This is a genomic window from Paenarthrobacter sp. 10L412 (assembly GCF_056395565.1).
Window position 1 is genome coordinate 169824 of record NZ_JBFTJT010000002.1, and the last position, 56955, is coordinate 226778.

53 protein-coding genes and 1 riboswitch (1 of these 54 cut by a window edge) are annotated in these 56955 nt (G+C 62.6%); of the genes, 10 read left to right on the top strand and 43 right to left on the bottom strand.

The genetic code is table 11. The annotated features are described in order from the left end of the window. The 11 genes from AC1DD7_RS02585 to AC1DD7_RS02635 all read right to left on the bottom strand — a co-directional run. Positions 1–125, bottom strand: the 5' portion of a protein-coding gene (locus tag AC1DD7_RS02585; protein WP_477513668.1) for a deoxyguanosinetriphosphate triphosphohydrolase. It extends 1192 nt beyond the left edge of the window; only the first 125 of its 1317 coding nucleotides appear in the window; its start codon is at positions 123–125; the stop codon falls past the left edge of the window. 65 nt (positions 126–190) lie between these two features. Further along, positions 191–1372: a tRNA dihydrouridine synthase DusB gene (gene dusB, locus AC1DD7_RS02590; RefSeq protein ID WP_442006223.1), complete on the bottom strand. Its 1182-nt coding sequence runs from the start codon at positions 1370–1372 to the stop codon at positions 191–193. 84 nt (positions 1373–1456) lie between these two features. Further along, complete coding sequence (locus tag AC1DD7_RS02595) at positions 1457–2068, bottom strand: response regulator transcription factor (RefSeq protein ID WP_477513669.1); 612 nt, start codon at positions 2066–2068, stop codon at positions 1457–1459. Beyond that, positions 2065–3174 (bottom strand): sensor histidine kinase, encoded by a 1110-nt coding sequence (locus AC1DD7_RS02600; protein WP_477513670.1) that lies wholly within the window; start codon positions 3172–3174, stop codon positions 2065–2067. Before AC1DD7_RS02600 ends, AC1DD7_RS02595 begins: the two co-directional genes overlap by 4 nt. 29 nt (positions 3175–3203) lie before the next feature. Next, positions 3204–3980, bottom strand: a complete 777-nt coding sequence (locus AC1DD7_RS02605) for an ABC transporter permease (RefSeq protein ID WP_477513671.1) — start codon at positions 3978–3980, stop codon at positions 3204–3206. Then, on the bottom strand, positions 3977–4915 hold the full coding sequence (locus tag AC1DD7_RS02610; protein ID WP_477513672.1) for an ABC transporter ATP-binding protein: 939 nt from the start codon (positions 4913–4915) through the stop codon (positions 3977–3979). Before AC1DD7_RS02610 ends, AC1DD7_RS02605 begins: the two co-directional genes overlap by 4 nt. A gap of 111 nt (positions 4916–5026) precedes the next feature. After that, complete coding sequence (locus AC1DD7_RS02615) at positions 5027–6529, bottom strand: YibE/F family protein (RefSeq protein WP_477513673.1); 1503 nt, start codon at positions 6527–6529, stop codon at positions 5027–5029. Positions 6530–6584: 55 nt separating this feature from the next. After that, positions 6585–7958 (bottom strand): FAD-binding oxidoreductase, encoded by a 1374-nt coding sequence (locus AC1DD7_RS02620; protein WP_477513674.1) that lies wholly within the window; start codon positions 7956–7958, stop codon positions 6585–6587. 213 nt (positions 7959–8171) lie between these two features. Further along, positions 8172–9134 carry a GNAT family N-acetyltransferase gene (locus AC1DD7_RS02625; protein ID WP_477513675.1) on the bottom strand — a complete coding sequence of 321 codons (963 nt, stop codon included), beginning with the start codon at positions 9132–9134 and terminating at the stop codon, positions 8172–8174. Between the two features lie 2 nt (positions 9135–9136). Then, positions 9137–10522, bottom strand: a complete 1386-nt coding sequence (locus AC1DD7_RS02630; protein ID WP_216925355.1) for a glycine--tRNA ligase — start codon at positions 10520–10522, stop codon at positions 9137–9139. 136 nt (positions 10523–10658) lie between these two features. Beyond that, on the bottom strand, positions 10659–11663 hold the full coding sequence (locus AC1DD7_RS02635) for a DMT family transporter (protein ID WP_477513676.1): 1005 nt from the start codon (positions 11661–11663) through the stop codon (positions 10659–10661). A gap of 23 nt (positions 11664–11686) precedes the next feature. Between AC1DD7_RS02635 and AC1DD7_RS02640 the strand changes: the two genes are divergently transcribed. Then, entirely contained in the window at positions 11687–11914 is a 228-nt protein-coding gene (locus AC1DD7_RS02640; protein WP_477513677.1) for an RNA-binding S4 domain-containing protein, read from the top strand. Positions 11915–11984: 70 nt separating this feature from the next. Here AC1DD7_RS02640 and AC1DD7_RS02645 read toward each other — a convergent pair whose 3' ends face one another. Further along, complete coding sequence (locus AC1DD7_RS02645) at positions 11985–12638, bottom strand: alpha/beta hydrolase (protein ID WP_477513678.1); 654 nt, start codon at positions 12636–12638, stop codon at positions 11985–11987. A gap of 68 nt (positions 12639–12706) precedes the next feature. On the opposite strand from AC1DD7_RS02645, the gene AC1DD7_RS02650 reads away from it, so the two are divergent. From AC1DD7_RS02650 to AC1DD7_RS02660, 3 genes are read left to right on the top strand one after another with little or no spacing between them, the layout of a single operon-like run. Beyond that, complete coding sequence (locus tag AC1DD7_RS02650) at positions 12707–13552, top strand: SGNH/GDSL hydrolase family protein (protein ID WP_477513679.1); 846 nt, start codon at positions 12707–12709, stop codon at positions 13550–13552. A 44-nt stretch (positions 13553–13596) separates the two neighbouring features. After that, positions 13597–14754, top strand: a complete 1158-nt coding sequence (locus tag AC1DD7_RS02655; protein ID WP_477513680.1) for a winged helix DNA-binding domain-containing protein — start codon at positions 13597–13599, stop codon at positions 14752–14754. A gap of 44 nt (positions 14755–14798) precedes the next feature. Further along, on the top strand, positions 14799–15230 hold the full coding sequence (locus AC1DD7_RS02660; protein ID WP_477513681.1) for a hypothetical protein: 432 nt from the start codon (positions 14799–14801) through the stop codon (positions 15228–15230). Positions 15231–15236: 6 nt separating this feature from the next. Here the strand turns inward: AC1DD7_RS02660 and metX are convergent, their stop codons facing one another. Together metX and AC1DD7_RS02670 are read right to left on the bottom strand one after the other, a co-directional pair. Beyond that, positions 15237–16358, bottom strand: coding sequence for a homoserine O-acetyltransferase MetX (metX, locus tag AC1DD7_RS02665; RefSeq protein ID WP_477513682.1), 1122 nt, complete (start codon positions 16356–16358; stop codon positions 15237–15239). A 14-nt stretch (positions 16359–16372) separates the two neighbouring features. Continuing rightward, a riboswitch (SAM riboswitch) is annotated at positions 16373–16487 on the bottom strand. 139 nt (positions 16488–16626) lie between these two features. After that, positions 16627–17943 carry a bifunctional o-acetylhomoserine/o-acetylserine sulfhydrylase gene (locus AC1DD7_RS02670; RefSeq protein ID WP_477513683.1) on the bottom strand — a complete coding sequence of 439 codons (1317 nt, stop codon included), beginning with the start codon at positions 17941–17943 and terminating at the stop codon, positions 16627–16629. 226 nt (positions 17944–18169) lie between these two features. Here AC1DD7_RS02670 and AC1DD7_RS02675 point away from each other — a divergent pair, with 226 nt between their 5' ends. Next, the gene (locus AC1DD7_RS02675) at positions 18170–18808 is read left to right on the top strand and encodes a VOC family protein (RefSeq protein ID WP_216925364.1); all 639 of its coding nucleotides are present in this window, start codon (positions 18170–18172) and stop codon (positions 18806–18808) included. Between the two features lie 119 nt (positions 18809–18927). Here AC1DD7_RS02675 and AC1DD7_RS02680 read toward each other — a convergent pair whose 3' ends face one another. Continuing rightward, complete coding sequence (locus tag AC1DD7_RS02680) at positions 18928–19701, bottom strand: CPBP family intramembrane glutamic endopeptidase (protein WP_477513684.1); 774 nt, start codon at positions 19699–19701, stop codon at positions 18928–18930. A gap of 111 nt (positions 19702–19812) precedes the next feature. On the opposite strand from AC1DD7_RS02680, the gene AC1DD7_RS02685 reads away from it, so the two are divergent. Next, entirely contained in the window at positions 19813–20469 is a 657-nt protein-coding gene (locus AC1DD7_RS02685) for a histidine phosphatase family protein (RefSeq protein ID WP_477513685.1), read from the top strand. Between the two features lie 10 nt (positions 20470–20479). Here AC1DD7_RS02685 and AC1DD7_RS02690 read toward each other — a convergent pair whose 3' ends face one another. The 15 genes from AC1DD7_RS02690 to tdh form a co-directional block, all read right to left on the bottom strand. Continuing rightward, a complete protein-coding gene (locus AC1DD7_RS02690) occupies positions 20480–21271 on the bottom strand; it encodes a DeoR/GlpR family DNA-binding transcription regulator (protein ID WP_431119314.1) in 792 nt (263 codons plus the stop codon). 22 nt (positions 21272–21293) lie between these two features. After that, positions 21294–22148: a class II fructose-bisphosphate aldolase gene (locus AC1DD7_RS02695; protein WP_477513686.1), complete on the bottom strand. Its 855-nt coding sequence runs from the start codon at positions 22146–22148 to the stop codon at positions 21294–21296. Further along, positions 22130–23128: a 1-phosphofructokinase family hexose kinase gene (locus tag AC1DD7_RS02700; RefSeq protein ID WP_477513687.1), complete on the bottom strand. Its 999-nt coding sequence runs from the start codon at positions 23126–23128 to the stop codon at positions 22130–22132. Before AC1DD7_RS02700 ends, AC1DD7_RS02695 begins: the two co-directional genes overlap by 19 nt. Further along, positions 23125–24060, bottom strand: coding sequence for an ROK family protein (locus AC1DD7_RS02705; protein WP_477513688.1), 936 nt, complete (start codon positions 24058–24060; stop codon positions 23125–23127). The genes AC1DD7_RS02700 and AC1DD7_RS02705 overlap by 4 nt, the downstream gene beginning before the upstream one ends. A gap of 9 nt (positions 24061–24069) precedes the next feature. Further along, a complete protein-coding gene (locus AC1DD7_RS02710) occupies positions 24070–24987 on the bottom strand; it encodes an SIS domain-containing protein (RefSeq protein ID WP_477513689.1) in 918 nt (305 codons plus the stop codon). A 190-nt stretch (positions 24988–25177) separates the two neighbouring features. Beyond that, the gene (locus AC1DD7_RS02715; RefSeq protein ID WP_477513690.1) at positions 25178–26557 is read right to left on the bottom strand and encodes a TrkH family potassium uptake protein; all 1380 of its coding nucleotides are present in this window, start codon (positions 26555–26557) and stop codon (positions 25178–25180) included. 58 nt (positions 26558–26615) lie between these two features. Beyond that, positions 26616–28601, bottom strand: coding sequence for an APC family permease (locus AC1DD7_RS02720; RefSeq protein ID WP_477513691.1), 1986 nt, complete (start codon positions 28599–28601; stop codon positions 26616–26618). Between the two features lie 127 nt (positions 28602–28728). Continuing rightward, complete coding sequence (locus AC1DD7_RS02725) at positions 28729–29100, bottom strand: hypothetical protein (RefSeq protein ID WP_477513692.1); 372 nt, start codon at positions 29098–29100, stop codon at positions 28729–28731. Between the two features lie 18 nt (positions 29101–29118). After that, complete coding sequence (locus tag AC1DD7_RS02730; RefSeq protein ID WP_477513693.1) at positions 29119–31095, bottom strand: APC family permease; 1977 nt, start codon at positions 31093–31095, stop codon at positions 29119–29121. Positions 31096–31250: 155 nt separating this feature from the next. After that, positions 31251–31934, bottom strand: a complete 684-nt coding sequence (locus tag AC1DD7_RS02735; RefSeq protein ID WP_477513694.1) for a response regulator — start codon at positions 31932–31934, stop codon at positions 31251–31253. Continuing rightward, complete coding sequence (locus AC1DD7_RS02740; protein ID WP_477513695.1) at positions 31931–33433, bottom strand: sensor histidine kinase; 1503 nt, start codon at positions 33431–33433, stop codon at positions 31931–31933. Before AC1DD7_RS02740 ends, AC1DD7_RS02735 begins: the two co-directional genes overlap by 4 nt. 101 nt (positions 33434–33534) lie before the next feature. After that, complete coding sequence (hutI, locus tag AC1DD7_RS02745; protein ID WP_477513696.1) at positions 33535–34773, bottom strand: imidazolonepropionase; 1239 nt, start codon at positions 34771–34773, stop codon at positions 33535–33537. Positions 34774–34784: 11 nt separating this feature from the next. Then, entirely contained in the window at positions 34785–35882 is a 1098-nt protein-coding gene (locus AC1DD7_RS02750) for an NAD(P)/FAD-dependent oxidoreductase (protein WP_477513697.1), read from the bottom strand. Between the two features lie 181 nt (positions 35883–36063). Beyond that, complete coding sequence (locus AC1DD7_RS02755; RefSeq protein WP_477513698.1) at positions 36064–37257, bottom strand: glycine C-acetyltransferase; 1194 nt, start codon at positions 37255–37257, stop codon at positions 36064–36066. Positions 37258–37304: 47 nt separating this feature from the next. Then, the gene (tdh, locus tag AC1DD7_RS02760) at positions 37305–38351 is read right to left on the bottom strand and encodes an L-threonine 3-dehydrogenase (protein ID WP_477513699.1); all 1047 of its coding nucleotides are present in this window, start codon (positions 38349–38351) and stop codon (positions 37305–37307) included. A 107-nt stretch (positions 38352–38458) separates the two neighbouring features. Between tdh and AC1DD7_RS02765 the strand changes: the two genes are divergently transcribed. Continuing rightward, positions 38459–39385, top strand: a complete 927-nt coding sequence (locus tag AC1DD7_RS02765; RefSeq protein WP_477513700.1) for a LysR family transcriptional regulator — start codon at positions 38459–38461, stop codon at positions 39383–39385. On the opposite strand, the gene AC1DD7_RS02770 is transcribed toward AC1DD7_RS02765, so the two are convergent. The 5 genes from AC1DD7_RS02770 to AC1DD7_RS02790 all read right to left on the bottom strand — a co-directional run bounded on the left by AC1DD7_RS02770 (position 39382) and on the right by AC1DD7_RS02790 (position 45415). Further along, entirely contained in the window at positions 39382–40575 is a 1194-nt protein-coding gene (locus AC1DD7_RS02770; RefSeq protein WP_477513701.1) for a Gfo/Idh/MocA family protein, read from the bottom strand. The two genes, AC1DD7_RS02765 and AC1DD7_RS02770, sit on opposite strands and share 4 nt — an antisense overlap. 28 nt (positions 40576–40603) lie before the next feature. Then, the gene (locus tag AC1DD7_RS02775) at positions 40604–41656 is read right to left on the bottom strand and encodes a LacI family DNA-binding transcriptional regulator (protein WP_477513702.1); all 1053 of its coding nucleotides are present in this window, start codon (positions 41654–41656) and stop codon (positions 40604–40606) included. Between the two features lie 47 nt (positions 41657–41703). Beyond that, a complete protein-coding gene (locus AC1DD7_RS02780) occupies positions 41704–43365 on the bottom strand; it encodes a type 2 periplasmic-binding domain-containing protein (protein WP_477513703.1) in 1662 nt (553 codons plus the stop codon). Between the two features lie 69 nt (positions 43366–43434). Further along, positions 43435–44358, bottom strand: coding sequence for a carbohydrate ABC transporter permease (locus tag AC1DD7_RS02785; protein WP_477513704.1), 924 nt, complete (start codon positions 44356–44358; stop codon positions 43435–43437). Positions 44359–44389: 31 nt separating this feature from the next. After that, positions 44390–45415, bottom strand: coding sequence for an ABC transporter permease (locus tag AC1DD7_RS02790; RefSeq protein WP_477513705.1), 1026 nt, complete (start codon positions 45413–45415; stop codon positions 44390–44392). A 213-nt stretch (positions 45416–45628) separates the two neighbouring features. Here AC1DD7_RS02790 and AC1DD7_RS02795 point away from each other — a divergent pair, with 213 nt between their 5' ends. Continuing rightward, positions 45629–46642 carry a formylglycine-generating enzyme family protein gene (locus AC1DD7_RS02795; RefSeq protein WP_477513706.1) on the top strand — a complete coding sequence of 338 codons (1014 nt, stop codon included), beginning with the start codon at positions 45629–45631 and terminating at the stop codon, positions 46640–46642. Between the two features lie 27 nt (positions 46643–46669). On the opposite strand, the gene arr is transcribed toward AC1DD7_RS02795, so the two are convergent. From arr to AC1DD7_RS02825, 6 genes are all read right to left on the bottom strand, one after another. Further along, positions 46670–47080, bottom strand: coding sequence for an NAD(+)--rifampin ADP-ribosyltransferase (gene arr / locus AC1DD7_RS02800; protein ID WP_477513707.1), 411 nt, complete (start codon positions 47078–47080; stop codon positions 46670–46672). A 52-nt stretch (positions 47081–47132) separates the two neighbouring features. Beyond that, positions 47133–47693 (bottom strand): DUF5666 domain-containing protein, encoded by a 561-nt coding sequence (locus tag AC1DD7_RS02805; RefSeq protein WP_477513708.1) that lies wholly within the window; start codon positions 47691–47693, stop codon positions 47133–47135. 107 nt (positions 47694–47800) lie between these two features. Continuing rightward, a complete protein-coding gene (gene gatB, locus AC1DD7_RS02810) occupies positions 47801–49309 on the bottom strand; it encodes an Asp-tRNA(Asn)/Glu-tRNA(Gln) amidotransferase subunit GatB (protein ID WP_477513709.1) in 1509 nt (502 codons plus the stop codon). Then, entirely contained in the window at positions 49309–50877 is a 1569-nt protein-coding gene (gene gatA, locus AC1DD7_RS02815; protein WP_477513710.1) for an Asp-tRNA(Asn)/Glu-tRNA(Gln) amidotransferase subunit GatA, read from the bottom strand. The genes gatB and gatA overlap by 1 nt, the downstream gene beginning before the upstream one ends. Before the next feature lie 5 nt (positions 50878–50882). Beyond that, on the bottom strand, positions 50883–51179 hold the full coding sequence (gene gatC, locus AC1DD7_RS02820; RefSeq protein WP_017199363.1) for an Asp-tRNA(Asn)/Glu-tRNA(Gln) amidotransferase subunit GatC: 297 nt from the start codon (positions 51177–51179) through the stop codon (positions 50883–50885). 480 nt (positions 51180–51659) lie between these two features. Further along, positions 51660–53144, bottom strand: a complete 1485-nt coding sequence (locus AC1DD7_RS02825; protein WP_477513711.1) for a CitMHS family transporter — start codon at positions 53142–53144, stop codon at positions 51660–51662. A 198-nt stretch (positions 53145–53342) separates the two neighbouring features. Here AC1DD7_RS02825 and AC1DD7_RS02830 point away from each other — a divergent pair, with 198 nt between their 5' ends. Together AC1DD7_RS02830 and AC1DD7_RS02835 are read left to right on the top strand one after the other, a co-directional pair. Further along, on the top strand, positions 53343–55094 hold the full coding sequence (locus AC1DD7_RS02830) for a sensor histidine kinase (protein ID WP_477513784.1): 1752 nt from the start codon (positions 53343–53345) through the stop codon (positions 55092–55094). Beyond that, positions 55087–55746 carry a response regulator gene (locus AC1DD7_RS02835; protein WP_431119273.1) on the top strand — a complete coding sequence of 220 codons (660 nt, stop codon included), beginning with the start codon at positions 55087–55089 and terminating at the stop codon, positions 55744–55746. Before AC1DD7_RS02830 ends, AC1DD7_RS02835 begins: the two co-directional genes overlap by 8 nt. A gap of 25 nt (positions 55747–55771) precedes the next feature. Here AC1DD7_RS02835 and AC1DD7_RS02840 read toward each other — a convergent pair whose 3' ends face one another. Together AC1DD7_RS02840 and AC1DD7_RS02845 are read right to left on the bottom strand one after the other, a co-directional pair. Beyond that, entirely contained in the window at positions 55772–56152 is a 381-nt protein-coding gene (locus AC1DD7_RS02840; RefSeq protein ID WP_223948469.1) for a RidA family protein, read from the bottom strand. 70 nt (positions 56153–56222) lie between these two features. Then, the gene (locus tag AC1DD7_RS02845) at positions 56223–56735 is read right to left on the bottom strand and encodes a GNAT family N-acetyltransferase (RefSeq protein WP_477513712.1); all 513 of its coding nucleotides are present in this window, start codon (positions 56733–56735) and stop codon (positions 56223–56225) included. Positions 56736–56955 lie beyond the last annotated feature (220 nt).

Genomic DNA, 56955 nt, shown 5'->3' on the forward strand with positions numbered 1-56955 from the left:
GAGCGGTACGTAGTCTTTCGCGGCTCTTCCACCCACCGCGCAGAATCCGCTTCGGTGTAGCCCGGAATTGCCAGCACGTAGTCGTGCGCCGTTCCAGTGCGGCCCAGCATCGCTTCGGTTCCCATGGGTATCTGCCTCCTTCAAGCGCCGTTGTAATGGTGCCTCTTGAGCCAGTCTTACACGTGTGAAGCTAGCCGCCTGACACGTCCAGCTCTGCTGCGGAGATTTCGGCACTCTGTTCCGCGTTCAGTTGACGGCTCATGAGCCAATCCTTGGGCAGCGCTGGCTTCTTCGGTGATCCGGCACGGCCGCGCGGACCCTCGGAATCGATGCCCGGATACGGCAAATCCATGTCCAGCTCTTCAAGGAGTCCGCGCAGGACCTCAAGGGTGGGAACCGTGGCCAGCTTGGCGCGAAGCTCCCCGCCAACTACGTAACCCTTGAAGTACCAAGCCATGTGCTTTCGGATTTCCCGCAGTGCCTTGTACTCATCGTTGCCGAAGGTCTCCACCATGAGCTCTGCGTGACGGTAGACGCCTTCGGCGACCTCCCGCAGGCCCGGACGGTGCCGCTGGTCGCTGCCTTCGAATGCCGCCTGCAGATCGCCGAACAGCCACGGTCGTCCCTGGCAACCACGGCCTACCACTACGCCGTCCACACCGGTTTCCCGAACCATACGGACAGCGTCCTCTGCGGACCAGATGTCACCGTTTCCCAGGACCGGAATGTCAGGCAGCGCCTCACGAAGGCGGGCGATGGCGGACCAGTCAGCCTGCCCGGAATAGAACTGGGCGGCGGTGCGGCCGTGAAGGGCGACGGCGGCCACTCCCGCATCGCGGGCGATCCGTCCGGCGTCGAGGTACGTCAGGTGGTCCTCGTCAATGCCCTTGCGCATCTTGATGGTCAGCGGGATGCCACCCTTGGAGGCTTCCTTCACGGCGGTCTGCACGATCGACGTGAACAGATCGATCTTCCAGGGCAGCGCGGAACCGCCACCCCGGCGGGTGACCTTGGGCACCGGGCAGCCGAAGTTGAGATCGATGTGGTCAGCCCGGTCTTCCTCGACGAGCATGCGGACTGCCGCGCCGACCGTTACGGGGTCAACACCGTAGAGCTGCACGGAACGCACTTTCTCGTCCTCATCGTGCGAGATGATGCGCAACGATTCCGGAGTCCGTTCCACCAGCGCACGCGATGTCACCATCTCAGCCACGTACAGGCCACCACCGTATTCACGGCAGAGCCTGCGGAAGGCTGAGTTGGTGATGCCCGCCATGGGGGCAAGGATCACGGGAGTGTCCACGGTGATCCCACCGAGCTGCAAAGGCGGAAGCTCAAGCTTTGGGGCAGGGGGCGTTGCTACTACAGTCACCCATCCATTGTTGCAAATCAGGGCAAATCGACTATCGAGAGACTTTTGGGCATGGCGCGTTCCGGCGGCTGTTCCGGAAATTGCCTACAGGAGCCAGCCGTTATCGGCTGCGATTCGTACGGCCTCGGCTCGTGTCCTTCCGCCGGTCTTGGCCATCGCCGCAGAGAGGTAGTTACGCACGGTCCCTTCGGAAAGGATTGCTGCTTTGGCAATGTCCGCCACAGTCCCACCGGCAGCGGCAGCCCTCAGCACTTCCGTCTCGCGCAGAGTCAGCGGGCTGTCGCCGGATGTCAAGGATTCTGCAGCCAGTGCCGGATCCACCACGCGAAGCCCACGGTGAACGCGACGCACGGCCTCGGCGAGCTGCCGCGCCGGCGTGTCTTTGACGACGAAGCCGGATGCCCCGGCCTGCATGGCTCGTTTGAGGTAGCCGGGCCGACCAAAGGTGGTAACCATCAGCACCCGGCACAAGGGCGCCGCCCGGCGGACGGCAGCGGCTGCGCTGATTCCGTCCAGTCCCGGCATCTCGACGTCCAGCATTGCGACGTCTGCGGAATACTCCACCACCGCATCGGCGACTCCTGTCCCATCGCCCAGTTCCGCAACCACCTCGATGTCCGGCTCCAATCCCAGCAAGGCCACCAGGGCACCCCGCACCAGCGCTTGATCGTCTGCGATCACCAATCGGATGCTCATACGTCAACTGCCAATCTGAAACCTCCAAGTTCGCTGGGGCCGATGCTGGCGCTTCCGCCTGCCATGGCCGCCCTCTCCCGTATTCCGGCCAGTCCGCTGCCGGGGCGCGCTTCGGGACCCGGCCCCACGCCGTCGTCCTCCACCAGGACGCCGGAGGCTGTCAGCATGACCCGACAATGCGTGGCACGGGAATGCCGCACTACGTTGGTGATGCCTTCCCTCAGTACCCAGCCGAAGAGCTCGCGATGCCGGGCTGGAACTTGCTCAACAGTCGACGGCAACTCGGCCTCGATACCTGCCGATTCCAGTGCAGTCCTGGCGGTTGCGAGTTCGGCGAGGACATTGACGCCACGATATCCGGCCACGGTGGCACGGACGTCAGCCAGCGCGCCGCGGGCGAGGTCCTGCACTTCCGTGATCTCCGCCGCCGCCCTGTCCAGGGAAGGCCCGGTAGCTCCTTCCATCAACCGGCCTGCCAGTTCAGCCTTGACGGCGATCACTGTCAGGGAGTGTCCCAGGATGTCATGCATGTCCCGGGCAACCCGGCTCCTCTCGGCAGCAACCGCCGCATCCGCCAATTCGCTTTGCGCCGCACGCAACTGGGATGTTTGCCGGATCATACGTGCAAAGGAAGACATCATGAGACCCAACGACAAGATGAGCGCAGGCTGGAAGAAGGCCTGCTCGGGTGTCCCTGTGGACAGCCCGGTACCCAAGGAGACTGCGGCAAGCGCCATGATCAAGGCGAAGTCGACGCGGGGCGGCAACACGGTCATGGCAATCGCGCACGCGAGGAAGGGCCACGTCCAGAGTGCCTCCGGGCCGACCAGGAAAATCACCAGGCCGTTCAGCGCCAACAGAATGCTGACGCACACCAGACCGGTCGCGCTGCCCCGGCGTCGGCTGTACATGGGAAGAATGGCATAGGCGGCGAAGAAGGCGATCAACGATGTGGAGGCTGAAAGTTTCCAGGGAAGCGGTTCGTCGACGGACCACACCAGGTTCCACGTGGGCCAAGCCCAGAGAAGAATGGAAAATCCGGCGCCTACATACCACCGGCCGGGTCCTCTCCCAAGGAACGTTCCGCCGGACTTCTCGGAGCTCATGACTCCCACCCTAGTCAAAGTGGACAGGATCAGACGCGCTTGGTGTCGCGGCGAAATGCCAGCGCGGCTCCGCCAACGAAAATCGCCAGCCAGATCACGACGTTAACGATCCACATGGCGTCGAACTGTCCAGTGATGGGGCTCCGGGCCAACTGCCCGATCCCATATGCCGGGGTGAACTTGGCGATGGCACCAAAGGTCTCGCCCATGATCTCGATCGGCATAAAGAGCCCGCCGAGCATGGCCAGGATAGCCAGCGCCGGGCCAAGGATCTGCATCACATTCTGGCTTGGCATGAGATACCCCACGAACAAGCCCAGGGCGGCGAAGACCAAGGAACCCAGCCAGGCAACCAATCCAGCTGTCACCCACGTCTGAACGTCCATGGTGACCCCGGCCAAAGCGCCGATGATGAATTGGGCGATCACAGCGACGAGCGACAACGTCAGGGCTGCCGCAGCTTTGACAGCAATATAGGCACCGGGAAGCAAAGGAGTAAGCCGGAGTTGCCTGCTCCACCCCTGCGCACGTTCCACCGCCACCTGGCTGCCGGCTCCGGTGGCCGCGGTCATGGCTGCGTACACCGTCAGACTGATCAGGATGTACTGACCATAGCTGTGGCCGTTGGGCAACTGCTGGTTCTTGTTGGACAGGCCGAAGATGAAGAAGAAGATCGCGGGCATGACGACTGTGAAGATGACTGTCCTGCGGTTGCGGAGCATCCGCTTAATCTCGATCCACAGGAACGTCCGGTTGATACCGCCCGCGGAGGGCTTGCGGTCCTGCATTGCCGTTGCCGTACTCATGCCCGGTCTCCTTCGAGTGCGGGTTCAGTGGTTTCTGATTCTGCTCCATCCCCTGTGAGCGCCACGAAGGCCTCCTCAAGGTTGTTGGCCACGACTTCCAGATCGTGTGCTGCAGTGCTGTTCAGCAGGTAGCGGACGACCGAGTCTGAGTCCGCCGTGCGTACGGTGAGCTTTCCGGCGTCGTAGTCCACGCTGTCCGCTGATGGGAGTCCCGCCAGAAGATGCCGGTCAGTGGCTGGCAAGGAAGCCTTGACCGTGCGGCCGGAGGCAAGGTTCTTGATCTGGGCCGCTGTGCCATCGGCAACTACCTCGCCCTGACGGACCAAGACGATCCGATCCGCGTAAGCGTCCGCTTCCTCAAGGTAGTGGGTGGCGAAAATTACTGTGCGGCCGCGCGAGGCGTCCGCCCTGATGGCGGCCCAGAAGTCGCGTCGGCCAGCGACGTCCATGCCAGTGGTCGGTTCGTCCAGGATCAGCAGGCCGGGATCAGAAACCAGGGCCATCGCAAAGCGCAGGCGCTGCTGCTGGCCGCCCGAGCATTTCTCCACCTTGCGGTTGGCGATATCCAGGATGCCGGCACGGGTCAGTGCCTGTTCCACTGGTCGCGACGAGTCAAACATTGCGGCCGTTAGCTGCACCGTTTCCCGGACAGTAATATCCCGCAGCAACCCGCCGGTCTGCATGACCGCTGCCACTTGGCCCCGCGCAATGGCGCCGCGTGGCGAGTGGCCGAAAATCGAAACCTCACCTTGGTCGGGGGTGCTAAGACCGAGGATCATGTCGATGGTGGTGGTCTTGCCTGCACCATTGGGCCCAAGGAAGGCCACAACTTCGCCTTGTTGCACGGTCAGATCCAAGCCACGAACCGCGCGGACCTCCCCGAAGCTCTTGTGCAATCCGACGGCGTGGACTGCCGGCACTCCCGTGATTCCCATGGTTCTCCCTGGTTGGCGGTCTTGTTCCACCATCCATTCAAGCCGGGATTGCCCACCCGGACCCGTGGAGGCTGTCACCGGTCCAAGATGACAAATGTCATTGCCCTGCCGTCACATGGAGCCGCGCGCACCGTCATCGTCGCCGCGGCGCTCCGCCTCACGCTGGGCACGGCGACTCCCCGGGCGGGCAGGCTTGCCGACCACGCGGGAAGACCGGCCGCCGTCGAGCGTTTCGACCCGGCCAGAACCCACGACGGCGGCCGCGGCTGCGAGCGTACCGGTATCGTCAACGTCGTCCGGATTCACGGACAGAGTGGGCTCCGGGACCGCCCCCTTCACGCCCGTGGCTTTGACCACCAGGACGGCAATCAGCGTGGTAACCGGGATGGCGAGCACGAGCCCGATGGAGCCGACCAGCGTCCGGATGACTTCTTCGGACAGCTCCGCACTGGTCAGGGCCTCGGCAAGTGGGCGGTCGTAAAGCATCACGATGATGAGGATCGGAAGGGCGGCACCAGCGTAAGCGAACGCAATGGTGTAAACGGTGGAGGCGATGTGGTCCCGGCCAATCCGCATCGCCGAGGAGAACAGCTTCCGGGCACTGGTGTTCGGGGCCAGTTCGTAAAGTTCCCACACAGCAGAGGATTGGGTAATGGTGACGTCGTTGAGGACGCCGAGGCCTGAGATGATCAGTCCGCACAGGATGATGCCGGAGATTGAAATCTTGTCCGACATATTAATCAGCGTGGCAGCGTCATGGTCACCGACGCCTGCAAGGTTGGCAGCATCCGTGGCCCACGCCGCCAACAGCGCTGTAATGCCCAACCCGAAGATGGTTCCCAGCAGGGCCGTGGACGTCCTCGCCGAGAAGCCGTGGGCGAAGTACAGGACCCCGATCATGATCACCGTGGAACCCACCAAAGCCAGCATGAGTGGCGGCTTCCCCTCCACGAGCCCCGGCAGGATGAAGCTGACCAGCACGGCATAGGCGCCAACCAGGCCAAGGAGCGCCCGGAAGCCACGCCAGCGCGCCACAGCGATCACTACCACCGCATAGAGCACGGCCAGCAGGGCAATTGGCAGGCTCCGCACGAAATCCACAAAAACGTACGACGGCGAGCCGTTGCCTTGCGATGCGCCCTGGACACCGGAAAGGTTCAGATAGCGGATCGAGTCCCCCACATCCACCCCATGGGATTTGGCGACGTCGGGGTTGATCACTACTTTGACGGCTTCCCCGCCCTTGTCCGGCTGGGTGAAAGCAAAAGTGCAGTCGGATCCGCCGGACTGGCCCGTTTGACCGGTGTCCGTCTGGCCAGTATCCGTTTGTCCTTGCGTGGACTGTCCGGTTTGTGTGCAACTTTCCTGCACCACGCTCTGGATCTTTCCGGTATCGAACGTCACCCCCGGGGCAGCCTGGTAGGGACTCGCGAAGGAGATTCCGTCCCGACTGCCCGAGGGCCACATGACCATCATGGCGATGACAGTGAGCACTCCAAGGGGAACCAGCACCGCAGCCAGGAGCCAGTTGGCGCGTTTCCGGGACGCAACGGCCTGCGGGGTTGGCTCGGAACTTTCAGAATGACCGTGACCGTGGGAGTGTCCGTGACCCATCAGCTGCAAAACCTCATGGCTTCAAGCCTAGCCGGGTCACATGCAAAGCCTTCCCTCAGGCGGGCTTGATGTTCTGGTTCACATGGAAAAGGTTGCCGGGATCGTACTTGCTCTTGACCTGCACCAGACGATCCCAGTTGGGGCCGTAATTGTCAGTGACCCGGTTCTGGTCTTCGGTGTCCATGAAGTTGATGTACCCGCCCAGCGCCGAGTGCGGTGCAAGAGCCGCCGCATACCCCCGCGCCCAGGCGATGTTGGCTTCGTTGTCCGTAGGCTCCATCCATTGCGCGGCAATGACCGGCGCGAACTTCATGTCCCGATGCGCAAAGGCAGTGTCGTGGACGCCAACGCGTGAGACGGCGCCGTCGATCGGGTAAATATGGACGGCCGTATTGACGCTGGTGACCGTCGCGCCGTGCTCAGCGTGAGCTTGGATGGCGCCATCACTGAGTTCGGGGAGGAAGTTCGCCTTCCAGTAGCCCTGCATTCCTTTCTGGTTCAGGGCGTCGAAGGCAACGTTCAGGGCTGGGTAAGGCATAGGAGCTACCAGTGAGCCGGCAACAGGAGCGGCGTCCAGGAAGGGCTGCCAGCGTGCTTCGCCTTCTCCCATATCCCCCGTCCACATCCCCACCACCACACAGACAGGCTTGCCGTGCCACTCTTCGGGGAGGAACGGAACAGGTGGTCCTTGGTGGAATCCCAGGAACGCGCCAAACTCTTCCGGGGCGTTCGCGATGTAATCACGGTAGAACCGGGCAACGGTGTCCGTATGTTCTGCGCCATAGAGAATGACTCCGGCATGGACCATATCAACGGGATGGAGTTTGAACTCGAACGAGGTCACCACGCCAAAGTTGCCGCCACCGCCCCGGAGCGCCCAGAACAGGTCCTCGTTTTGGTCTTCGCTGGCAACCAGGAACTTTCCATCCGCCGTGACCACATCGGCTGAAACGAGGTTGTCGCAGGAGAGACCGTACTTGCGGGCCAGGTAACCTATCCCGCCGCCCAGGGTTAGCCCGGCCACTCCCGTGGAACCGACGATCCCGCCAGTGGTGGCCAGTCCGAAGGCATGGGTTGCGTGATTGAAGTCAGCCCATGTGGTTCCGCCTTCGGCCCGCGCAGTGGCGGTCTCCGGGTCCACCCTGACCCCTGTTCGGTTGACGAAGTCCAGCACCAGTGCGTCATCCTCTGTTCCAAATCCAGGGGCGCTGTGTCCGCCGCCCCGGATTGCCAGGGGCATGGAATTCTCTCGTGCGAAGTTCACTCCCGCGATCACATCCGCCACCTGGGCCACCCTGACGATGCCCGCAGGACGTTTGTCGACCATGGCGTTAAAGACTGCCCGTGCCGAATCGTATTCAGGGTCTTCGGGAGTGATGAGCTGTCCGCGCAGCTGATCCCGCAGCCCGTCCAAGGCCGTTCCGTTCATTGTTGTTACCGCCGATTCAAAGGAGACCGGAGCTGTTCCACAGACGCCGCTTCCCTCCGAGTGTGCCGGCGCGTGGCTTACGTCGCCTTCCTACTCCTGCGCCATGGGCGCGTCAAGACTTTTCCAGCATGAATACGAACTGAGCTTAAAGCCAGGATCCCGCCCTGCCCATCGGCGATGGGCAAAGCGGGATCCGGACATGCAGATAAGTGGTCAGTCGCTCACGATCAGTGTGTCAGCGCCACGGACGTGGGCCTTGCCCGACTCCAGCAAGGGTGCCAGGACGCTGCGCAGCGCCGTCATGGATTCGTCCACTTCCAACAACACAGGGTGCTGGTAGGCAATGAGCGCCAGGAGGTCCCGTACGGCAGCCTCTGCGTCGTCGGCGGACAGCTTCGGATCGTGACCCAGGAAGACATCCGAAGGCTCCTCGGAGTTGCCTTGGGCGTAGCTGATGGCGAACGCCTGGATCTTGCCTTTTCGGCTGGCCGGCACTCCCCCACCAAAGGCGCTTTCCTTCGGTGCACGAAGCACAATGGCCCCGTGCGCCCCGGTGAGATCGTGCAGGAAGAGCCGCTGCACCGTAGGAATGCTGAGCTCACCTGGGCTGTCCCAGTGATGGACGGCTGAGTAGTAGCTGCCCACCACTTCGCTGAGTTCCACGGATCCGGTGGCGAGATCCTCGACACGCTCCGACGCAGCTTCCTCGGAACCGTCGCCGAACCGCGGGAGCTTCAGCGGCTCAGGCTCCACCACTACCAACTGGGAACGCTGGATGGGTCCAAGACCTGCAGCCTCGGCGAAAGCGGCCCCCGGCGTGCCCGGCTCAACTTTGCTGCGAAGCTTGGAAACGCCCGACGGCGAGTTCCCGGCTTCGCGGCGCAGCATGGTCAGCAGGGTGGCCCCAACGCCGTTCCGGCGATGGTCCTTGGCAACCTCGATATAAGCCCAGAGACGTTCCGGATGCAGGGACGCTTCATGAACTACGCCGGCGGCAACGGGGATGCGAACGCCGTCAACGACGTCCTCGGCAACGATGCAGCGGCGCCAAGGCTGGTTGCTCGAAGGCGCCAAAGCAGCACGGAACTGTTCTGCGGGCAGCGTCTCCGGGCCGCCCCAGATTTCCAGGAGGGCGAGGTCGTCGCCTTCCTTCCACTCGCGGTATTCCAAAGCCACGGTTAGGCGCCGATCAGTCGTGCTGCCAGGTAAGCCTCAACCTTGTCCAGGGACACGCGTTCCTGGCTCATGGTGTCGCGCTCACGGATGGTCACGGCCTGGTCTTCGAGGGTATCGAAGTCCACTGTGATGCAGAACGGAGTACCTATCTCGTCCTGGCGACGGTAACGGCGGCCGATGGCGCCGGCGTCGTCGAAGTCGATGTTCCAGTTCTTGCGCAGCTGGGTGCCCAGCGCCTTTGCCTTCGGGGACAGGTCCTCGTTGCGGCTCAGCGGCAGGACGGCTGCCTTGACGGGGGCCAGCCGCGGATCCAGCTTCAGGACCGTGCGGACGTCCACGCCGCCCTTGGCGTTGGGTGCCTCGTCTTCGGTGTAGGCGTCAATCAGGAAGGCCATGAAGGAGCGCGTCAGGCCGGCGGCGGGCTCGATCACGTACGGGGTGTAGCGCTCGTTGGTGGCCTGGTTGAAGTAGCTCAGGTCCGTACCGGAAGCCTTGGCGTGCGTGGAGAGGTCGAAGTCCGTGCGGTTCGCGATGCCCTCGAGCTCGCCCCACTCGGAGCCTTGGAAACCGAAGCGGTACTCGATGTCCGTGGTGCCCTTGGAGTAGTGGCTCAGCTTCTCAAGCGGGTGCTCGAAGAAGCGGAGGTTTTCTTCACGGATGCCCAGGCTGGTGTACCAGGACATGCGCTCCTTCATCCAGTACTGGTGCCATTCCTCATCTGTGCCTGGCTCGACGAAGAATTCCATCTCCATCTGTTCGAACTCGCGCGTACGGAAGATGAAGTTGCCCGGGGTGATCTCGTTGCGGAAGGACTTGCCGATCTGGCCGATGCCGAACGGCGGCTTCTTCCGGGACGTGGTGAGGACGTTGTTGAAGTTCACGAAGATGCCCTGGGCCGTTTCCGGGCGCAGGTAGTGCATGCCTTCGTCGTTGGCCACCGGGCCAAGGAAGGTCTTCAGGAGGCCGGAGAACTCCTGCGGCTCGGTCCACTGGCCACGGGTGCCACAGTTGGCGCAGGCAATGTCCTTCAGGCCGTTCTCGGCGGGACGGCCCTTCTTTTCCTCGTACTCTTCCTCAAGGTGGTCAGCACGGTAGCGCTTGTGGCAGGAGAGGCATTCCACCAGGGGGTCCGAGAACACCTCTACGTGGCCGGAGGCTTCCCAGACCTGGCGGGGAAGGATGACTGAGGAGTCCAGGCCTACGACGTCTTCGCGGCCGCGGACCATGCTCTGCCACCACTGGCGCTTGATGTTTTCCTTCAGTTCCGCACCAAGGGGTCCGTAGTCCCACGCCGAACGGGAGCCACCATAGATTTCACCGGCCTGGAAGACAAAGCCCCTCCGCTTGGAGAGGGAAATGACCTGGTCAAGGACGGATTTTGCTGCCATGGGTACTCCATTTGTTCTACAGGGCCGCTGGGTGCGGTCCGCGGTGGTTGCCCCGGATCCCGGACGAGGTTGTCCGGCGGGGTGGGCTGGGGAATTGGTGCGGATAATAACTGTGCAGAAAGCTGCGTGTCCTAGCCTACCGGCCTTTGCCCGGGACCTTTCGTACGAATGCTCCCCTGGGCCAGGGCAGCGTGGCCACGATGATGGCCGCGAGCGTCAGCACCGTACCCAACACCGTGGGCAAGGCGACCACCGCACCGGGACTGGGGATCACGACGTCGAGCACTAAGGAACCCACCAACTGGCCGGCGATCATACCCAGACCGGTGACCAGCACACCAAGGCTTCGGACCAAGAGCGCCGCAAGCCCAATGAAAAGGCAGCCCATGGGGCCGCCCAGGTAGAACCACCATTCACCCGGAAGCGGGTTGCCCGCGCCTGCCACGGAAAGCTTGATCAGCCAGGCAATCCAGAGGATGACGGCACCGGCAATGAAGTTGACCAGCGTGGCGGCCACAGGCGTCCCGTAGTGAACAGTGGCGGTTCCGTTCATGGCTTGCTGGAAACTCATGAGAAACCCTGCCGCCAGAGGCAACAGGACGGGCAACACCAGCGAGGCGATGTCGGTATTGCCCCCGAACCGAGGGGAAACAGCCCAGGCAACGGCGGCCACCGTCAGCACACTGCCCAGGATCCGCACTCCCGTAATGGACCGTTTGCCGCCGGGACCTATGCCCATGCGGTCCACGAGGAGGCCGCTCAGGGTCTGCCCCGTGACCGCAGCAACGGTGAACAAGGCCACACCCAGCAGGCCAATGGTGAAGGACTGGGCAAAGACGAAGAGAGCGCCGATTCCGCCGGCCATGACGTAGAAGCGGGGAAAGCTACGGTCCCGGACAGCCGGGACGATGCGGCGAAGACCCGCCCTGCCTTTGGGCGTGGCAAGGGAAATGGCCGCAATGAGCACCAGGCCTGTGGTGAAGCTCACCACGGCAGCGGCGATGCCATCGTTCAGCCGGGCCCCGAGCGCCCCGTTGATCCTTCCTTGAAGCGGAATGACCAGGCCAGTTGCTACCGCAACAGGGAGGCCAATGGCGAGCGGAAGGGTTGAACGGAGCGAAGACTGCGGCACCGACCCCACACTACTTCAGGCATCATTGCTCTATGAGCAACCCGGAAATCGAAGAGATCCCCATCCGCGACGACATGATCCGCCTCGGCCAGCTGCTGAAGCTTGCCAACCTCGTGGAGGACGGCGTTGAAGCAACGGAGCTCATCAAGAACGGCTTGGTCAAGGTCAACGACGAAATCGACGACCGCCGCGGCCGCCAGCTGCACGCCGGAGATACCGTTACCGTCAACGGCCAGACCGTCCGGATCACCACCGCCTGAAGCAACGCGGGGTCACTTATGGCCCATGGTGAGGCTCCCAAGGGGCCATAAGTGACCCCGCGTTGCTTTTCTACGTGGTGGACAGCACCTTGTGGGTCAGGAATTCCCCCACATGGCCGATTTCCTGCTGGTTGATACCGTGCCACATGCCTGTGTAGAGCACCTTGGTGAGGTCCACGTGCTTGCGCACCCATCCCATGGTGTATTCGATCTTGTCCGGGGTAATGACGGGGTCCTGCTGGTCGCGGCCCCAGAACATCGGCAAGGTGCCGTCCAGTTCGGCATCGCGGAAGGCGGGGTCATCGCCTGCGTCCACCACAAAACCCGAAAGCCCGACGACGGCAGCGAAGTCCGCGGGACGGTAGCGGAGCATGGTGGTCGCCATGGCCATGCCCATCGAGAAGCCCAGCAGCGTCACTGAAGAATGATTGGCTTTGACAGTGTCCAACCATTCAAGGGCATACTCAGCGGCAAGCTTTACTGCTTCAAGGGAATATTCGATTGACGCCGTGAGCGGGAACCAGGTGAAGCCGGGGCCCATGGGCATGGGCGCGCGCAAGGAAGCCACCACAAATCCCTCGGGAAGCAGGCCGGCAAGGCTGAAGAGATCGTCCTCGTTGGAGCCATAGCCATGCAGCAGCACCAGAAGCGGCTTGCCCTCCCGCTCGGCTTCGTCATGGGACCACAGGACAACGGGCGCGGGGAATGCAACGGCTTCAGTCATGGGTCTATTCTTGCAGTTACTGATGGGTAACAACCTGCGGTGGCGTAGGTTTGCAGGTTCAAGGCAGGATGGAAAGCGTGAGTGACGTCAATTCATTGGTGAAGCCGGGCGATCCGGTTCAAACACACCCTTGGAGCCGTTACGTGGCACTGGGGGATTCGTTCACGGAGGGCATCGGTGATCCCGAGCCCCAGAACCCCGGCGGCTTCCGCGGATGGGCTGACCGTGTAGCGGAAGAACTAGGCCGCGGTCATGAGGATTTCGCTTACGCCAACCTTGCTATCCGTGGGCGCTTGCTGCAGCAGATAGTGGATGAACAAGTTGGTCCTTGCTTGGAACTCCAGCCGGACCTTGTCTCGATTTCCGCTGGCGGCAACGACCTCATCCGGCCCGGTGGCGACCCGGACCTGTTGGCGGAGAAGCTGGACGCTGCAGTTCAGGAACTGGGCTCCGGTGGTGCCACTGTGGTGTTGTTCAACGGACCGGACACTGCGTCCTCGGTGTTGGGCCGTATCCGCGGCAAGGTGGCCATTTACAACGAGAACCTCAGGACGGTGGCTGCACGGCACGACGCAATCATCGCGGATATGTGGTCACTGAGGCAGTTGGCCGATCCCCGGATGTGGGACGAAGACCGCCTGCACTTCTCACCGCTGGGACACCACACCATCGCGATGATGGTCCTGGAAGCGCTGAACGTCCAGCACACCCTCGAACCCCTGGTGCCGAAGCCCCTGCCGGTTCGCACCTGGCGTGAAGCCCGTTCCTCGGATCTGGTGTGGGCCCGTGAGTACTTTGTTCCCTGGGTTATCCGCAGGTTGCGGCATCGATCCTCCGGCGACGGCATTACCCCCAAACGCCCGACGGCGGGACCGGTCTTCGGTCCCAACGGCACCATGCTGCCGCGCGGCTAACGTGAGGATCGCTTGCAGGACTGACGCACGGAAAGAGCTCCGCGATGCACGCTGACATTCCACTGGCGCCGGACGAGGTTGTGCAATCCAGGCTTCGGCGTCAGCAGTTGCGGGCTCCGTACGGCGAAGGCGTTGATGACGTGCTGCGCAACCTCCTCGCGGTGCAGTCGCAGGAATTTCCTTATGCGAGGTGGAGCCTTGCCCAGCGAACGCCCGGAACCACTGCCGACGAGGTGGAGCAGGCGGTGGCTGACGGCAGGATCCTGCGTACGCATATCCTGCGGCCGACGTGGCATTTTGTGCATCGTGAGGACCTCGGCTGGTTGATGGGGTTGTCTGCGGATCGCCTTCATCAAGTCAACAAAGGCATGTACAGGCAGACGGGAGTTGATGAGCACGCCGCCGCCCGCAGCGGGCACATCCTCGCTGAAGCTGTGGCCGGTGGAGCCCACAAAACACGCGAAGAATTAGCCGGGGTCCTGGAACAGGCAGGGCTCCCCGGCAAAGGCCTTGGCTTCGTTTACCACCTCATGCACGCGGAGATCAGCAAAATCCTGGTGAGCGGCGCACCGGTCCGTTCTGCAGGGGGTGCCCTCAAACAGACATACGCCTTGTTCGACGAACGTGTGCTCGCTACCGGCAAGGATCCGCTAATCGGGGATGAGCGTGGGTGGGCCTTGGGCCAGCTGGCCCTGCGATACTTCACCAGCCGCGGACCTGCAACCATCAAGGACTGTGCCGCGTGGTCCGGACTGACCGTGAAAGATGTACGGCTTGGCTTACAGACAGCTGAAGAGTCCGCTCCCGGCGCCTTGGTGCCTGTGGCGATTGAGGGCCTGGACTTCTACTTGCCAGCAGAAGACGTGGAAGCACTTGCTGCGGCTCCCCCGCCAGCTCATGATGGGCCGCTGCTCCCCCGCGTCGATCTCATCCAGTGCTACGACGAATACGTGATGGGCTATTCCCAATCGAGGCACTACCTCGGCGGAAGGGCACCCTATTTCCCGGAGGGCGATGCTCCCATTCACGTGGTGTTGCTGGATGGCAGGTTGGCCGGATGGTGGCGCCACGGCTTCTCCGGTGGGATCTGCGAACTCGATGTCCGAATGAACCGGCCCGTCACAACAGCCGAACAACAAGCTTTGGAGGCAGAGGTGGAACGCTATGGGAGGTTCCTGGGCATGGAGACAAAGCTGGTGTGAAACGGCGGGACTAAGCTGGGTTTAAGACCTAGGAGGCCTGCACCGTGAACAATCTGATCTTCTGGATCATCGTCTGCTCTTGGCTGATTCCCATGGGAATCCGCCTATACAACAGGTCCCGGGCGCGGCGGCTCCAGGATCGTAATTTCCAGGACCGCAGCTTCCCGGGTCAGAACTACCCTGGCCAGAACTATCCGGGCCCCGGCTATCCCCCGCAGAATCTTCCGGGACCGGGGTACCCGCAGCAGAGCTACCCGGGCTATCCCGGAGAGCCCGCCACCGTCCGCCCTGCCGATGCGCAACCGCCGGCAGGACCGCCGTCGAACGCTTCTTCACCTACGTTCCCCAGCAACAGCGGCTCTGAGCAGCAAGGCTTCCGTGCGCGAAAACTGGCCGAACTGGACCTCAAGTTCAGCAACGGCGAGATCGCCATGGAGGACTACATGAAGCAGCGCGGCGAGATCATGAACGGCTAAGCCGGCCTAGGCGAAGAAGGCCTGATGCAGTTGGGCTGACAGTTGCCCGATTTCGGTGAGGAAGCCATCGTGCCCGATGGGGGCCTCGATCACGTGGACGGGCACGTCGCCAGGCAGATTTTGTGCCAGTTCCAATGACTGGGCCGGGAAATAGAGGCGGTCGGAGTCGACGGCTGCTACAAAGAATTCAGCAGTGGCGCTGGCCAAGGCCTCCTGCAAGGTGCCCCGGCCACGGCTGATGTCGTGGGACATGAGTGCCTCAGTGATGGCGATGTAGCTGTTCGCATCGAACCGGCGCACCAGCTTGGTGCCTTGGTGGTCGAGGTAGCTTTCCACCTGGTAGCGGCCACGCTCCCCCAGGACCGGGGCAGCCAGGGGCGTCTCTTGATGCTGGGCTTCCCGGCCGAAGCGGAAATCAAGCTCCAGCGCTGATCGGTACGTGATGTGGGCTATCCGTCGGGCCAGGGCAAGGCCCGCCTCAGGAGTTGGTCCACCGTAGTAATCGCCGTTGTTGAAGTTCGGGTCCTGGCGGATGGCGAGTGTCTGCGACTGGGCGAAAGCGATTTGCTCGGCTGTGCTGTAGGCGCCGACAGAAATAACTGCGCACCGCTGGACACGCTCAGGGAAGGTCACCGCCCACTCAAGTGCCCGCGCCCCACCCATGGAACCGCCAAGGACGGCGTGCCATGACTTGATCCCCAACGCGTCGGCGAGGCGGGCTTCAGCCACCGTGCTGTCGCGCAAAGTGATCAGGGGGAAGCGGGATCCCCAGGGCCGCCCGTCCGGCGCCTGGGACGATGGGCCCGTGCTGCCGTAACAGCCGCCCACAATGTTGATGGAGATAACGAAGAACCGGTTGGTGTCGATCGTCGCGCCCGGGCCAACGAGTTGCTCCCACCAGCCTTCCTCATCAGTGGCACCGCGGGCCACATGCGTGCTTCCCGTCAGTGCGTGCTGGACGAGGACTGCGTTGGACGCATCCGCGTTCAACTGCCCCCAGGTCTCATAGGCCAACACAACGTCCGGGAGAAAACCGCCGGCTTCAAGTTCCAGCGAACCTACGCCGGCGTACTTGACCGTCCCGTCTTCTTTGCCCGGTTTGGGGGGTGCTGTAGCAGTAATGGTCATTCCTTTGACACCTAACCTCGCGCTTGCCTGCCGCCTTGCGTGCGACAGGCCAGGTCTTCACCCGGGGCACCCCACCGCGGAGGAGGGTTGCCGGCCAGCAAGCCGGGGCTGTCACTGGCACTCATGACCTAATACGTAGAGTCTAGGAAAAATACAGCTGTTTTGGCGAAGAATGTGACAGCTGTGTGACGGTTTGGGGCCGCTTCGTTCAGGAACACGCACGGCCAGGGGCCGCCCGGCGAATTTTCGTCGGCGGGCGGCCGCTCCGCTAAGCGCCCTTGGCAGCCCGGAAACCAGCCTCAAGGTCAGCAATAATGTCGTCTACGTGCTCGATTCCCACGGACAGGCGGACAAGGCCGGGATTCACTCCCGCAACCAGCTGCTGTTCGACCGTGAGCTGGCTGTGGGTAGTCGACGCCGGGTGGATGACCAGCGAGCGGACGTCACCGATGTTGGCAACGTGGGAGTGCAACTCCAGGCCATCGACGAATCGCTTGCCGGCCTCGACGCCACCTTTGATGTTGAATGCCACCACTGCTCCGGTACCCCTCGGCCCATACTTACGGCCGCGCTCATACCAAGGGCTGGACGGCAGACCCGCGAAGGCGACCGATTCGACGTCGTCGTGGGCTTCCAACCATTCCGCCACTTTGGTGGCGTTGGAGACGTGGCGCTCGACGCGCAGGCTCAGGGTTTCCAGCCCTTGGGCGATGAGGAAGGCGTTGAACGGGGAAACCGCCGAACCCAGATCGCGCAGCAACTGCACACGGGCCTTGAGAATGTAGGAGAGGTTGGCTCCGAGCGCGCCATCCTTGCCAAGGTCCCGGGCGTAAACGAGCCCGTTGTAGCTGGGGTCCGGAGTGTTGAATCCCGGGAAGCGCTCCGGGTCCTTGCCGAAATCAAAGTTTCCGGAGTCCACGATCACGCCCGCGATCGCCGCACCGTGGCCGCCCAGATACTTGGTAGCCGAGTGCACCACGATGTCCGCACCCCATTCGATGGGACGAATGAGGTATGGGGTGGAGAGCGTGTTATCCACGATCAGCGGCACTCCGGCCTCATGCGCGGCGTGTGAAATACCCTCGATGTCCAGCACGTCCTGGCGCGGATTGGACACCACCTCGCCGAAGAACAGCTTGGTATTGGGCTGCACGGCGTCCCGCCACTGGTCCAGGTTGTCCGGGTCCTCCACGAACGTCACGGAGATGCCGAACTTCTTCAGCGTGTGCGCCAGCAGGTTGTAGGTGCCGCCGTAAAGGCTGGGGCTGGCGACGATATGGTCTCCGGCCTCGGCAATGTTCAGGATGGCGAAGGTTTCCGCGGCCTGTCCGGAGCTAAGGAGCAATGCGCCAAGCCCGCCTTCGAGGCTGGCGATCCGCTGCTCCACGGCATCTTGTGTTGGGTTGCCGATTCGGGTGTAGATCGGGGCGAGCTCGGCCAAGGCAAAGCGGTTGGCTGCGCTCTCTGCGCTGGGGAAAACGAAGGACGTGGTCTGGTAGATCGGAAGCGACCGCGCTCCCGTGGCAGAGTCAGGCTCCTGCCCTGCGTGGATCTGGCGTGTTTCGAAAGACCATCCTTGGGACATTGAATTCTCCTCTTAGTGGCGCGCGGGTTTGCCGTTGATCGCTGTAGGCGTGGGCTGGGGCCAGTCTAGGAAGCGCCCGTGTGCTTGGACAGCTTTGTGACGAAGGCAGTATTTTTCAGTCTTTACGCGACCCGGCGTGACGCGTTCCTGCGGCGCGCAATAAGGTCCCATGTTAGTTAGGCTTCCCTTAGCTGAGACCCCGATCACAAAGTGCCAAGATGAAGCCATGCGCATGGATCACGTCTCTTACGCTTGTGAACGAGATGGCCTTTTGGCCACTACCGAACGAATTTCCGCAGCTCTGGGAGTGGACGCAGTCCGGGGCGGAGTGCACCCGCGCTTCGGTACCCGGAACATGATCATTCCCTTGGCGGATAACAAATACCTGGAAGTCGTAGAGGTCCTGGACCACCCTGCTTCTGACAAGGCACCCTTTGGCCAGGCAGTCCGCGCACGCTCGGCGGCTGGCGGCGGTTGGATGGGCTGGTGCGTCGCCGTTGACGACCTCGCCCCCTTCGAGGAACGCCTCGGCCGGTCCGCAGTTCCGGGCAACCGCAAGTTCCCGGATGGCCGCGAACTTGTCTGGCAGCAGATCGGCATTCTCGGCTTGATCGCCGATCCCCAGGTGCCGTACCTGCTCAAGTGGGAGGGCGACCCCTCACTGCACCCGTCCAAGGTCTATGAGAGTGACGTCAAGATGTCCAGCCTCACCATTGCAGGCTCGGCGGAACGCGTTACCGAATGGCTGGGCGAACCCGTTGAGAAGCCGCTCGAGGACGTCGCTGTCCAGTGGATGGCCCCGCACGGTACGCCCGGCATCATGTCCGTCACTTTCGAAACCGCATCCGGCGCCGTCACGATCTGACGCGCACCTTCCCTGGGGCCCTGGTCCCCTCCCGGTCCAGTGTGTCCGGTCAAGCTTCGGCCGCCATCAGCGGGTGCCAACGACGTCACCCACCGATGGCGGCCGAATTTCTTTTGGCGCTAACCCAGGCCGATCGCCTTGCCGAAGAGGCTGAAGCCAACGAACGCGACGATGTCCAGCAGAGCATGGGCAATGACCAAAGGCATCACCCGCTTCGTCTTGGTATAGATCCAGGCGAAGACCAATCCCATAGCGAAGTTGCCGATGAACGGCCCGAAGCCTTGGTACAGGTGGTAGCTGCCACGAAGGGCCGCGCTTACGACAATGGCCAGCGGCGTACTCCAGCCGAATTTTCCGAAACGGTCCATGAGGTATCCCACGACGATCACTTCCTCAACGATCGCGTGGCGAACCGCCGAGAGAATCAACACAGGCACCGTCCACCAGTAAGCTTCCAGGCCGCTGGGCACAATGGCGGTGGTGATTCCGAGGGCCCGGCCGGCCGCGTACAAGCCAAGTGACGGGACACCAATGGCAGCTGCGAGTCCCAATCCGTGCAAAAGGTCCTTGCCGGGGCGTGCGAAGTTGAACCCCAGCCGGGCAAAGCCTGAGCCACTTGCACCTTCCCGGCCGCCTTGGCCATGCGATGAGAGGAAATAGAACACCAGGACCACCGGCACCAAAGCGAAGATAATGTCCAGCAGTTGGTATGTGAGATCGAAGTACTCGCGGGTGCTTTGGGACCGGTTAAGTGTCGAAGTTGCCTCGGACAGCGGCGCGCGCGTCATCTTGTCCAGGAGCTGCACCACGGAGTACACGGCTGACTGGCCCAGTGACAGGCCCAGCACGATGAGTACTTCGGCGCGCAGGCGGCGGCGGGAAGCAAGGAGCATGTACCTATCTTGCCTGCAGTTCCTGCCACTTTGCCGTGAACTGCGCACGTTCGGGTTCCACCCGCAGGCAGACCTATGCTTGGTGGGATGAGTGCCCCAGGGAGAATCTTCATGATCCGGCACGGCCAGTCCGCCGCGAATGCCGACACGTCAATCTACAACCGTGTGCCGGACTACCGCATTCCGCTGACCGAACTCGGAATTGAACAGGCCCGGATAGCAGGCCAGGCCCTCCGGCGGAAGCTCGACGGCGAGCAGGTCTGCGTTTATGTATCCCCCTATTTGCGGGCCTACCAGACTCTTGAGGCGTTGGACCTGGGCCCGCTGATCGAGCGGGTGATCGAAGAACCCAGGCTGCGTGAGCAGGACTGGGCCAACTTCCAGATCGCCGGGGAGATCGAGGACCAGAAGGAGCTGCGAAACCTGTATGGCCACTTCTTCTACAGGTTCCGCGAGGGCGAGTCAGGCTCGGACGTCTACGACCGCGTGTCCTCGTTCATGGAGACCCTTTACCGCCATTGGGAAAAGCCGACGTATGCCCCAAATACCCTGATGGTCACCCACGGACTGACCATGAGGCTGTTCTGCATGCGCTGGTTCCACTGGACTGTTGAGTATTTCGAATCGCTGAACAACCCGGACAACGCCGAACTCCGCACGCTGATAAGGACCGACGACGGTCAGTACAGTCTGGACAAACCGTTCAGCCAGTGGGTGCCAAGGGATGTTGACGATTCAGTGCTCCACGCGCCGAGAATGCGTTTCTAGCGGGGTGCACTTAGCTGCCGGGCGCGACGATGACTTCCGTGCCTTTGGCTTCGAACGCGGCCTTATCCTCAGCGCTGATCCCGGCGTCCGTGATGAGGTGCCGGAAGTCGTACCCGGCCATGGCCGCAAAGGAGCGGCGGCCCACCTTGGAGGAGTCAGCCACGACGTAGGACTCAGTGGCCCGGCGCGCCATGACCGTGTTCACCATGGCTTCGCCTTCATCGGTGATGGTGGGGCCGAGGTCCGGGTCAACACCATTGACCCCTATGAACGCAATGTCCAGGGCAACCTTCTGCATGATGACGTCGGTGTAGGGCCCCACGAGCTCGTAGGAGCGCGGATTCAGGATTCCCCCGGTGACCATGATCTTGATGTTCGGACGAACGGCGAGCTGCGAGGCAATGTTGATCGCGTTGGTCACCACCGTGAGAGTGGGCCTGTTGGACGGCGCGTTGAGGTCCTCGCGGGTGGACAACAGCTGGGCCAGCGCCGTGTTGGTGGTTCCCCCGCTCAAGCCGATCACCGCTCCGGGGCGGATCAAGGCCGAAGCGGCCTGGGCGATCTCCTGCTTGGCCAAGGCGTGGTCGTCACGGTTGTATCTGCCCGGGAGGTCGTAGGATACGGATCCGGTGGTGGCGCCACCGCGGGTACGGCTGAGCAGCCGTTGTTTCGCAAGGCTGTCCAAGTCCCGGCGTGCCGTGGCCGGTGACACGCCAAGCCGCGTCACGATGTCCTCGACTTCCACATGGCCGGATTCGGCCAGGAGGTCAAGGATGGCGGTCAGCCGATCGGTGCGGGTCATGACGAGCCTTTCGCGGGTCTGGCTATTTCGCTTTGGCGAACAGCGTGAGCAAACGTGCGGATTCCAGCACCAGTGCGTCCCGGCCGGCCTTGATGTACTTCCGGGAATCCACCACTGCAGGGTTGGCATCGAGGTACTCACGGACGGCGCGGGTGAAGAACCCGTTCAAATGTGTGGATACGTTGATCTTAGTCATACCTGCGCCGATCGCAGCTACGAGCATCTCATCTGTGACGCCTGAAGAGCCGTGCAGGACCAGCGGTTTTCCGACCGCGGACTTCAGCCGCGTGATCAGGTGCAGGTCCAGTGCGGCGCTGCGTTCGGTCATGGCGTGTGAGGAGCCAACGGCTACCGCGAGCGCATCTACACCCGTTGCTTCAACAAACGCCTGCGCCTCCGCAGGGTCGGTCCGGACACCGGGTGCATGGGCACCATCCTTGCCTCCCACTTTGCCGAGTTCAGCCTCCATGTAAACGCCTCGCTCGTGGGCGTAGCGGGCCACCCGTTGCGTGACTGCGACGTTCCACTCATAAGGCAAGTGCGCGCCGTCGTACATGACGGAGCCAAAGCCCAGGTCCACGGCAGCGAGAGCGAGGTCCTCGGATTCGGCATGGTCCAAGTGAACCGCGACGGGCACGGATGCGTCGCGGGCGATCGCCAAAGTCGCCACCGCGATCGGCTCGAGTCCACCGTGGTACTTGGCGCAGTTCTCCGAAATCTGCAGGATCAGTGGAACTCCCGCGGTCTCGGCACCCGCCACCAGTCCCTCCGCTGTTTCCACATGGATGACGTTGAACGCGCCTTGGCCCGTACCGTTAGCCGCGGCCTTGTCCATCAATTCCCGCGTGCTGACAAGGGTCACCGGGTCTCCTTCCATGTCACGATGAGTTGTTCTTCAAGTTCCTGGTATCGCGGCGAGATCTCGCCTGCCGCTGGCATGAGCACTGCCGCGGCGGACCAGGCGGTGGCCCGGCGGAGAATCTCGCGGGGTTCGGTGATGCCTTCGGCGAGGGCGACGGCGGCAGCTGCCACACCGGCGTCGCCCGCCCCTGTGGGGTTGCCGCTCAGCGGCCCGGGGAGGCTGGCGCTCCAGTACCCTCCCGGTGCTGCGTGGTCGAAGGCGAGCATTCCGTCCGCACCGGCGCTGACGAGGACCGTCCGCGCGCCCATGGCAATCAGCGAGAGCGCAGCGGCTTCCACGCTCGACTCCCCCGTGGCGTCCGCGAGCTCGTGGTGATTGGGTTTCAGGACATCGGCACCCGCCTTGGCTGCGGTGATGATTCCGGGTCCCGAGGTGTCAATGATGGCCGGGATGCCGGCGTCATGTGCCAGTTTCACCAGGGACGGGTAAAAATCGGCTGGTGCATCCGGTGGCAGGCTGCCGGAACCCACCAGCACAGCTGCCGGAGCTTCTCCGTCATCGCCGCGTACGGCTTTAACGACGGCGGCGGTCAGCGAGCGCCAATCGTCCGGCAGGAGCGCCTGGCCTTCCTCGTTGAAGATGGAAGTCTCGCCGGCGAGGGTGTCCACGAGCGCGATGCTGCGGCGGGTCTCGGCGGCGACAGACACCAGCGTGTGGGGCACGCCGCTGGTCCAGAGTTCAGCAGCCAGGGTCTGTCCCGCGGCTCCTCCGGTGGGAGCAATGGCCAGCACCGGATGGCCCATTTGGTGAACCACCCTGGCAACGTTGAGCCCTTTGCCACCGGCGCGGCTGATGGGTGTGGGCACCCTGTGGCTGGCGCCTTCGGTGATTCCGTGGACGGTGTAGGTCATGTCGATGGCTGGATTGGGGGTCACGGTGACAATGCGCGTTGCGCCGTTTCGGGTGCCGCGTCCGGCCGCGGCGGGGCCGGTCATCGCGCACCATCCAGGAGCGCACGTGCGTTCAGTGCTGCGCCAAGGAGCCCGGCGTCCTGGCCCAGCTGGGCTTGGATGAGGCGTGGGCGTCGTTGGAAGTCCAGGATCTGGTCGACCCGTGCCCGGAGCGGTTCCAGGAGGTCCTCGCCTGCTTCGGCCAGGCCTCCCCCGATCACTACCGCTTCAGTGCCGATGATGTTCACGCATTGGCAGATCGTGAAGGCGAGGGCGTCCACGGCGTCCGCCCACACACGGGCAGCCACGGCATCTCCATTGTGGGACCGGAGCAGGACGTCGCGGGCACCGTCCACGGTGTTGCCCGACTTCCTGCTGTATCGCTTGGCGATGGCGCCTGCCGAACCCACGGCCTCAAGGATGGTGGCCCCTGTTGCTGCAGGTCCGGCGTCGGGGTCCGGTACCTGGGCGTGGCCGAGCTCGCCGGCGAAACCACCGGCCGTGACGGCCACACCACCGGAGAACACTGCGGCGGCGATTCCAGTGCCCACCACCATGACCACGACGTCGTTGAACTCCTTGGATCCGCCAAAAGCGTGTTCCACGGCAGCGGCGGAGCGGACATCGTGATCGAACGCCACGGGAAGCCCCAGCCTCTTCTCTGCCTCGGCGGTGAACGGGAAGTTGCGCCACCCGAGGTTCGCGGAGTAGATCCCGATTCCTCCCGCGGAATCCACGATGCCGGGGACGATGACGCCAGCCGCTTTGGCCGGGATGTCCGGAAACTCGGATGCGAGTTCATCAGCGAGCCCTGCGAGCTTGTCCAGCACGGCTTCCCCTGGATGTCCTGGATCCAAGGGCGTGGGGACCCGGCGCATGCCCAGGACGTTTCCAAAGGCATCCACGAGTCCGGCCTTTACGTCTGTGCCGCCAACGTCGAAAGCGAGGACTGCTGATTCTGCGTGCCCGAGAACCATGACGGGTGCCTAGGCGGAGGGGTCGAGAATGACGGAGCGCGTCAGGTTCCGGGGCAGATCCGGGTTGAGGCCGCGGACGCGCGCACGTTCCAGGGTCACTTTGTGGACGCGGGCCAGTTCAGCGAGCGGGTGCTTGTCCGCGTGGAGGTAAAGGGCGCCCGTGGCGGCCATGTCCTTGTCAAGGCCCTCGGGCTGTGCGCCAAACAACCACGTCACGCGTCCTGGCGCCGCGATGGAGATAGGACCATGGCGGTATTCCATGGCCGGGTAGGACTCGGTCCAGCCCTGCACGGCTTCGCGCATCTTAAGTCCTGCCTCGTGGGCCAGGCCAACAGTCCATCCTGTACCGAGGAACGTGAATTGCTCAGCATCCAGGAGTTCCTGTGCCACGGGATCTGTCACTGCATCCCTTGCGTCTTCGATAGCTTGCTTCAGGTCAATCCCAAGGCTGGTGAGCAAGTACACCAGTGCCGAGGTTGCGAATCGGGTCTGCACCACGGATCGCTCATCTGCATACGGGAGACCGATCACGGCGTCGGCCAGATCAACGATTGGAGACGCCGTATCGCCAATGATGGCAACAGTGGGGACGATGCCCTTCAGCCCGGTCAGGATCTCCAGCACCTCAGTGGTGGTGCCGGACCGCGTAATGGCCACAACGGCGTCGTACTGGCGATCAGCACTGTTGCTGTTCAGGAAAGCCTCCGACGCCGCAAAGGCATCAGTCACGCCTTTGCCCGCGGATTCACGGGCCGCAGCATAGCTCTGGGCCATGAACCAGGAGGTGCCGCAACCGATGACGGCGATCCGCTGACCGTCGGCGGGAAGCAGGTTCTCAGCACTGGCCTGGTCAATGGCACGCTGCCAGACATCGGGCTGTGATACCAGCTCTTCTTCCATGAAGGCGCCCAGTGTGTTCTCGCTCATCGTGTGTTTCGCTCCTGCTCAGCCAATGACGTTTTATGATCTATAGAAACACTAAACGATCAGTTTCGATCTCACAAGGATCATCTACTGGAGTGGATCCGGCAATTGGGCAGGCCAGTAGTCAGGACGGTGGCAAAGTGCTGGCAGTGGAAACGGTGACGAGCAGCAGGGAAGGCTCAACCTGTTCCAGTTAGCCGATGATGGGCCGTTCTTCGGGCAGGTTGAACAGGCGCGGTCGGGAGGATAAGGCCAGTGCCGAAGCGACCGTGACCGTCCCGATGCGGCCTGTAAACATCAGGACCATGAGTACCCACTCAGCCGATGGAGGAAGGTTGTACGTGATTCCTGTGCTCATGCCAACGGTGGCGAACGCCGAGATGGATTCGAACAGGACCTTCTCCAGGCTGTAGTCGGTGAACATGAGCAGCAGCATGGTTCCGGTAATGACGGCACCAATGCCGAGCAGTGCTACCGAGAGGGCCTGCCGCACCGACGCCGGGCTAATGGACCGGTGGGCTATGGTCACATCGTCCCGGCCCCGGACTTCATTCCAGATGGCGAATGCCAGGAGGAGGAAAGTCGTGATCTTGATACCACCCGCAGTTCCAGCGCTTCCACCTCCGATGAACATCAGAATGTCGCTGACCATGAGCGTCTCTGGTGAGGCCACACCGTAGTCGATGCTGTTGAATCCCGCGGTGCGCGGGAACACGCTTCCAGCGAGTGAACCGACGATCTTTCCCGGGATGGACAGCGGCCCCAGGGTTTCGGCCCGGTTCCATTCGAACGCGGCGAACAACACGAAGCCGGCTATGAGCAGGAAGACCGTGCCGAAGACTGTGAGCCGCAAATGTACCGTCCAGTTCCGGACCCGCAATCCCCCGCCGTTGAGCAAATGGATGAGTACAGGGAAGCCGAGGCCACCGGAAATGATGGCCAGACAGATGGGTACCAGAATGTATGGGTCCTCGCGGAAACTGATGAGGTTGTCGCTGTAGAGCGCGAACCCGGCGTTGTTGAACGCAGATACTGCGTGGAAGACTCCATGCCACAGGGCAACGGCTGGGTTTGAGTCGTACACGAGCCAGAACCTGACAGCCAGGGTTGCTGCCGTTACCGCTTCAAAAACGACCATGATCCGGGCAACCCGGAAGAGCACGGAGCGGACATCCCCGAGGTTCAGGGTGTGCGTTTCTGACTGCACAACAAGCTGCCCGCGCAAGCCGATGCTTTTGCGGACGAGCAGGGCAAGCAGGGTCGCGAGCGTCATGATGCCGAACCCGCCCACCTGGATGAGTGCCAGAATCACGACATGCCCGAACGGTGTCCAGTAGGTTGCCGTGTCAACAGTAATCAGGCCCGTAACACAGGTCGCCGACACGGCGGTGAACAGGGCCGTCATGAAGGTGGCTGGATCAGCGCCGTTGCGGGAGACGGGCAGCATCAGCAGGCCTGCGCCGAGGAGGATGACCGTCAGGAAAGCGAGGGGTACTGAGCGGACTGGATGCGAGAGGGCGCGCCTGACGACGTTCTCACGGCGCGCCTGCGGGTCCCGGTGCTTCCACAGCATGCGTGCGTTGCCGTTCCCGGTGTGGGGTGGTCCAGGAGTCCGCGAGCGGGGCTTTGGGTTAGCCGACATGGATGCCTGGGCGAAGGTTCGGGTCGGGTTCGTTTTCGCGGATGATTTCCCGGACCACGGGTGCGGTGTCGCCTCGGCCCAGCAGCAGGTAGCGCATCAGGTGTGCCAGCGGGTTGCCTTCGGACCATTCGAAATAGGCGTGGGGACGGACGCCTGTGGCGTTGCGCAGAGCCAGCAGGATAGCTGCGATCGCGTTCGGTGCGGCGGGGCTTTGGGCCCGCAGGATGCGGTGACCGGCCACTTCGACGCCGGTGACGGTGAGGGTGTCGCTGAAACTGGAGGGGTCACTAACGTCGATCTCGAGGAAGATGACGTCAGCGGAGCCAGGGACCGGGTTCAATTCGCGCTGGTCAGTTTCCTTGGCTGCGTATTCGGCAGCATCCCGTGCCTGGGGGCGGTTGGCAATGAGGTTGAGCCGCCCGTCATAGTCGAGCGAATCTGCGATGAAGCGGCGTGCATTCTCGTCGAATTCGATTCGATCCACGCGCAACTCGGTGGTCCGGCTGACCCGGGAAACGAGGGACACAACGATGATGCCCAGAATGAAGAAACCGGAGATGGTGAGTCCGTCAGGTTTCTCAATGACGTTCGCTATCAGGGCGTAAAGCAGAATGAGAGTCAGAATTGTGAAGCCGATGGCCGCCCGGCGTTGTTTTCGGCGGAGGGCGGAGATGGTCACGGCAGCCGATCCAGAGACCATCATGGCGAGGATCCCCGTGGCGTAGGCTCCTGCCTGGGCGTTCACGTCTGCTTTGAAGCCGATGGTAATAAGTACGCTTACGGCTGTGTAGACGAGGACGACGGGACGCACCGCCCGGGTCCAGTCCGGCGCCATGCCGTAGGACGGAAGATAGCGCGGGACGATGTTGACCAACCCCGCCATTGCCGATGCCCCGGCGAACCAGAGGATCAGGATACTGCTGATGTCGTATACCGACCCAAATCCTTCACCGAGCCTTTGGTGTGCCAAGTAGGCCAGGGCACGGCCGTTGGCTGCCCCACCTTCCCGGAACGCTTCTGCTGGTATCAGGACGGTCGTGACGAAACTGCTGCCGATCAGATAGACGCTCATGATGACAGCAGCGGTCGTGAGGAGTTTGCGGGTGTTCCTGATACGGGCGGCGAGCCGTTCCTCCGATGTCTTACCCTTCGCCGAGACCAGCGGCATCATGCTGACGCCGGTCTCAAATCCTGAAAGACCCAGGACGAGGAGGGGGAAGGCGATCAGGGCAGGAAGGATCAGTCCGCCCAGGCCACCTCCGGACGCGGCAGTCAGCGCTTCGGACCAGGAGGACAACAACGCCGGAGAAGCTGCGATGTCCACAATCCCAACGCCGATGATGATGGCGTTCAGTCCCAAAAACACCGCCACGAGCGGGATCGCCACGGCGACGGCCTCGCTGAAGCCCATCAGGAAAACTCCGCCCAGGATCAGCAGGAGAACGACGGTCACTGTGACTGCTTGGCCTTCAAGGAAAGGCGGGAGGAACGGGTTCTCCAGAAGGTGTACTGTTGCGTCGGCCGCCGACAGGGTGATGGTGATGATCCACGATGTCGCAACAAAGCCGAGCAGGACGAGTACGAAAATTTTGCCGCGCCAGAAAGGCAGCAGGTTCTCCAGCATGGCCACGGATCCCTGTCCATGGGGGCTTTCCTTTGCCACCCTTCGGTACATCGGCAGCATGCCCAGCAAGGTCAGAGCGACGATTAACAGTGTTGCCAGCGGGGAAAGCGCACCCGCTGCCAAGGCTGCTATGCCGGGAAGGTATGACAACGTTGAGAAGTAATCGACGCCCGTCAGGCACATGACCTTCCACCAGCTTTGTTGCGTGGCATGATCCTCAACGGATTCAGGACCGACGGGCTGGTGGACGCGGTGTTCCAACAACCATCGCACCAGCGGATTTCCTGATTGCCGTTTGCGTTCAGGTGTTGGGATGCTGTCCGGAATGTCCTTCCGGGCCGATGTTGTCACTGCCTCGTCTTCCTGTCTGCCGACGTGATCTCCGGGAGCGTAGCACCGGAGAAAATGTGGATACAGGAAAATCGGGAATCCTTTACGGTTCCTTTACGCCCCCGACCCATTCATGCCGGGCACGGAACTATATGCCAGCACGGGGGATGCCCGCGGCCACGTTTGCAGCCTCTTCGTAGCTGGAGGGTGACTGTTGGCGGAAGGCGGCATCAGCATCGGCACGGAGTACGTCGGCGGCCAGCACCCGTACGTGAACCAGCTCGTCGTAGGCTTCGCTGCAGCCCAGGACATCTCCACGAACCTTGGCTCCGTGAGAACCCGGGCCAGGAGATACTTGGAAAATAATCCACCAGGCATCTCCCTCTTCGTCCCTGAAGAGGTAGCCCGCCGGAGGGCGGTACGCCGCTCCGTCTACTCCGCGGCCTCCGTAACCCTCCACTGAGTCCGGCGGAGCAGCGAACCTCAGTCCGCCGTCTGTATCTTCTTGATGCGGGCCCATCCGCGAACACCTCCTTGGTCAGCCGACGTGGACCCAGGGGCGTTGGGTGACATCGGGCACTGCCTCCCTCAGCACTTCCCTGGTGACGGGTGCGATTTCGCCCTCGCCCAGGAACAGGAAGCGCAGGAGGTTGGTGAAAGGATTCCCTTCGGTCCACCGGAAGTAGATGTGGGGCATGAGCCCGGTAACGTCCCGGATGTGGAGCAGGACGGACGCGATCGTGTTCGGTACGACGGGACCGTGGACCTCCAGGATCCGGTACCCATGCCGCGTCACACCGTGTACTTGCAGTTCCGTTTCGAAGTCCGATGAATCGTCGACGATCACTTCGAGGAAGATGGCTTGCTGTTCCAGCGGCAAATGGCTGACCTCGATCGCTGAGGTGAGCTTGTCCCGGTACGCTTCGGCGGTGAGCCGGAGCGGTTCGTGGGCGATGATCGCAATGGGGCCTTCGAGGGTGTCGGACATGAATTCCAGGGCCTGCCTGTCCAGGTGGACGCGTGTGGCGTGAAGTTCGAAGGAGCGTCGGATGCGGGAGAGCAGGGAAATCACGATGATGCCCAGAATGAAGACTCCGGCGATCCTGATGCCCTCGGGCCGTTCGAAGATATTGGCGATGGTGGTGTAGGTGAACACCAGGGAGATAACGCCGAAGCCGATGGTGCGTTTACGCTGCCTGCGTCGGCGAGCAGAGAGCGTGACGGCAACGGCTGCCGAGGTCATCAGCACCAAAACGCCGGTAGCGTACGCGCCGCCCTGGGCGTCGACGTCGGCCTCAAAGAGGAAGGTGATGAGGAAACCGACCAGGGTGAAGACGAGCACTAGGGGGCGGACGGCCTTGGCCCAGCCTGGGGCCATTCCGTAGCGGGGCAGGTATCGCGGGACGAGGTTCAGCAGTCCTGCCATGGCGGACGCTCCGGCGAACCACAGAATGGCGATGGTGCTGATGTCATAGATGCTGCCGAACCCCACGCCGAGGTACTCGTGGGCGAGGAACGCCAGGGCTCGGCCGTTGGCTTGTCCGCCGGGTTGGAACTCCTGTTCCGGGATCAGGACGACGGTGATGAAACTCGTGGTGATGAGGAATCCGCTCATGATGACAGCTGCGGTGGTGAGCATTCTGCGCGTTCCGCGGATGCGGCCCGCCGGGTTTTCCTCGGTGTCGGCCTCGTCTCCCCGGACCTGGGGCATGACGGCGACACCTGTTTCGAACCCTGAAAGACCCAGGGCAAGTTTGGGAAAGACGAGCAGAGCGATTCCCACGACCATGATCGGGTCCCCGTGCGAAGTCCACAGTGCGTTCCACCACCCGCCCATGGCGACCGGCTGTGTGAACACCTGGGTGAGGGTCACGGCCACCACCACGGCATTCAGGCCCAGGTAAAGGACGACAAGGACGACGGCCACTCCGATAGCTTCCTTGAAGCCGCGCAGGAAGACGGCAGCCAGCAGCGCCAAAAGGAAGAGCGTGACGAGGACGTTCTGGCCCTGCAACCAACCGGGGGCGACAGGGTTCTGAATCAGGTGTGCGCTTGCGTCTGCGGCGGAGAGGGTCATGGTGATCATAAAGTCGGTTGCGGCGAATCCGAGCAGGATGAGGACGAAGAGCTTGCCGCCCCAGCGTGGCAGGAGCCGTTCAAGCATCGCGATGGAACCTTCGCCGCGATGGCTTTCCCGGGCAACGCGGCGGTAGACCGGCAAGGCGCCCAACAGGGTGACGGCAATGAGCACCAGGGTCGCCAATGGTGAGATCACACCGGCGGCCAGTGCTGCGATTGCCGGCTGGTAACCCAAGGTGGAGAAGTAGTCGACGCCGGTGAGGCACATGACCTGCCACCACGGATGCTTCTTCTCGTGGGCGGTGGTTAGTCCGCCGGGGCCCTGGTGGGTTCCTTTGCTGTCCTGGAGCCCGAACAGCAACCAGTTTTTCAGTGCTGCTTTGCCGGCTGGCTTGGGCGCCGATGGGTCAGCCGGGGGCCTGCTCAACGTGGTCATTGTTTCCTTTCCGCGCGGCACAATTCGCCGCGGTCACAGCCGAAGCTAACACCGCCGGAAAGCGTTGAACCGGGAAAGGCATTTCTATTTACGAATCATTTACACCCCTCCGGGCTGCTCCGGCTGTCCCTCGAGGACGTCCACGTCGCTGCCGGTTATGGCTCGAAGCGGTAACCCATTCCGGCTTCGGTGAGCAGATGCCTGGGCCGGGCAGGGTCGGCTTCAAGTTTGCGGCGCAGCTGACCAATATAGACCCGGAGGTAATGCGTTTCTCCGTCGTAGCCCGGGCCCCAGATCCTGGCCAGCATCTGCTGCTGGGTGATGAGCCGGCCTGGGTTAAGGACCAGCAGTTGCAGGATGGCCCATTCGCGCGGGGTGAGCCGCACTGGTGCGCCGTCGCGTGTCACTTTCTTCTTTTCGAGGTCCACTTCGAAGTCCCCGACGTCGACAATCACGACTTGTTCGCCGCCGTCGGACGTCCCGAGACGGCGTTCAGCGACGCGCAACCGTGCCAGGAGTTCGTCCAGGCCAAAAGGTTTCGTGACGTAGTCATCCGCCCCTGCGTCGAGGGCGCGGACTTTGTCCACGGACCCTTGCCGGGCGGACAGGACGATGATCGGCGTGCTGCTGGAACGACGGATCCTGGTGATGACGTCAACGCCGTTAATGTCCGGCAGTCCAAGATCCAAAACGATAAGATCAGGGTGGTTGTCCGCGGCATGCTGCAGAGCCGCGGTGCCATCCAGTGCGGTGAGCACCTGGTATCCCTCAGCGCGCAGATTTACCTGCAAAGCGCGCAGCAGTTGGGGTTCGTCGTCTACGACAAGTACGGTCCTCATGGCTCACTTCGTTCCGCGTGGCCGGATGCGTGATGCGGGTTCCCGTCCCCGGTGGAAAGAGGAAGCCGGATGACTACGGTCAGTCCCCCTCCAGGTGTCGGTTCAGCGTTCAGTTGGCCGCCCATCGCTTCGGTAAAGCCTTTCGCAACAGCCAGTCCGAGTCCTATGCCCAAGCCAGCCGGAGCGTCATCCAGCCGCTGGAACGGCTCAAACATGGCGATAACGTCCGCCGCGGCGACACCCTGGCCGTGGTCCACGATCCTCAGCTCTCCGCAGGCACGTCCTTCAATCGTGGCCACCCCTGATCCATTGGCAGGTCCCACGATGACGATATCCGAGCCCGCCGCGTATTTCAGGGCGTTCTCGACGATATTGGCAATAACGCGTTCCAGCATGCCCAGGTCGGCATCAATGGCTGGCATGTCAGGAGCGAGATCGATCCGGATGGCTCCTTCCGGCAGTCCCCGCAGCGCATCTTCGATGGCATCACGCCAAGTCACCGAGGATGTGAGCGGGGCGGTGGATCCGCTGGAGATCCGTGACATGTCCAACAGATTGGCCACCAAGGAGTCCAGGCGGTCCGCGTAGGAGTCGATGGTATGGAGCATCTCGTCCTGTATCTCTTCGGGAAGCCGTGGCTTCTGGCGCTGCAAGGCGGTCACAGCCAGCTTGATTCCGGCCAATGGTGTCCGCAAGTCATGGCTGACAGCGTTCAGAATGGACGTCCGGATGCTGTTGCCCTCAGCGAGTTTCGTGGTCGCCTTCAGCCTGAGCTGGAGTGCATGACGTTGCCTCAGTAAAAGCAGGTGGGTCGCGTGGGCCGCCAGCAGCCGCCGCTCGCTGGCAGTGAGGGTCCTGCCAGAGACCACAAGAGCCGTACCGGTATCTGCCATCTCGAACGCACCGCCGCCTGATTCGGGCGAGCCCGGAGGCTGTGGCGGTGATTCACCTGAGTGCGCCTGGAGTTCCCAGCCATCCCTTGTGCCGGAGGTTCTTGTAAAGAATCCCACCGAGCGGACATGGAAGGTCTCACGGACCTTATCCAGGAATGCTGCAATGGTGTCGTCCTCGATCAAAGCATCCCTGGCCAAGTCCAAGAGTGTCGCCGCCTCGGCACGGGCATGAATAGCCTCCTGAGCCCGCTTGGCCGAGAGGCCTACCACCAAGGACACAGCAATCCCGGCACCCAGGAACACGAGCAAAGCAAACAGAATCTGCGGGTCATTGATTCTGAAAGTCCCAAGGGGTTCGGTCTCGAAATAATTCAGCAGCAACGAGTCCAGAATCGCGGCCAGCACGGCAGGCCAGAGACCACCGATGAACGCCACCGCCATCACCCCGGTCAAATGCACCAGGACATGGGTGGCAAAGTTCAGATCCGGGGCAAACGACATCACCGCCGTGGTCAGAACGGGGATGAATACCGCCAAGACAAAACCCGCTGTGGTCCTGGCCCGGCCCAGCCCTCCCGAGCGTATGCGAAGAATTCCCCTTGCCATGTCCACAGTCTGTCAGCTGTGCCAAGGGTCTGCCTGATCCCAAGGCAAGAAAGGGCGGCGTGCCAACCGGAACGCTGCCCTTTCTTGCTTTCAACCTGTTTTTAGACGGCCCGAACGCCCGCCCGCCACACCGAATGCGTCAGCGGGATCCCCGGCCGGTACGCGAGGTGCGTGGCCGAGGGCGCCTTCAGCATGTGAAGGTCCGCGCGATGACCGACGGCGAGCGAACCCACCGCCCGTTCGCCGTCGACGTCGTTCCCGGACTCGCGGCCTAATGCAAGGGCGCCGCCGTACGTCGCCGCCCGAACGGCCTCGTGGACACTGAGGTGCATCTGCAGGACCGCCGTGGTGACACAGAATGCGATGGAACTCGTGTACGACGTCCCGGGGTTGCAGTTGGCGGCCAGGGCGATCTGGACGCCGGCATCGATGAGCTCCCGGCCTGGCGCGAGCGGCTGTCGCGTGGACAAGTCACAAGCGGGCAAGCACGTTGCGACGGTTCCACGGGCGCCACTGCCCGTAGCCGGGTCCCAGCCCTTCCAGGTTCCCGCCAGCGCGTCAATGTCCATCTGCGAAAGGTAGTTCACGTGGTCCACGCTGGCGGCCCCGAACTCCACGGCCAACGCAACGCCTGGCCCCTCGCCCAGCTGGTTGCCATGCACGCGCAGCCCCAACCCCGCGTCCCGGGCAGCCGTAAGGACCCTGCGGGACTGCTCTTCCGTGAACGCACCGCGCTCGCAGAACACATCCGCCCAGCGCACATGCGGCAGGACGGCGTCGAGCATTTCACCGCAGACCAGGTCCGTGTACTCCTCCGGATCGGACCCGGCCGGCACCAGGTGCGCGCCGAGGTAGGTGACCTCGTCCACCAGAGCCGCGGCGATGCGTGCACTGCGGGCTTCGTTCTCCACGTCCAGGCCGTAGCCGGTCTTGCTCTCAAGGTAGGTAGTCCCCTGCGAGACGGCTTCAGTGACACGGTCCCTCACCAGAGTCGTCAGTTCATCGTCACTCACGCCGCGGGTAGCCCCCGTAGTGACAGCAATGCCGCCGGCACTGTAACTCTGCCCGGCCATGCGGGCCTCAAACTCGGCTGTGCGATCACCGGCGAAAACGAGGTGGGAGTGCGAGTCGACCCAGCCAGGCAGGACGGCGCGGCCTTCGGCGTCGATCTTTGTATCCGCCACAGGAGCGTCGTTGTTGGACCCGATCCAGGCAATGCGCTCGCCTTCGAACACGATCGCGGCGTCTTTGAGGACACGATGCTCCAGGTCCTGGGTCATCAGCTCGCCGATGTTGGTGATAAGAGTGCTGTTTTGTCCTGGACTGCTGATTCCGCTCATGTCCCTATTGTTCAGCGCCGGATGGACCAGCGAACGGCCGCAAGCTGTTCGGCTGTCCGGGATTCCGGACTGTCCTCTTTTACCTCGCCCAGGATCAGGGCGGCCGCCAGCTCGGCGATGGCCGAGGACGTCTGGAATCCGTAGCCGCCCTGCCCGGCCAGCCAGAAAAAGCCCTTCGCTTCGGCGTCGAAACCAACCACCGGGATTCCGTCCGCAGCTTCTGTCCGCAACCCCGTCCATGCACGATCCACTGAACGGATGCCCAAGGTTGTCAGTGAGTTGAGCCTGCTGATGAGTTTGTCCACATCACCGGCATACGGCTTAGCGTCTTCGGCCCCGCTGGGCACGGTTTCCGACGGCGAGATGAGCACCTGGTTGCCCTCGGCGCGGAAGTAGAACGAGTGATCGGCTGCAGCCACCATGGGCATTTGCGGCGTCAGCGATTGCTCGACGTTCACAATCGCCGCGGTCCGCCGATAAGGCTGCAGTCCCAACTTCTCCACGCCGCTGATGACCGCCAACTCATCCGCCCACGCACCTGCGGCATTAACCACGACGGCGGACTGGAAACCTTCCGTTCCGGCACCCACCTGCCAGCCACTTCCGAGCCGCTGGGCCGAGTGGACACGCGCACCGGTGATGATGTCAGCTCCCGCCGCCTGAGCCCTCTTCCGGTGATCTTCCAACAAGGCCGGTGCATTGCAACCAAACGAGCCGTTGTCCAACCCCGCGGCCTGGAACGAGTCCGGCTTCAGGACCGGGCAGAGCTGCATGGCTTCAGCGTGGGTGATTGTGTGCATGTTGCCGCTGGCTTCTGCCCGGACTGTTTCCTCATCGCCCACCAGCATGAACCTGCGTGGGGTAAGGACGGGCTCCGGAAGTTCGGCGTCGCGCGCCCTCATCATCTCCAAGGTCCGGACGGTGAGTTCCTGCACTATGGGCGGCCCGTAGCTCGGAATCAACTGGCGGGCTGAGCGCGAGGAAGTGTGGAAGGCCAACGACTGCTCCGCCTCAACCAGTGCAAGCGTGCACTTCCCTGCGAGCGCAGAAGCCAGAGAGAGCCCCGCAATGCCGCCGCCAACGATTACCACGTCATAATTCGAAGCCATGGCTCCATCCTGTCAGAAGGCCCGAGGGGTGCACAGATCGATCCTCTCTCACATCCAACCCCCAACGCCCCGATCCTCTCTCACATCACACCCCCAACGCCCCGATGCTCTCTCCCTTGCGTCAAGCAAGTGAGAGAACGTCGGGCCTAAAGCGGGAGGATGTGAGAGAACGTCGGGACGGTTAGGCGACCGCTGCGCGACTCTTCACGAACGCCTGAACGCAAGCTTCGACGTCGTCGCTGCTGTGTGCGGCTGAAAGCTGGACGCGGATGCGGGCCGCTCCCTTTGGCACCACGGGGTAGCTGAAGGCGGTAACGAAGACACCTTGACCGAGCATCTCGTCAGCAACCTTTGCGGCTATTACGGCGTCACCGAACATCACGGGAATGATGGCGTGCTCACCCTCGAGGAGTTCGAAGCCTTCCTCGCTCATGCGGCGGCGGAACAGGGCTGCGTTTTCGAACAGGCGGGTGCGGAGTTTGCCGGATTCCTGGACGAGTTCGATTGCCTTGATGGTGGCGGCCACGATGGCCGGCGCCAGGGAGTTGGAGAAGAGGTAGGGGCGGGCCTTCTGGCGCAGCATCGCGACGATTTCGCCGCGGCCTGAAACGTACCCGCCGGATGCCCCACCCAGGGCCTTGCCGAACGTGCCGGTGTAGATGTCCACGCGCTCCGAAACACCGGCGTGCTCAGGAGTACCGGCACCCGTGGGTCCCATGAAGCCGACGGCGTGGGAGTCGTCCACCATCACGAGGGCGTCGTGCTTCTCGGCGAGGTCGCAGATGGCTTCGAGCGGGGCAAGGTAGCCGTCCATGGAGAACACACCATCGGTGACGATGATCTTCCGGCGGGAACCCTCGGCCTCAACGAGCTTCGCCTCAAGGTCAGCCATGTCCTGGTTGGCGTAGCGGAAGCGCTTGGCCTTGCTCAGGCGGATGCCGTCGATGATCGATGCGTGGTTGAGCGAGTCCGAGACGATGGCGTCTTCGGGGCCGAAAAGGGATTCGAAGACACCCCCGTTGGCGTCGAAGCAGCTGGAGAACAGAATCGTATCTTCGGTGCCCAAAAAGGCCGAGACACGGGCCTCGAGTTCAAGGTGAAGATCCTGGGTGCCACAAATGAAGCGCACAGAGGCCATGCCGAAGCCGCGTTCGTCCATGGCGGCCTTGGCTGCGGCAATGATGTCCGGGTGGTCGGCCAGGCCCAGGTAGTTGTTGGCGCAGAAGTTCAGCACTGTGTTAGCTGGCTGGCCGAGTTGGCCGGCGGCGATATGGCTGGCCTGCGGGGAATCGATGTGGCGTTCTGTCTTGAAGAGGCCGGCGCTGCGGATCTCGTCGAGTTCGCCTTGGAGTTGGTCTTTGATGGCTGAGTACATGGGGTGCTCCTGAATACGTCGGGAAAGGTTCTGTGGCGGCAGCGGGGTTAGAGTTCGGTCCAGTCGAGGACTACTTTGCCGCCGGTTCCGGCGCGGGCGATGTCGAAGCCCTTCTCCCAGTCGGTCGCCGACAGCTTGTCGGTGACCACTGCGGAGATGTTCCGGTGCAGCACAGGGTTGGAAGAAAGCATGGCGCTCATCGCGTACCACGTCTCGAACATTTCGCGGCCATAGATGCCCTTAAGCGTGAGCATGTGGGTGACCACTTTGCCCCAGTCGATGTCGATGGACTGGCTGGGAAGGCCCAGCATGGCGATCCGCCCGCCGTGGTTCATGTTGTCGATCATCTCAGGCAGTGCCGTGGGGTGTCCGGACATTTCCAAGCCGATATCGAATCCTTCGCGCATACCCAGCTCCCGCTGTGCGTCGCGGACGCGCATTTTGGAAACGTCGACGGCGAGGTCAACGCCCATTTGGCGGGCCAGTTCCAGCCGGGGAGCAGATACGTCAGTGATGGCGATCTTGCGGGCGCCAGCATGGCGGGCGACGGCAATGGCCATCAGCCCGATGGGTCCTGCGCCGGTAATGAGGACGTCTTCGCCCACCAAGGGGAAGCTCAGGGCTGTGTGGACAGCGTTGCCGAAGGGATCGAAGATGGCACCGAGTTCCGGCGTGACGGATTCGTCGTGGTGGACCCACACGTTGGTCTCCGGAATGACCACATATTCGGCGAACGCACCATCGCGCTGCACTCCAACGGAGACGGTGTGGATGCACATCTGGCGGCGTCCAGCACGGCAGTTGCGGCAGATTCCGCAAACCACGTGGCCTTCACCGGACACCCGGTCTCCAACTTTGACGTCTCGGACGTCCTCGCCGACTTCCACTACTTCACCGTAGAACTCGTGACCTGCAATGAGCGGCGTTTCGATGATGCTTTGGGCCCAGGCATCCCAGCTCTGGATGTGGAGGTCGGTACCGCAGATGCCCGTGGTCATGACACGGATCTTGACGTCGCCGGGTCCCGCTTCGGGCTCGGGACGGTCAACGAGTTCGAACCCTGCGTGTGGTCCGGATTTGTAGAGAGCCTTCATGGGATTCCTCACTGCTGGGGCTGCTTCGCTGCTGCTGACTCCATTAGAGCGCCGCTGACGATTTAGCACAACTAGATTCTTCTCAATCAACGATTTAGGATTTGCTAATGGAAATCCACCAGTTGCAGATGCTCCGTGAACTCGGCGACCTGGGCAGTGTTAAAGCTGTGGCCGAGACTCTTATGGTCACCCCATCGGCCGTTTCGCAACAGCTCGCGCTCCTGCAGAAATCGGTGGACGTTCCACTGACACGCAAGGAAGGCCGCGCCCTGGTGCTGACGGACGCCGGAAAGGTCCTCGCCGAGGCCGGTGCCGCCGTCGTGAACGCGATGGCGGATGCGCGGGCAGCGATCGGCGCCTATCACGACGCTCCGGATGCGCCTGTGAGCGTCAGCGCCTTCCACAGTGCGGGGCAGGCGCTGTTCGCGCCGTTGGCAGCGCTGTTAGCGTCCGACGGCGGGAAGTCGCCAAGGCTTCGACTCTCGGATGAGGATGTGGCCCAGGAAGATTTCCCGGGCTTGGTTGCCCGCTACGACCTCGTACTGGCACACAGGATGGATAACAGCCCGCCGTGGCCAGAAGACAAAGTGGCCGTGATCCCCTTGGCGGACGAACCCCTGGACGTCGCCCTACCCGCGGACCACCCACTGGCATCCCGGCGCGAACTGAAGCCGTCCGACGTCGTGGGCGAAACCTGGGTGACCAGCCGCGATGGCTACTCCCCCGCGGACGTGCTCGCCGCCGTCGTTGCCGTGAGTGGACGGCCCGCCGAAGTGCTGCACCGCATCAACGACTACTCAACTGTTGCCGCGCTTGTCGCGGCGGGCGGCGCGATCGGACTCCTGCCAAGGTTCACGGCGCGGCGCGTCCTGGATGCCGGTGTTGTGCTGCGGCCCCTTTCCGGCGTGAACTCGGTGCGCAAGATCGACATCCTCGCCCGCCCGGAAACGCTGAAACGGAAATCAGTCATGACGGTTTGCGAGTCACTTCAAACCGTCATGACCGAACTTATCGAGCTATCCGGCCCCCGCTAGTTAGGTGTGTTCCGGGTCAGGGCGGGTTGTCCGGCGTCGAAGTACTCCACTAGTTCGGCCGCGAGCTCCGGTACCTCCCGAGCCGAGCCATCACCGCGTAACGATTCTGCCGCGAGGATGCCCGCCACTACCGCCTGTCGCGCTGCAATCGGGCTTGTCTGGGTCTGGCCGCCTTCGGAGGCAAAGCGCAGGAATTCCTCAATCAGGCGAGGGTCCGCACCGCCGTGGCCACCTTCTCCGTCCTCAATAGTGATCACCTCGTCTGGTGCCGCGTAGCCGGAAGTCCGGCTGGTCCAGACGTTGATGGTGTTCCCCGGGCCGTCGCCGAAGTTCTCGATTCTGCCCTTCGTGCCGATGATGGTGTAGTTGCGCCAGTAATCAGGTGTGAAGTGGCACTGCTGGTAGGAGGCCAGCACGCCGTTGTCCAGGACCATGTTCATCATGGAAATGTCCTCGACGTCGATTACCTCAGCCAGGTCTTTCTGCTCCGTGGGGGGCCAGTTGTCCCTGGAGAACCATTCGCCCATGCGCTTGCCGGAGTTGTCACTGCGGTTGGTGACGTTGCCATAAACCGCAAGATCGCCGACGGCGGCAACCCGCTTGGTGTACCCGCCGGCAAGCCAGTGGATCACATCGATATCGTGCGCACCTTTTTGGAGGAGCAACGAGGTGACATTGGCGCGCTGGGCATGCCAGTCCTTGAAGTAGTAGTCCCCACCATCGCCAACAAAGTGCCGGCACCAGATGGCCTTGACCTCACCGATCCTGCCCTCCTGAATGATGTGGCGCATCTGTACTACAACGGGCATGTGCCGCATGTTGTGCCCAACGTACAAGCGCGTTCCGGTCTCGTACGCCGTCGTCAGGATCAGGTCCGCTGCCTCCACTGTGATGTCCAGCGGCTTCTCACAGAAGGTCGCAAGGCCAGCCTTGAGCGTACGGACCGCGACGGCGGCATGCTGGTTATCGGGGGTTAAGACCAGGACGGCGTCAAGGTCGCTGGCGAGCACCTCTTCGAGGTCGCTGGTGATGCGGGCCGAGGGGATGCTCGCCGCGGCGTCCGCACGTCCCCTCTCGCTCACGTCACAGACGAGGGTGACTTCAGAGCCCTTACCCGGCTTATGGGCGTGTCTCCACAACCCGGAGCGCAGGCCGAAACCCACGATGCCGACCTTCAAATCCTTTTCCATGAGGTGCAATTTCCTTCTGCTGGTTCGTTTAATAAAGTCTGGTTGCGGAGCTGCGGTGGGGTGCCGATTCGCGCACGAACAGGTGCCACGGGAAGTCCAGGACCGCAGGCTCGCGCTTGGCGTCAGGCGAAGCGGGTGACGTGGCCCGCTGCAAGAGCAGCCGGGCAAGCTTGCCGAAGAAATCCACGGGGCCCACAGTGCTGAGCGACGGCGACATCCTCTCCCCCTCCACCGTGTTGCCCACGCCGATGATGTCCACGTCCACACCAACGGCGAGCCCAAGCCGTTGAGCCGCATTGATGGCTGCGACGGCGGCGAAGTCGGTGGTGGCGTAGATGGCAGTAGGCCGGTCCGGCACGCTGAGCAGCCGCGTTGTGGCAGCATACGCACCGGCAGATGTGCCATCGAAGAGGCCCACATAATCCTCGTTTTCCGGGATGCCGGCGTCCACCAGGGCCTCTGTGTAGGCCCGGTAGCGGGTGCCGCCAGAGGCGCCGGCAGCCGTGGCCGGGGTGAGGCAAGCGATCCTCCGATGGCCGTGGAGGAGGTGCTCCACGGCCATGCGGCAGCCTGGTCCAGCAATGGACCTGATGACGTCGAAATTCTCCGTTCCAAGCTCCTCGTCAAAGACCACAAGCGTGGTCCCGTGCTCCGCGAGCTTCCGAAGGGCGTCCCGTTGCTCAGGTCGGACTGCGTCCACGAACACGGCGTCTGCGTTATGCGTGCCAAGGACCTTCACCCAGTCGGCGTCGCCAAGGATCATCGGCGTGATCCCCAACGGAGCAGCCGCCTTTTGCACGGCCTCGATGACGGATAACGACCAAGGATCGGACAGCATCGTCAATGACAGGATGACGGTGTTCGTCCGCCCTGTCCGGATAGCCCGGGCAGCCTGGTTGGGGCGATAGCCGAGCCGGTCCGCAACAGCCTTGACCTTCTCCGCCGTCGGATCCGAAACTCCCGGTCCCGCATCGCCCCGGCGACCCGACAACACATAGGAAACCGTGGCCGTGGAAACACCCGCGAGTTCGGCCACCATGCGGATGGTGGGCCGGACTCCCGTGTTACTCGCTTTTGCCATGATTTCCCCCTGCTTGTTTGTGTCTGATGTCGCCTTGTTTTTTGAGGCTAGCTCCTGAACACGGGAGCAGCCGGATCCAACGCGGCCTGGTATTCGTCGCGCATCTTGTCACCACCTTCGCTCTTCCAGCGCTTGACCGCGTCCTTCAGTTCATCGATCTTGGCCCGTCCGGTGATGATGTCCACCACCTTGTCGCGGAGCTGTTTGGTGATCTTCGCCCCCACCTTGGCGTTCGTATCTGAGTAGGAACCATTGGTGGGGTTGCGCCATGCGAGCTCCAGCAATTTTTCTTCCTGCTGGCTGATATAGCGGGTGTCGTCGTCGAATCCCGGATTGAAGATGACGTTCTCCGGGCTGGACATGATGTTCAACGCCGAGACCAAGCCAGGCGCATTCGTGGTTCCAGTCTCCGTACGCACCGGGTTGCCCGAACCATCCAGGGTGTAATCCTGGCCGAGCTCGCCGAAGTTCTTCTGCATGTACTCCACCGTGCCAAACGGTGCCGACAGGTAGTTGATGAGGGCCAGCAGCTCTCGGATCTTGCCTTCCTCAGCCTTCTTGAATGGCGTGAAACCCACCGTCCCGTAGCCCATGTCGTAGGTTGGCTTGACCTTCCCGTCGGCGCTGAACGGAACGAGGATGTCAAACTTAGCGCTCTTATTCAGTGCCCGGTAGCTGCGGAGGTCATGGGGACCCACCACCACCTGCGCCGCAACACTGCCATTGGCAACGCGGGAACGAATGTCCGTGGCCTTGGAGTCCGGGTAGAAAACCCCGGCTGCGAACATCTTGGCGGTGAACTCCACGCCGGCCACGTACTCATCAGTTTCGTACAAATGCGTTAACGTACGGTCCTTGTTGACGGCCCAGCTGTTCGGGGCGCCAAACCACTCGGTAACCATGTGCAGGGCATTGATATAGGCAGGCTCAAGGGCATACTTCTGATCGCCAGGACGGGTCAGTTCCTTGGCCTTGTCCAGGAACTCGTCCGCGCTCGCAGCCTCGAAACCACCTACTTGTGCCCATGCGTCGTGGTTGCCCAGGTACACCTGGCCGAACGGAGTGCTCGGGATGGGCGCTCCCCAGATCTTGCCGTTCACGACGGCGGTCTTCCAGGAATCGGGCTTCAGCGCGGCCAGGTTGGGGTACTCGAGCACTGCGTCACCGGAGAGGTAGGGCGTCAGGTCCTGGAACTTCGCTTCGAGCATCGGGCCAACATTGGGAATTCCCTGGTTCGGTGGCACCCACATCATGTCCGGCAGTTCATTGCTGGCAAGGACAGTGGCGAACTTGGCCGGATAGCCGTCTCCAATGTCCTCGGCGATCTGCAGTTCCAGGTCACCGCCGAGCTTGGCGTTGAGGCGTTGCCAGAAGGGGTTGTCCTTCAGACCGGGGCTCATGGTGTCGAAGGTTTCCGTCAGACCGGTCACCTTGCCCTTAAGCGGCGGAGTCTTCACGGACTGCACAGCGGTGGGCAGCTTGAAGTAGCCGGCCTGCAGGCCTTTGGCGTTACCGGCAAGGTCCGGAGTCACACCGGTGAATTCCTTGTAGGTGGGCAGCTTGACTGAAGCGGAGGCCGCTGCGCCTCCGCTGCTCGCAGCTCCCCCACCCCCACAAGCAGACAGGCCGACGGCGGTGACGGCCAGGCCTGCGAGGCCAAGGAAGCCGCGGCGGCTGAATCCAGCCTGTCCTGAGGTAGTGCTCGTCATGGCATAACCCTTTCTGGTTATTTACTGGTAGGTGATGCTGTTCTTGTTGCAGGCAGGCCGCGGGAGCGGCTAACCCTTCACGGCGCCGGTGATCACGCCCTTGGAAAAGTGCTTTTGGAGGAACGGGTAAACCATCAGGATGGGAACCAGCGCCACCACTACTACAGCCATCTGGATGGATTGCGGCGGAGGTGTGGTGGTGATTCCCAGCTGGTCTGCCGCCCCGCTGCCCTGGACTACAAAGTTGCGGAGCAGCAACTGGATGGGCCATTTGCTGTGGTCATTGATGTAGAGCAGTGCGTTGAAGAACGAGTTCCAGAAACCAACGGCATAGAACAAACCGACCACGGCGATGACGGCCTTGGACAGTGGCATGACGATCCGCCACAGGATCTGCCAGTCGTTGGCACCGTCAATCCTGGCGCTTTCGATCAATTCGCCCGGGATGTTCATGAAGAACGAGCGCATCACCACAAAGTTGAAGGCGCCGAATATGCCAGGGAGGATCAGCGACCACAGGGAATCCAGCAGCCCGAGCTGTCGAATCATGAGGAAGGACGGGATGAGTCCCGGCGCGAACAAGAGCGTGAACAACACTGCGAGTACCACGGGGCGGCCGAAGAGGACTGATCGGCTGGTGGCGTACGCCATGGTGATGGTGACGAACAGCGCCAGGATGGTGCCCACGGCGGTGATGAGCATGCTCACGCCGAGGGATTGCAGGACCATGGGGCCTTTGAAGATGGTGGCGTAAGCCTCCAAGGTGGGCCGCTCAGGCCAGAGCACGAATCCACCGGCCTGCACGAGTTGTTCAGTGTCCGCCAATGACGTGGACACCACCAGGAGGATTGGCGTCAGGATGGACAGGCTGAAAAGGACGACGACCACGGCCTTTACCGTTTGGTACAGAGGAGAAGGACGTTCCTTCCATACGGGTCGTTTGGGGTTGTAGCTCAATTCCCGCGGTTTCCTCGTGAAAAGTGTTGTTGCCATGGGGTTCTCCTTGTGCAGCAGCCGCGTAGGCTCAGCGTGCTTGCTTTGCAAAAATTCCGTCTTCGCCGAAGCGGTGGGCAAGTTTGTTGGCGCCGTAGATCAGCAGGGCACTGACCACACCCTTCGCCAGGCCCGCTGCGGCACCTGAACTCCAGCCGCCACCGACCACACCGGTGTAGTAGGTAAAGGTGTCCAGCACTTCCGCTGCCCCTGCACCCACGGCGTCACGTTGGAGGATGAACTGCTCAAAACCGACGGAGAGGATGTCTCCAATGCGCAGGATCAGGAGCAGCACGATCACCGGCCTTAGCCCAGGCAAGGTGATGTGCCACATCCGGCGCCAACGTCCCGCACCGTCAGCAGCCGCTGCCTCATACAAAGAGGCATCAATGCTTGCCAAGGCTGCGAGGAAGATGATCATGGCCCAGCCGGCGTCCTTCCAGATCATCTGGACAACCACCATGACTGGAAAGGTTTCCGGATTGGTCATGAACGGAATTGGATCCATGCCCATATCGCGAAGCAGGTTGTTGACGAAGCCCGCACCGCCCAACATCTGCTGGAAGAATGCGATCACCAGGACCCAGGACAGGAAGTGCGGCAGGTAGGCGATGCTCTGGAAAATCCTGCGGACCCGCGTGCTGATCAGGGAGTCCACAATCAGTGCAAGCACCAGCGGCACCGGGAAAAGGAAAACCAGCTGCCATGCCGCAAGGTAGAGCGTGTTCCAGAACGCGTGGATGAAGTCGGGGTTGCCGAACAGGTCCACGAAGTTCTGCCAGCCAACAAAGAGGCTGTCCCCGATGCCGAGGTAGGGCTGGTAGTCCTGGAACGCGATGACGTTGCCCAGGATCGGGATGTAGAAGAAGAGCAGCAGGAAAGCAACACCCGGGAGCATCATCAGGAGCATCTGCTTATCGCGCCTCAGCCTTGACCGGAAGCTTTGCTGGGGTGCCCTGTTGCCCTTGCGCCTCCGCATGCCGGATTTTCCGGGCAATGGCTCCGGGACGCGGCGCGCTTCCGGCAAAGCCGGAGCTTGTTGCGTCGTCGAGTTCATGCTGTCTCCTCAGTGCAGGGGCAAGGGTTCTCAAATGTTGATTGAAGAGTGTGATTCAAAACACGCTCGTTAACCGTTTAACAAACCATAAACGACGACCTTCCCGTTTGCAAGATCATGATTGAAACTGACGATAGAAATCAGTTTTGATCATTATTCGCGGTGTGGCCCACCCCACTAAGATTGATGGAGAACCGCAGAGGGAAGGTTGATATGGCAGATTGCTGCAGCCCGGGCGCCGGCGCCCGGGAACACACGGCACCCGGACTGATGCTCCCACTACGCGCGGCGGGCGGACACCGGAACCCGACGGCCGGCGTCGTCCGTTCCGGCAACCACGCCGTGACGGCGGTTAATGGCGACGTCGAGATCCCCTCCGGGACTTTCGCCATGGGCGATCCTTTTGGCGAAGGCTACGACGGCGACGGCGAGACGCCAGTCCACGAAGTGTCCGTTTCCGGATTCACCATCAGCGCCACCGCGGTCACCAACACGGAGTTCGCGGCATTCATGGATGCCACAGGGCACAGCACGGAATCTGAAGAGTTCGGGACATCTGCGGTGTTCCATCTTGCAGTCAAGGCCGAGCCGCACGACATCCTGAACAGGGTCAACAACGTCCCTTGGTGGCTCAATGTGCGGGGCGCAGACTGGGCCCACCCGGCCGGACCCCTCTCCCACTGGACGGACATCCCGGACCATCCAGTGACGCATGTGTCCTTCAACGACGCCTTGGCCTACTGCGCCTGGGCGGGGCGACGACTGCCCACCGAAGCGGAATGGGAGTATGCAGCCCGGGGCGGTGCGTCCGGGCAGCGCTATCCATGGGGCAACGAACTTCACAATGACAGCGCCGAAGGCAGCGCCCGGCACAACTGCAACATCTGGCAGGGCGAGTTTCCGGTGCGTAACGACGTCGAGGACGGCTACCTCACCACAGCGCCGGCCAGGTCCTTCGCCCCCAACGGCTATGGGCTCTACCAGACCAGCGGCAATGTGTGGGAGTGGTGCAGCGATTGGTTCCTACCCAAGTACTACCAGACGTGCCTGACCGCCGGAACCGTAGAAGACCCGCAGGGCCCAACGATTGGCCGCGGAAGGGTCATGCGCGGCGGCTCATACCTTTGCCACGACTCCTACTGCAACCGTTACCGGCTGGCCGCGCGGAGTTCCAACACGCCTGACTCGGCCAGCGCCAACCTCGGATTCAGGACCGTAGCGCTCTAAGCTTCCCGGGTCAGCCAAGGATCCCCGTCAGTTGATGATTTCGCCGCGCTCGTCAGCAAGAATTGCCGCCAGGCGTTCCTTCCATGCTCGCAGCGCCTCGGGCTCCAGCCGCGTCCAATCGGTGACTTCGCCCAGGACCCTGAGCGGGGCTGTGCTGCGGTATGACCGGGTGGGGTTGCCGGGGAATTTCTTGTCGGTCACGTTGGGGTCGTCCTCGAATGGCCCGGTCGGCTCGACGGCGTAAACGCGCGGGGCCCCCTTACCTGCCGCGAGTTCGGCAGCCAGTCCTGCGCCGTCCCGCAGAGCAGTGAAGTAGATGTGGTTCATCACGACCTCGGGCCGATAGTTCGACCTGAAGCCCGCGCTCAGGAGATCACCTTCCCGAAGGTTGGCCTTTGTGCCATGAAAGAACGGACCCTCGTCCAACGGTTGATTCACAGTTACACCCTAATCGCATGACGCGCAGGGCAGGTTACTGCGAGCTCCGCGGTCAAAGCCCCTTGTGTCCGTGCCCCCTGGGACCATGCCCCTTGAGGACAGCCGGAAGCTCACCGGCCACAATGCGCTGTGCCGTCACGGTGTCACCGTCCTTGGTCCCTGCTATCCGTACGGTGTCGCCCGCCTTAAGATCCGCCGCGGTTGCTGAAGGCAGCGTGGGCTTGCCCTTGCCATTGCGCAGTTCTGAGAGGTCAGTGGGCATGCGTGAGATGCGGGTCCCGGAGTTGATCGCATAGCTCTGCGTGAAGCCATCCTCGCTCTTGACGGTGATGGCAGAATCGCTCACGGACTCGATCTTGCCGGCCTGCGTGACCACAGTGCGGAAGGTACCGTCCTGCTCTTTCACAACGTGCTCGCCATGGATCCCATGGGCTCGCCCCTCAGGGCGCTTGGCGCCATCAGATGCGGAGGGACTTGGTGAGGCAGTAGCGCTCGACGGCGATGGGCTGGGTTGGGTGCCTGCCCACACTGCGGCTGCCCCGCCGCCGGTCAGGGCGACGGCGATGCCGCTGGCGATAAGGGCCTTCCGAAGGCCCGGTGTAATGGTGGCCATGCATCCATTCTGCGCCCCTTACACAAAAAAGTAGCTCGCAGTCGTGGTTGTTCTGAGCTCTCAAAACAACCACAACTGCGAGCTATTTGGGCAACTGGCTGCCGGATTTAGCCCTGTACGCCGAGCTTTTCCAGGATGAGTTCGCGAACGCGGTTGGCATCAGCCTGGCCACGTGTTGCCTTCATGACACCGCCCACAATTGCGCCAATGGCTTGGACCTTGCCGCCACGGATCTTCTCCGCGACGTCAGGCTGTGCCGCAAGGGCGGCGTCGATGGCTTCCAGCAGCGGACCGTCGTCGGAAACCACCGCAAGGCCGCGCTTTTCAACGATCTCGCCCGGAGTACCTTCGCCGGCAAGTACGCCGTCCAGGACCTGCGTGGCCATCTTGTTGTTGATCTTGCCGTCCTCGACCAGCTTGTTCAGCTCGACGATGACCAGCGGTGTGACACCCAGAGCGGAAGGATCGACGTCGGCAACCTTGGCGCGGCCAACGATCTCACCCATCCACCACTTCCGGGCAACATCTGCGCTGGCACCGGCTGCGATGGTTTCCTCGATGGAGTCCATGACGCCGGCGTTGACCACATCGCGGAACTCCAGATCCGAGTAGCCCCAGGCTTCCTTGAGCCGCTTGCGACGCTCGGCCGGCGGCTCCGGAAGGGTGGCGCGAAGCTCCTCCACCCACTCACGGGAGGCGACGACGGGAACCAGGTCCGGCTCGGGGAAGTAGCGGTAATCGTCGGCGTCGGACTTGGCGCGGCCCGACGTCGTCGAACGCGTGTCCTCGTGCCAGTGGCGCGTCTCCTGGATCACCGGCTGGCCGGAGTCCAGGACTGCAGCGTGGCGCTGGATCTCGTAACGAACGGCGTGCTCGACGGCGCGCAGCGAGTTAACGTTCTTCGTCTCCGAGCGGATGCCGAAGCGTTCCTGGCCGTGCGGGCGCAGGGAAACGTTGGCGTCGCAGCGGACGTTGCCGCGTTCCATCTTGGCGTCCGAAACACCAAGGTTCTTCACGATTTCGCGGACTGCGGCAACGTAGGCCTTGGCCAGCTCCGGGGCACGGCTTCCGGCACCCTGGATCGGCTTGGTGACGATTTCCACCAACGGAACACCCGAACGGTTGTAGTCCACCAGCGAGTAGTCGGCGCCCTGGATGCGGCCTGCAGAACCACCCATGTGGGTGAGCTTTCCCGCGTCCTCTTCCATGTGGGCGCGCTCGATCTCGACGCGGAAGACCGTGCCGTCCTCAAGCTCGATGTCGAGGTAGCCGTCGTACGCGATCGGCTCGTCGTACTGCGAGGTCTGGAAGTTTTTCGGGGTGTCCGGGTAGAAATAGTTCTTCCGGGCGAAACGGCAGTACTCGGCGATCTTGCAGTTCAGGGCAAGGCCGATCTTGATGGAGGACTCCACAGCCGTCTTGTTCACCACCGGGAGGACGCCGGGCATGCCGAGATCCACCTCGTTGACGTTGGTGTTCGGCTCATCGCCGAAGACGTTCGGCGCGGAGGAGAACATCTTGGTCTTGGTGTTGAGCTCCACGTGGACCTCGAAACCCAGAACAGGATCGTACTTCTCCATGGCCTCTTCGAAGCTCAGGGTTGCGTCGACGGACATTAGTTTGAACCTCCGGCGGAGTTGGATGCGGCACCGAGAGCGGGTGTCTTCAATTCAGGAGCCTGGGCAAGAAGCGGGCCGCCCCACTTTTCTTCCAGGATGGATTCAAGCACAGCACCTACGCGGTACAGGCGGGCATCCTGACGGGCAGGGGCCAGCAGCTGCACGCCAACGGGCAAGCCGTCCTCGTCAGCCAGGCCACCGGGCAGCGACAAGCCCGGGATACCAGCCATATTGGCGGGGATGGTGGCGACGTCGTTCAGGTACATGGCCAGAGGATCGTTGGCCTTCTCCCCCAGTTTGAACGCTGTGGTGGGAGCCGTAGGCGAAATGAGGACATCCGCCTTCGAGAACGCGGCGTCGAAATCGCGCTGAATGAGCGTGCGGACCTTCTGCGCCGAACCGTAATAGGCGTCGTAATAGCCAGCGCTCAGGGCGTAGGTGCCCAGGATGATGCGGCGCTTGACCTCATCACCAAACCCAGCGGCGCGGGTTGCACCCATGACGCGCTCGATCGTCATTGGGCCGTCCTTGGGCAGGGCACGCAAGCCATACCGAACGCCGTCGAACTTGGCCAGGTTGCTGGACGCCTCGGACGGCATGATCAGGTAGTAAGCGCCCAGGGCGTACTTCAGGTTGGGGCAGGAAACCTCAACGATTTCAGCGCCGGCATCCTTCAGCAGCTGAAGGGACTCGTTGAAGCGGTTCTCGACGCCGGCCTGATAGCCCTCGCCGTGCAGCTCCTTGATGATGCCGATCTTCATTCCAGCAACATTGCCCACGCGGGCAGCAGCGGCCAGGTTGTCGAACGGATCGGTCAGGGACGTGGAATCGAACGGATCATGGCCGCCGATGACTTCCTGCAACAGAGCCGCGTCCAGCACCGTGCGGGACACCGGGCCAATCTGGTCCAGGGAGGATGCCATGGCAATCGCGCCGTAGCGGGAAACTGCACCATACGTCGGCTTGACGCCGACGGTTCCGGTGACAGCACCGGGCTGGCGGATCGATCCACCGGTGTCAGTGCCCAGCGCCAGCGGCGCTTCAAAAGCAGCGACGGCGGCAGCCGAGCCACCGCCTGAACCGCCAGGAATGCGGTCCAGGTCCCAAGGGTTGCGGGTGGGCCCGTACGCCGAATGCTCCGTGGAGGAACCCATGGCGAACTCGTCAAGGTTGGTCTTGCCGAGGATGGGCATCTTGGCCGCGCGCAGCTTCTTCACCACGGTGGCGTCATAGGGGCTGTGCCAGCCCTCAAGGATCTTCGAACCAGCCGTCGTCGGCTGGCCAATCGTCACGATCAAGTCCTTCACAGCGATCGGCACACCAGCCAGGGCATGAAGTTCCCCGGCAGCGGCGCCACCAGCGGCACGCGCAGCGTCAACCTCGGCCGCAACAGCCAGGGCTTCCTCCGTATTAACGTGCAGGAACGCGTTGATCTGGCCGTCCACGTCAGCAATACGGTCAAGGTGCGCCTGCGTCACTTCAACAGCGGAAACCTCGCGGGCAGCAAGCTTCGCAGCAAGATCGGCAGCGGAGTGGCGAATGAGTTCGTTCTTCAGCTCAGTCATGGTAATTAGTCCTCATCCAGGATTGCCGGGACCTTGAAACGGTTCTCGTAAGCATCCGGAGCGCCGGACAACGCCTGCTCAGCCGTAAACGTGTGGCCCACGACGTCCTCACGGAACACGTTGGTCAACGGAATCGGGTGGGACGTGGCCGGGACATCCTCCCCGGCGGCTTCGCTGACGGACTTCACCGAATCCACGATGACGGCAAGCTCAACCGCCATCCTGTCCAGCTCTTCGGCACTCATTTCAATGTGAGCCAGACGCGCAAGATGCGCGACGTCGTCACGGTTGATCGCAGCCATGGATCTCCCCTGCAAAGTTCAAATGGTTTTCCGAACCAGTCTACTTGGCTGTGCGGGACGATACCGACGCCGAATAGGTGAGCAGCAGGTGACGTGGCGCCTTTCGGCGGCCCGCGCGACGCTCCCTCGGCTGCTCGCTCGTTCCTCGCTTAGACGCAGCCTACGGGAGGTCCCGCCGCCCGCCGATGTGCCTCCCTCCCCTAACGCCGAACCCACCCAGCGCCGAGTCACCCCCCACAACAAGCGAGACAGCAAAGCGGACCATTCGCGCTTTGCTGTCTCGTTTGTTTTATTGGGTTGGGGGCTGGGTGGGTTTGCGGGGCGGACTGGGTCTGACTCCGCAGCGGCCGGTGGGCCTCCGACGCAAAACCGGGCCAGGCATCCGGAAGCGTGCGTCAAAGCGACGAAGGAGCAGCACGCGGAGGATGTCTGACCCGGTTTTGCACCTCACGTGCAGACCGGTGCTTTGGGAACGGCAGCCTAGCCGATGCCGATTGCTCCGGTCAGGACTCCGACCGCCAGCATGACGATCGAGATGACTGCAGTGCGCCAGAGGACCTTCTTGTGGTGGTCGCCCAGGTCTACCTTTGCCAGCGACACCAACAGCAGGATCGCAGGGACCAGGGGGCTCTGGAGGTGGAACGGCTGGCCGGTGATGGAAGCGCGGGCCATGTCCGCTGCGCCGACGCCGTAGTGGGCTGCGGTTTCACTGAGGACCGGCAGTACACCGAAGTAGAACGCGTCGTTGCTCATGAAGAAGGTCATCGGGATGCTCAGCACGCCGGTGATGACTGCCATGAACGGACCCATGTCCGCGGGGATGATCTGGACGAGCCACTCGGACATTGCCTTGACCATGCCGGTGCCGTTGAGGACACCGGTGAGGACTGCAGCGGCCATGACCATGCTGACGACGGCGACGATCGACGGTGCGTGGGCGATCAGCTGGGCACCCTGGTCCTTGACCTTGGGGAAGTTGACCAGCAGTGCGATGGCGGAGCCCACCATGAAAACGAACGGGAGCGGGACGATGTTCGCTACCAGGGTGACCATGACGGCGACCGTGAGCCCAAGGTTGAACCAGAACAGTTTGGGGCGCAGCGTGGTGCGGTTGGGATCCAGTGCGGTGTCAGCCATGGCGGTGTCGTGATCGTCCACCAGCTCTTGGGTACGTTCAAGAACTGCGACGCCGGCGCCTCCGCCGGTTACCGGCTTGGGTGCGGTGCGGCCAAAGCCGAAGCGGCCCTTGCTGACGCCCGAACCACCAGTGGCGGCCGAACCGCCGCGGCCAGTGCCGCCGTCGAACGCGTCGGACGGATTGGCGACGTCGCCCCAGATTTCGGGCGCGGTGGTGCGGAGGCGGTTACGTTCCTGCAGACCAAGCAGCCAGGAGAAGACGAGCACGACGATAAGGCCAACGATGAGGGACGGGACCATGGGGACGAAGACGTCATTGACGTCCAGCTTCAGTGCGGTAGCGGCGCGGGCTGTGGGTCCGCCCCACGGCAGGATGTTCATGGTGCCGTTGGCGAGGCCGGCCACGCAAGTGAGGACAACGGGACTCATCTTCAGGCGCAGGTAGACCGGCAGCATGGCGGCGGTGGTGAGGATGAACGTGGTCGAACCGTCACCGTCCAGGGAGACTGCCGCGGCGAGGATAGCTGTGCCCAGGACTACCTTGGCGGGATCGTTGCCGAGCTTGCGCAGAATGAACTTCACCAGGGGGTCGAACAGTCCGACGTCGATCATCAGGCCGAAGTAGATGATGGCGAACATGAGGAGCGCGGCCGTGGAGGTCATGGACTTCATCGAGTCCATGACCATGGGGCCTATGCCCAAGCCGGCCCCCGCGAAGAGACCGAAGATGGTGGGGACGATGATCAGCGCCAAGACGGGCGTCAACTTTTTGGTCATGATCAGGACCATGAATACCGCAATCATTGCGAATCCAAGCAAAACCAGCACGGCCGGCTCCTTACTACTGTGAATGGCACCACTTCGGTGTGATGCGCACTACAGACGTTATAGTGGCGCCCGTCACGGGCTGGGGTTTCCGGGAATTGTTGGGAATACTGATCATTGCGAGCGTTTTGCGCATTGTGCTCAGTGCTTCAATGGAGCTGGAGGAAAGGAGTAACGGTGCCGCGTTTTACCAGGGTCAGTATGCGTTTCTCCACCCAGACGCTCCTCCTCCAGCTGGGGGTAGTTCTGCTCGTAGTGCTCCTGAGCGGTGCCGTCCACGCGTGGCTGGTCTACGAACGGATCGGCGACGAAGCCGAAAACCAGGCACTCACCCTCGCCCGCACAGTTGCGGCGGATCCCGACATCAGGGAAGACGTCGAGGCAATCAGCAAAGAAGAAGGAACACCGCCGGCCAGCGTCCTCGCCGCCGGGCCCTTGCAAGCAGCAGCAGAAGCGGCCCGGATCCGCACTGGGGCCCTCTTCGTGGTCATCACGGACGAAACCGGACTCCGATTGGCCCACCCGGAAATTGCGCGGCTCGGTGAGCGCGTGAGCACAGATCCCTCTGTGGCCTTGGCCGGCCAGGAGATCACCACCCGCAACACGGGCACTTTGGGTCCATCGGCGGGCGCCAAGGTGCCGGTGTACGCACCCTCATCCGACGGCGCAGCAACCGCTGGAACCGCTGGAACCATCGTGGGCGAGGTGAGCGTGGGTTACTCCATGGAGTCCCTCACCAAGAGCCTGGCACAGGACATTGTGCCCATTGCCCTGACCGCGGGCGGCGCACTCCTGGCTGGCGTCCTCGCTTCATTCCTGCTCCGGCGCCGCCTCCAACGCCTCACGTTGGGCTTGGAACCAGAGGAGATCAGCACCCTCGTCCACGACCAAGTGGCAGTGCTCCAAGGCGTGGACGAGGGCGTGATCGGGATCGCCGCCGATGGACGCATCTCCGTGTTCAACGCAGCTGCCGCCAGGCTCCTGGACCTGCCCGACGCCACCGGTCAGGACTGGGCCACAGCCAACGTTCCCGGGCAACTCAAGCAGCTCACCCAACCGGCAGCCCGTGACGCCGAAGCCGTGGAACTGGTAGCGGGAGGACGAGTCCTGGTGGCCAGCGCCCGAAAAGCCTGGCACCGCAAGGAAGACCTCGGCTGGGTAGTCATGCTCCGCGACCGCACCGAACTGCAGCAACTGACCCGACAGTTGGACGCGGTGGGAACCATGTCTACCGCCCTGCGCGCCCAGCGCCACGAATTCGCCAACCAGCTCCACACCATTGCCGGCTTCATGAGCATCGGCCAACACGAGCAAGCCAAGGAATACCTGGCCCGGATCTCCGCCACAGGGCCGCTGAAGTTCCCTGTAGAGCAGGCGGAACTCCTTCAGGACACATACTTGCAGGCTTTTGTCGGCGCCAAGAGTGTAGAGGCTTCCGAACGAGGAGTGGCACTGCGGATCGGGCCGGAAACGCTGGTCCGGGGACACGTGGCCGATCCGCAGGACGTCACCACAGTGCTCGGCAACCTGATCGACAACGCCGTGAGTGCCGCCGTCGCCGGTTCCGCTTCGGAGCGTTGGGTAGAACTTGAGTTACTTGACGATGCCGGCCAGGACAGCGGAACGCTGCACATCGTCGTCGGCGATTCCGGAGACGGTTTGGGTGCCCTGGAACCCGAGGAAGTCTTCGCTGAAGGATTCACGACGTCGGAACAACCGGTACGCCCAGGGGCCGGACAAGGCTTGGGCTTGGCTTTGGTGCGGCAGTTGGCCCGCCGCAGGGGTGGGGACGTCCGCGTCCTGGAGAACGGCAGGAAAGGCGGCCCCGGAGCCGTTTTCATGGCGACAATACCTGGCGTGATGGGGCGAGCGGCCGCAGGCGCTGAAGCCTCAACCGGCACGGCACCTGGCACGGAAGCCGGTACGACAATGCGGGAGGACAGCAGTGGCTGAGGATTTGAGGGTGCTCATCGTGGACGATGATTTCCACGTTGCCAGACTGCATGCAGCCTACGTGGACTCGGTGGCCGGATTCATGGCGCTCGCTCCGGCAGGTTCGGTGTCCCAGGCTCTGCAGGCGATCCACAGCCTGCGTCCTGATTTGGTATTGCTGGACGTCTACCTGCCGGACGGTTCAGGGCTTGATTTGCTGGGCCAGCTGGACATCGATGCGATCATGCTGACAGCGGCCTCTGATGCCCCGTCCATCAGGGTTGCGATTCGGCGCGGCGCACTGGGGTACTTGTTGAAGCCCTTCACCGCGGAATCCTTGTCCCAGCAGCTGAGGTCCTATGCACGGTATCGCCGGATCCTTGGGCAGCAAACGGGTGTTGACCAGACCACCATTGAGCGTGCCAAACGGGCACTGATCCCAGGTGACGTGACGCCCACGCAAAAGCCACGCTCGGCAACCGAAGCCGCGGTCCTGGAATCGCTGCTTCCCGGCGAACAGTACTCAGCCGCCGAGGTCGCAGACCGGGTGGGCGTTTCCCGGGCGACCGCGCAGAGGTACCTGTCCTCGCTTGCCGACGACGGCGCCGTCGAAATCCAATTACGCTACGGAAGCACGGGCCGCCCGGAACACCGCTACGGCATTCCGGGCTAGCCCACGTAGTTCGCAGTTGGGTGAGCTACGCGGACTTCTGCGCGACGAGTTCGATCTCCACCAGCATCTTGGAATCCAGGAATGGCAGCACGTGCACCAGGGCCAGGGTGGGACGGATCTCACCGAAAACCTCGCCGTGGGCGCGGCCTGCGTCTTCCCACTTGCTGATATCCGTCAGGTACAGCTTGGACTGAACGACGTCCTCGTAGGAGAACCCGGCTTCTTCCAGGACCGCTCCGAGCTTCTCAAGGATGTATTTGGTCTGCGAGTAGAAGTCATCGCCGACAATGCCATCAGGCCCACTGGCCGCCGTGGCAGAAATGAAGAGTGTGTTGTCCACCTGGACCGCGCGGGAGTATCCCAGGGTCTGTTCCCAGACGGAACCCGTGCCATATGTCTTGCGCATGCCGCGCCTTTCCTGATCGCTGTGCCCGTCCCGGTTTGTACCAACCTGGCGGGGTTTACGAAAGGAAACTTTATGACCGTGGGAGGTCCAGCCTGTAAACGAACAGCTTTATGTCGGTGCCGGGGACGAACCAGTCGCGGTGCGGAGCGCGGGCAAAACCGGTCCGGGCGTAGAGGGCATTGGCACTCTCCCACGTGGCTCCCGTAGTGAGGGAGACAGCACCGATGCCGTCCATCGCTTTGGCTTGCTCGACGACGGCCTGCACCAATGCCCGTCCGGCGCCGGAACGCTGCACCGCGGGATCTACTACAAGGGTGCGCAGTTCCAGTTCGTCGTCCAGGCCGATGTCCGAGAAACCGCCACCCGCTGGTGCTGCCGTGACGGAACCGATCACCTGGCCGTTCCGTTCAGCAACGAAGATCTCGGCGTGCTCCGCGCGCGCTGCCACGTCCTGGAGTTGCTGCAGGTACGGGTGGTCCGCGCTGCCGTAGTACCCCGCGGTGACGTATGAATCCTGCGTGATGCGGGCAACGTCGTCGTAGTCTTCGGGCAGGGCTGGGCGGACAGTAATCGACGAATGCACTTATCAATGGTAGTGGCGCGGTCACCGCACCAAACGCCAAACAGCCCTTTCCGTGACCGAACTATCAGTCCGCCGCTGAATTCCCGACGGCGGATTTGTTGCGTCATGTTGATGAGGCCGGGTATCGCCGGGCTGCTTTTCTGTTGCCTTCTGTGGCGCTTGATTGAGTCCTATGGCGTGCTGTGAAGCCCGGTTTCCCGGTGTTGCGGGCACGTGTCGA

Excerpts from the sequence above, each read along its gene's own strand:
- AC1DD7_RS02600 (WP_477513670.1), bottom strand. The coding sequence starts at position 3,174 with ATGAGCTCCGAGAAGTCCGGCGGAACGTTCCTTGGGAGAGGACCCGGC.
- AC1DD7_RS02750 (WP_477513697.1), bottom strand. The coding sequence starts at position 35,882 with ATGGCTTCGAATTATGACGTGGTAATCGTTGGCGGCGGCATTGCGGGG.
- AC1DD7_RS02775 (WP_477513702.1), bottom strand. The coding sequence starts at position 41,656 with ATGGCAAAAGCGAGTAACACGGGAGTCCGGCCCACCATCCGCATGGTG.
- AC1DD7_RS02650 (WP_477513679.1), top strand. The coding sequence starts at position 12,707 with ATGGAAAGCGTGAGTGACGTCAATTCATTGGTGAAGCCGGGCGATCCG.
- AC1DD7_RS02695 (WP_477513686.1), bottom strand. The coding sequence starts at position 22,148 with ATGGAAGGAGACCCGGTGACCCTTGTCAGCACGCGGGAATTGATGGAC.
- gatA (WP_477513710.1), bottom strand. The coding sequence starts at position 50,877 with ATGACTGAGCTGAAGAACGAACTCATTCGCCACTCCGCTGCCGATCTT.
- AC1DD7_RS02790 (WP_477513705.1), bottom strand. The coding sequence starts at position 45,415 with ATGAACTCGACGACGCAACAAGCTCCGGCTTTGCCGGAAGCGCGCCGC.
- AC1DD7_RS02765 (WP_477513700.1), top strand. The coding sequence starts at position 38,459 with ATGGAAATCCACCAGTTGCAGATGCTCCGTGAACTCGGCGACCTGGGC.
- AC1DD7_RS02700 (WP_477513687.1), bottom strand. The coding sequence starts at position 23,128 with ATGACCGGCCCCGCCGCGGCCGGACGCGGCACCCGAAACGGCGCAACG.
- AC1DD7_RS02640 (WP_477513677.1), top strand. The coding sequence starts at position 11,687 with ATGAGCAACCCGGAAATCGAAGAGATCCCCATCCGCGACGACATGATC.
- AC1DD7_RS02710 (WP_477513689.1), bottom strand. The coding sequence starts at position 24,987 with ATGAGCGAGAACACACTGGGCGCCTTCATGGAAGAAGAGCTGGTATCA.
- AC1DD7_RS02610 (WP_477513672.1), bottom strand. The coding sequence starts at position 4,915 with ATGGGAATCACGGGAGTGCCGGCAGTCCACGCCGTCGGATTGCACAAG.
- AC1DD7_RS02725 (WP_477513692.1), bottom strand. The coding sequence starts at position 29,100 with ATGGGCCCGCATCAAGAAGATACAGACGGCGGACTGAGGTTCGCTGCT.
- AC1DD7_RS02620 (WP_477513674.1), bottom strand. The coding sequence starts at position 7,958 with ATGAACGGAACGGCCTTGGACGGGCTGCGGGATCAGCTGCGCGGACAG.
- AC1DD7_RS02685 (WP_477513685.1), top strand. The coding sequence starts at position 19,813 with ATGATCCGGCACGGCCAGTCCGCCGCGAATGCCGACACGTCAATCTAC.
- AC1DD7_RS02690 (WP_431119314.1), bottom strand. The coding sequence starts at position 21,271 with ATGACCCGCACCGATCGGCTGACCGCCATCCTTGACCTCCTGGCCGAA.
- AC1DD7_RS02730 (WP_477513693.1), bottom strand. The coding sequence starts at position 31,095 with ATGACCACGTTGAGCAGGCCCCCGGCTGACCCATCGGCGCCCAAGCCA.
- AC1DD7_RS02615 (WP_477513673.1), bottom strand. The coding sequence starts at position 6,529 with ATGGGTCACGGACACTCCCACGGTCACGGTCATTCTGAAAGTTCCGAG.
- AC1DD7_RS02805 (WP_477513708.1), bottom strand. The coding sequence starts at position 47,693 with ATGGCCACCATTACACCGGGCCTTCGGAAGGCCCTTATCGCCAGCGGC.
- tdh (WP_477513699.1), bottom strand. The coding sequence starts at position 38,351 with ATGAAGGCTCTCTACAAATCCGGACCACACGCAGGGTTCGAACTCGTT.
- AC1DD7_RS02780 (WP_477513703.1), bottom strand. The coding sequence starts at position 43,365 with ATGACGAGCACTACCTCAGGACAGGCTGGATTCAGCCGCCGCGGCTTC.
- AC1DD7_RS02830 (WP_477513784.1), top strand. The coding sequence starts at position 53,343 with ATGCGTTTCTCCACCCAGACGCTCCTCCTCCAGCTGGGGGTAGTTCTG.
- gatC (WP_017199363.1), bottom strand. The coding sequence starts at position 51,179 with ATGGCTGCGATCAACCGTGACGACGTCGCGCATCTTGCGCGTCTGGCT.
- AC1DD7_RS02605 (WP_477513671.1), bottom strand. The coding sequence starts at position 3,980 with ATGAGTACGGCAACGGCAATGCAGGACCGCAAGCCCTCCGCGGGCGGT.
- AC1DD7_RS02705 (WP_477513688.1), bottom strand. The coding sequence starts at position 24,060 with ATGGTTCTCGGGCACGCAGAATCAGCAGTCCTCGCTTTCGACGTTGGC.
- hutI (WP_477513696.1), bottom strand. The coding sequence starts at position 34,773 with ATGAGCGGAATCAGCAGTCCAGGACAAAACAGCACTCTTATCACCAAC.
- metX (WP_477513682.1), bottom strand. The coding sequence starts at position 16,358 with ATGACCATTACTGCTACAGCACCCCCCAAACCGGGCAAAGAAGACGGG.
- AC1DD7_RS02670 (WP_477513683.1), bottom strand. The coding sequence starts at position 17,943 with ATGTCCCAAGGATGGTCTTTCGAAACACGCCAGATCCACGCAGGGCAG.
- AC1DD7_RS02740 (WP_477513695.1), bottom strand. The coding sequence starts at position 33,433 with ATGGCAAGGGGAATTCTTCGCATACGCTCGGGAGGGCTGGGCCGGGCC.
- AC1DD7_RS02840 (WP_223948469.1), bottom strand. The coding sequence starts at position 56,152 with ATGCGCAAGACATATGGCACGGGTTCCGTCTGGGAACAGACCCTGGGA.
- AC1DD7_RS02630 (WP_216925355.1), bottom strand. The coding sequence starts at position 10,522 with ATGGCAGCAAAATCCGTCCTTGACCAGGTCATTTCCCTCTCCAAGCGG.
- AC1DD7_RS02645 (WP_477513678.1), bottom strand. The coding sequence starts at position 12,638 with ATGACTGAAGCCGTTGCATTCCCCGCGCCCGTTGTCCTGTGGTCCCAT.
- AC1DD7_RS02680 (WP_477513684.1), bottom strand. The coding sequence starts at position 19,701 with ATGCTCCTTGCTTCCCGCCGCCGCCTGCGCGCCGAAGTACTCATCGTG.
- AC1DD7_RS02715 (WP_477513690.1), bottom strand. The coding sequence starts at position 26,557 with ATGCTGTGGAAGCACCGGGACCCGCAGGCGCGCCGTGAGAACGTCGTC.
- AC1DD7_RS02770 (WP_477513701.1), bottom strand. The coding sequence starts at position 40,575 with ATGGAAAAGGATTTGAAGGTCGGCATCGTGGGTTTCGGCCTGCGCTCC.
- AC1DD7_RS02655 (WP_477513680.1), top strand. The coding sequence starts at position 13,597 with ATGCACGCTGACATTCCACTGGCGCCGGACGAGGTTGTGCAATCCAGG.
- AC1DD7_RS02595 (WP_477513669.1), bottom strand. The coding sequence starts at position 2,068 with ATGAGCATCCGATTGGTGATCGCAGACGATCAAGCGCTGGTGCGGGGT.
- AC1DD7_RS02675 (WP_216925364.1), top strand. The coding sequence starts at position 18,170 with ATGCGCATGGATCACGTCTCTTACGCTTGTGAACGAGATGGCCTTTTG.
- AC1DD7_RS02785 (WP_477513704.1), bottom strand. The coding sequence starts at position 44,358 with ATGGCAACAACACTTTTCACGAGGAAACCGCGGGAATTGAGCTACAAC.
- AC1DD7_RS02755 (WP_477513698.1), bottom strand. The coding sequence starts at position 37,257 with ATGTACTCAGCCATCAAAGACCAACTCCAAGGCGAACTCGACGAGATC.
- gatB (WP_477513709.1), bottom strand. The coding sequence starts at position 49,309 with ATGTCCGTCGACGCAACCCTGAGCTTCGAAGAGGCCATGGAGAAGTAC.
- AC1DD7_RS02795 (WP_477513706.1), top strand. The coding sequence starts at position 45,629 with ATGGCAGATTGCTGCAGCCCGGGCGCCGGCGCCCGGGAACACACGGCA.
- AC1DD7_RS02735 (WP_477513694.1), bottom strand. The coding sequence starts at position 31,934 with ATGAGGACCGTACTTGTCGTAGACGACGAACCCCAACTGCTGCGCGCT.